This window comes from Macrococcus lamae (assembly GCF_004359545.1).
Lineage (GTDB): Bacteria > Bacillota > Bacilli > Staphylococcales > Staphylococcaceae > Macrococcus > Macrococcus lamae.
The window spans coordinates 115344-171013 of the sequence record NZ_SCWB01000002.1 but is presented as its reverse complement, the minus strand read 5'-3'; the positions used below and the strand labels follow the sequence as shown (position 1 = coordinate 171013).

Below are 55670 nucleotides of genomic sequence, written 5' to 3'. Positions count from 1 at the left end.
ATATCGTCTTACGATCAAATCCCGTTTCCTTTGAAATGGCTGTCACTGTCCAGCCTTTATTTCTTAGATCCCTAATCATAAAAAAATCCTCCATTAATAACGTCATCTTCAAAATCACTTCCAATCTACATCAATGATATAGATTATCCGTTAATTTTGGGGATTTTTAAAACGTTATTATTGAGGATTTTAACACCGTTACTAACAACTCGATCTACTAGCATATTTACCGGGATATTCCAAGCTGTTTCATCTACAGCTTCTTTATTAATATACTCTTTGAAAGTATTTAATTCAAAATACATCATGTCTTTTGAAACTAAATCTGATTGATAGTTTAACTTATGTAATTCCGCTAAGGCTTTGGCAATCTCTATAATATGTATTTCCTGAATATTGTCCTGCTTTAATGTTTTGCCCTCAATCTAATCAAATACCATGTAATAGTGGTTATCCACAAACAGCCATGGTTTTCTATTAAATAATTTTGCACACACAGCATTAATACCTGCTTGTTTAGCTGCATGAGAATATAACTCCGACAATAAATAATTATTTTCCGCTTCAGCTCGAGACATGATTTCAGAATTCAGTACTTTAATCGCAAATATTCCTTTATTTGTTTCTACTTTATAAAGCTTATGCAGTAAACCGCCTGAAATAGGCAAAGGTTCATTATAAACTTCATTGATGCCAATATTAAACAATAATTTTAAAGCCAGTTTCTTATTCATTTAATTCCTCTGTAAAATCAGGATTTATAATTAATTTTATTTAAACATTATTCACTTATTGTTTAGCGATGTTTGACAAGTCATTTAACAATTAACTTATCCTAAGCATAACTTAGTGTAAAAGCACTTCCCAAAATAATTGTTGAGAAGTGTATAAATGCTAGTTTAAATATGTACACTCTCGCTTAAATAAGTATGTACAAAATCGACTGAATTTCTCATAATTTTATAGAGGTGAAATTATGAATTATACAGTCAATTTAGACACAGAATTTAAGATCACAAGTCTTTCAGACTTATCCAGACTGAAAGATATAATGGAGAGTGCGAAAATGAAAATTAATAAGAGTAAGCTGGCAAGAGAGCTTGGGAAGGATAGACGTACTGTAGACAAATATCTGAATGGATATGCGCCTACGTCTACTAGAAAAAGAATCTCAAAGATTGATAAGTACTATGATATAATCACTCAGCTTCTGTCAGATGAAAGCAAGCAGATTTTTTATTATAGACGCGTATTGTGGCAGTATCTGAAGGACGACCATGGATTGGATTGTTCCCAGTCGCTTTTCAGAAGCTATATCTCAAGACATCAAGCATTCAATGATTATTTTGAACAAGGAACCAAAATCAAAGCTCCTAAAGGAGCACCACGCTACGAAACTTCCCCTGGTGCCCAAGCTCAACTCGACTGGAAGGAGAATATTAAGTTCCATCTGAAAGACGGCAATATCATTGAAATCCATATTGCCGTGCTGATACTTTCTCATTCACGGTTCCGGATTTTCCATATTTCCACCACTAAATCACAGGAGGTACTTAAATCCTTCCTGACTGAATCTTTTGAGATGATCGGTGGTGTTCCGAGGGAACTTCTCACAGATAATATGAAGACGGTAATGGATCGACCACGCACTGAATTCAGCAGGGGAAAAGTAAATGACCGATTTGAACAGTATGCGAGTGATATGGGGATGAAAGTCAGACCGTGTATCGCTGGAAGACCCAGAACAAAAGGCAAGGTGGAGACGACCATGAAGTTACTTGATGAAATTCATGCCTATCAAGGACAGTTTGACCTGCCGGAACTGTATGCATTCATCTCAAAGCTTAATCAAAGGGTAAACTATCAGTTACACCAGGGTACGGGCAGGATTCCCATTCTTGAATTAGAAAAAGAAAGGAGCCACCTACTCCAGCTACCAACTGACAAAGTAAGAGACTCCTATAGAATTATTGGACAAACTGTAAAAGTGAACTCCTCCAATATGATCACCTATAAAGGCAACCAGTATTCGGTCCCATCCGAATACATATGGAAGCGTGTCCAGTTACAAGTGTTCAATAACCAAATCCATGTCTATTATAACATGAAACTCATTGCCTGCCACACTCTAAGCAGATCCAGGCTCAACTATAAAGAAGAACACTACATTGAGTCACTGAAGGTGTCATCACCTTATTACCCAGAAATCGACGATCTGGCAAGGGCAAATCTCAGAGCAATCGGGGAGATGTATGAATGATGGAGACAACTTCAAACTACAGACAGCTTCTCTCAAATCTGGAATACCTGAAACTGAAACAGATGGTCCTACATCTGGATGAAGTCGTCGACTTCAGCATCACTCATGAAGTTTCTTTCACCGACTGCCTCATCCGGCTGACCAATCATGAGATTGATGTCAGGGAGAAGAACATGATCCAGTCTATGGTCAAAGTCGCCGGCTTTCCTTTCCTGAAGGAGATGAACAGTTTTGATTTCAAGTTTCAGCCTGGTATCAATCAACAGCAGATGATGGATTTTATGTCGCTGAGATTTATAGAGAATCAGGAAAACATCGTCTTTCTGGGACCCAGTGGCGTCGGAAAGACCCATCTAGCCACTTCCATCGGGATAGCAGCAGCTAAGAAACGAAACAGCACCTATTTTATTAAATGTCATCAGCTCATTGAAGATCTACGGAAAGCACGGAATGAAGGCAGGCTTGAGTCAAGGCTGAAACACTATACTAAATACAAGCTTCTGATCATTGATGAAATCGGCTATCTTCCGATAGACGTCGAAGACGCAAAACTATTTTTCCAGCTCATTGACCGGCGTTATGAGAAGAAGAGCACCATACTGACTACCAACGTCAATTTCAAGGCATGGGATGAAGTATTTCTGGATACTAAGATAGCCAATGCGATTCTCGATCGCATCCTTCATCACGCCACTATAGTTTCAATCGTCGGACCATCTTATAGACTGAAAAATCATTTTCCTTCGGATAAGGAATAAAATTGTGCATCGTTATTTAGGCAAAACTGTACATATTAAACTTGACGTTTATAGAAGTGCTTTTACATAGCTATTTAAATCATTAATTTACAGCTCTCCAAACAAATACAGACTTAAAATTCCTAGTAATCCAATAATTGCAGTAAATGCAGCGACTATTATAGTTTTCTCTATGAAATATTTTTTATTATTTCTAGATTTTTGATTGACTTGATATCCGTTCTCCATATAGTCTAATATTTCTTTATACGTTTGAACATTATATTTATTCTTCAACTTTTCAATCTTTATAGCAAAGTACATAGATATCATCCATAAAATAAGCGGTATTAACCACCCAAACCAGCTATCACTGAATTTCAATGCGGCTCCCATAGAAATGATACTCAACAATATAAATCCTAGCATCATCCACGTATACTTAGTCATTTCATCTTTGCCAACAGCATTCTTCATTTCTACAACATCTCCTTTAACAAGTTCGTCTAAAGAAACATTGAATAATGAAGTAAGTGCAATCAAATTGTGAAGATCCGGATAACTTCTTTTATTCTCCCAGTTAGAGATGGTCTGACTAGAAACATAAATCTTATCTGCCAATTCTACTTGAGACAAATTAAGTTCCTTTCTATAAATTCTAATTTGATGACCTACATTCATTTTCAACAGCTCCTTCCCTATCAACATAACGATTTAAAGCGATATTTGCTATCTAATATCTTTATAATTTAGCATTAAAGAGACTATAAGATTTTTTATAGACTCTTTATTTCTCAGGAAATAATTTAAAATATGAATGCTTTTATTAACCTCTTCCGATCGAAGTCTAAAATTTCAAGCAGCATAAAAATTAATTCTTCAACTCTTATTCATTCAACTTGATATTGTTTAAAATATCAATATCTAAAAATTCTGGTTACTAACTAACATAATTACGATTATGTTAGTTACAATTATCCATTTTATTTTCTGTCAAAAAAAGTATTTCTCAACTTTTCCTGAAAAATGTGTTAACGTTTTTCAATTACATAAAAACAGTCTATGCTATTTCATCAAATGGCAATATAATAAACCTATTGCACAAACAAAGGTTAGAAATTATAGAATATAACTTTTCTGCCGATTTTGTACGGTTTATATGAAAACATTTAAGGGGATGTCTTGATGAAAGTGATACAAAAAGCAAATTGTAATAATTCGCCTAAAAATCAAACAATCGCTGACTTAGTAAAATCCATTCTGTTAGGTGATGAATTGAGTATAAATAACATTTATGCACCAGGATTAGCTAGCATCAATCTTCCTGAATTTAAAAATATTGACGAAATGATTATTGAAACAGCTATAAGCCATGGTAAGGTAGGTTCAAGTTTATGTAGTTATCAAGTTGACAACGCAGAAAAGTACATTGGATTCTTTATTGAATTTAAGACTCATAAAGCTAAGGATGTTTCACAAATAATAGTTACAGCAGGATAGCTCTAGAGTACCTAATATGCACTCTTTCTATAGTTCAAAACCAATATATTTGGAGGAAATCATTATGAATTATAAAGCAGCATTGGAAGCATATAACAAAAATAAAAAAAGTTTTACTTATAGTATTCCTGAAATAGAAACCATCTTGATCAATGATTTAAAAGCTTTTGAAATTCCATTGAAAAACATGTCTAAGACAGATCTAAAAAATAATGAAGAAGTAACATACAAAAATGTTTTTAAAATGTATGTTATTGAAGATCAAGAAGTGTTAAATAAATTTAAAGACGAGTTTGATGATATTGGTATTGATTTAGACGAAGATGATAATGATTATACTGCTGACATGAAAGATAAATATGATTATGATACTCTTATTGTTAAGCATAATGAAGAACATGCTATGTCAGTCATCATTGAAACTAAAGATAAGAAAAATGTAAGTTTTCTATATGTTTGGGGCTCAATTAAGTTGCAAGAATTAATGTATTGTTATAGTCGAATAAAAGGCATGGATGAAGGAAATATTGATGATCCACATTTTCAGACATACTTAGAAATTTTGGTAAAACATGGATTTATAAAAGACTACAATTAAGAGCTGCACCCCAAAAGTTAGAACTCAAATTTAACTTTTAGGGTGCACTTTAGTTTCGTTAGTATTAGCTTCTCTTTTAATATCTTCAATGGAATCGATATATCTACACGGGATAAGATATTGCCAAGTAAAGATATTTAAAAATCTTTACTCATAATGTCCATATGCAGAATAAATTGTTACTGTTTTTTCTTCTTCATTTACTGTATATACTACACGACGCTGTACATTTTCCCTTTTGGAATAAAAGCCTTTAATAGGAGGAATTAGCTTTTCAAAAGAATGGTTACTTTTATATGGATTTTCTTTAAGTTGTTGAATGATATTTAAAAATTTAGCCTCTAAGAGCGTATTTTTTATTTTTTTCAAGTCTTTTTTAACACTAGATTTTATCACAATTCTATACATTACAAACTATCCCAGGTACTATCAAAATCAATGACTTCCTCGTTTTTACGTTCTTCAATTTGATTGACAATCCCTTTTTCAGATAAGAATAACGTTTCCTGTATCGCATTCCAGTCATCTTCCCCAACTAAAACTGCCCCTTTTTCTCCAATTTTAGTGGGTGCAATATAAACTTCTTTACTATCTTCATTAACAGATCTGATAATATTAAACAAATCTTTTCTAGCACTTGTAGGTGTGTAAGTAGTCATATTCAAGCCTCCTTTAACGTACGTTATAATGTACATTATAGCATCTACTTATTAAGTATAAAAGAAAAATGACATACGATAACATAGAAGTAATCTTCTAAAATAATTTTTAAGCCGTTGATGTAATAAGTCTGATATGACTCTATAAAAATATTTTTTCCTACTAAACATAAAGCGATACTTAAAGACCAAAATTCTTAGAATAAAATCTATTCGTCAGCAGTACTTTGATCTATCTTTCTATCGTCCGGTTATCGTCCGGTAATAAATCTTTTATTTCAATTCATATTAAGTATCTACATACTCGAAATTTTTCATTTTTACTCGAAACTCTATTAAACCCTTGATAATATTGAACTTTTAACATTTTAACTTGATATTATTTTTAGTAACTCGATAGTTTTAGTTTTTTACTCGATATCTCATCAAATACTGCTATAAGAGCATTCATAGCATAGTTTTTAAAATTATCTATCTAGTAACTCGATAGTTTCGACTTTTTACTCGATAGCTTGTTATAATTAATGAATTTCTTTTAAAGTATGAAACTTATGAGGGTCTTTAGGATGTGATTGATGTACTTCTATAATATCTTTATCTATAAGCTTAGTCAGAATTTTTCTAGTTGGTACTAAACTTCTTCCTATTAATTCGGCTGTTTTAGAAGGGGTTAAAGGACCACTATTATACAAATGTCTAACAATTTTTCCTTCATTGCTATCCAAACTACTAAATAACTCAGGCGTTATTATCTTACTTACTCGACCTGTTTCTCTTTCTTTTCTGGCAACGATATTATTCTTCAAAGTCAGCTGAACTGCACTATTGTTCGGCTCTGAATAAACTGGATCATCCATGAAATAGTCTTTCATTTCATCAAATATACGTCCAACACCTTCATTTGATTCTCTAACCCACTTATATTGAGTTAGTGCTGCAGTCAGTTTTACGGGTTTTCTCTATTATTTTCATCTCGGTCCAATCTCGGCCCAATTATTTAATTAAAGATTATTATATTAATCATAACCTTCAATTTTTAATTTGTACTTACTAGATGATGATTGACCAATCAATATAATTTTATTTTTTTCTCTTAAACTTTTTAGAATTCTTTTACTTGTAGTTGTAGAAAATCCGCATAATCTCTCTACTTCACGTCTTGTAATAAATTCATATTTAGAAAGATATTCTAGTATCATTACTTCACCTTTTGTCTCATCAAACTCTTTGTCTTTAAAGTATTCAATTTGATCATCAAATTCTGCATAAACTCTATGAGTAAACATATAACTATTTTTATGCTCTCTTTGAATTATGTTCTTCTTCTGTATCAAATCATTTAATACGACCAGTACAGATTGATGACTAATCTGTGCAACTTCAGCTGCTTCAGCTAATGTTATTTTCTTATTTTCCTTTATATACTTTAATATACAAATTTCTTGAACTGAAAACGTATTATTCTTCTCTTCTTCTTTTGTTATAAATTTTAAGAATTCAATGTCCTCTGTGCTACTACGAAGTATTAGCTGAACTGAATTACTATATAACGTATAGTCAGGAGCTGATTTCCCTAACGATAACATGTCTTTAAATATAATATCCACACCCTGTCCTGATCTTTGGACATACTTTAGTTTTTGGAAAGTTTCTGCAATTAGTTTATTTCTAGGAGTAGATTGATGACTGATGATATTTTTATTACTGATACCCTCAGGAAATGAACCTGGATTTTCTATATGTATTTCATTAGGATAAAATTTAATAATAATCGATGATAAACTTTCATAGTCTCTATGCGTCATAGCATTTAATAAGGCTTCTTGGAATACATTCATTGGATAATCTAATACTTCTAATTTAAATAAACCAATTTGAATATTCTTTATATTATTTTGGTCTTCAAAAATTTGTTGGATTCTATCTAGCGCTCTTAATAATGGAACTTTTAATTCTATGCGCTTATGATACTCGATTTCCCCTTCTTTATAAGTTAACACTATTATTTCTGATTGTGGCAGATATTTAGAAATAGCATTTTCAGTTCCAACAAATAAACATCCTGCAACCGTAAGTTTTATTTCTTCATTTATCAATTCAATGAGTTCCAAATCTTTCAAAAAGCTAATATCATCTAAATTATATAGTGTTGAATCTTTATCACGTGCTTGTAATTTACGTTTCAAATTTTCTACTTCATAAAAATCTACATCTTCTTGATTGATGGTTCAATCACTTTTGATGAATAATCACCTTTGAATCCATCAATTCTGTTTGAACTATATTCAACTGGATAATCAGGTTTAGTGTTTTTTCCCAATCTTTTATACGAAATTCCTTTTGATGTAGAAATTTTATTAGGAGATTTTTCTACAGTAATTTGTAATATAGTTTTATCTTGAATTTGAACAATTTCTATCTCTGTAAATAACTTTGGTATCGTTTTGTCATAAATTGATTCAATAATATTTTGAGTATCAAAACTATTACAGCCAGTGATCTCTCCATTATCTTCAACTCCTGCAAAAATTCTTCCGCCTTTTGTATTAGCAAAGCCAACTGCTTCTTTAACTAATAAATCAATCATTTCTTTGAAATGCGGAGTTTTTATCCAACTTTTAAATTCTACTGTGTTAGATTCTCCATTCTTGATTACTTCTAAAATATCCAAAATTATATCACCTCTCTGCATTAATAACGTGATCTTAATCACTATAATAGCACATGCGTATTAAATATCAGGAAAATAAAAATGACTAAATTACTTTATATAATCATAAAAGCACTTCTCGAATATTTTAGAAAATCACTTTTAAAATATTTTATATTAAGTAAAGAAGACTAGTTAGGCTGTTAGACGAAGGTTGATCAAAATAAGTTTTAATTTTATCATCAATATTATAATGTATGTTAGTCATAGAAAAATTAGGTCATTTTATATAGTGTCATACCATTACATATTGTTGAAATTTCTACATCATTAAAACAAAACAGCTCCTCTTGGGTAACTAAAAGGTAATTAAAGTTCTCAATAAAAACAAAAAAAGCACTTCCTGGAAGATTCCAAGAAGTGCTTTGAACATTTCTTCAATTGAACACAAATCGCTGACGCAATTTGCGTACCCAATCTGTAAGCGAATAAATTCGCAACAGCTTCGGCATATTAACGTTTTGAGAACTGTGGTGAACGACGAGCGCCTTTAAGACCTGGTTTTTTACGTTCAAAAAATTATAGAGTTTCAGCTATAATCATGAAGTGTCGTAAGCGTTGATATTAAAGGATTTGTCAAAAACTAAGTATCAATAAAAATCACTTAATTTCAACAAAGGGTACTTAAAGGGTAACATTTTCAAACTAAAATCTGCTGGTCGGCAGTTCTAATAATTTCTCATATTGCTTATTTATTTAAGCAAAATCTTAATATTTTTTTGTAAATACTTGAAGCGTTCCGTTTGAAAAAATAAAGCTCTTATAAAATCAGTATAATTTTTAGTTTTTCTGTAGTATTCAATTTTCTTACTCGCACCAGTTTCCAAATAATCCTTTAGTTTTGCTAACCATATTCCAACTTCTTTTTCAGTAATATACCTTTCTTCAAGCAAACTCACAAGAATCATAGACATTCTTATATCTTCGTCATCAATATAACAAACACTATTTAGTTGCAATTTGAATATATTAGAATTGATACCTTCTAATATTTCGTTAACAAGGTTCTTTTTAAAATATCTAGATTTAATGCATTCCACAATTAAATCAGATGTGTGTGCAGGAGCATGGGCCCACCCTTTATCTTCCACCCATCCTCGAACATCAATTTCTACTTTAAAATAATGCAGACTATTTTTTATTATTTTATTAAAATCCCTCTCTGAAAGTATTATTGATTGATTATCATAGCAGATAATAGCATGTAAAAACAATATGCTAAAACTTCTAGTAAAAACACTATCTGTATTTGTTTCCCCAATATTAAATGAAAGATTCTTAATACATTGATTAATAATCTTACTAATTTGTTCTCTATTCAAACTATTATTCAATAGTATTTGGCAAAACTCATTATAAATGATTTGATCGCGTATATGACTATCAGTATGCCCTATATTTTCAAGCATTTCAGTTAATAATCTATCCAGCATTTCAGATGTTCCACTAGTACTGTTTTTATATTTTTTCAGTAAGTCCTCAATCATATAAGCTTCTCTTTTCATTTAATTTGTTTTATCAACTGTATTAATTAGTATTTTATCGACTACTCGATAGTTTTAGTTTTTACTCGAAACCCTGCTAAACATTGTTGTAAAAGCATTTATAGAATATTTTAAGATACTGACTATCTAGTTACTCGAAAGTTTTTATTTTTACTCGAAACCCCAAAAAATGCATGACAGCATTGACTTTTTATCATTTTTACTTCAATTCTTTCTTACTTACTCGAAAGTTTTCAAAACTGCTCGTTAGTCTAGTAGATAATAAGTTCTTTTTGGATCATTTTTACTTGATCCATGTGTAGATATAATATTCATTTCCTCTAGTTCCTTCAATCTTTTTCTCGCTGTAGGAATAGATCTTCGGATTACATTTGCAATTTGTGAAGCTGTTAATTCTCCTTGATTATATAAATGTCTCACAATCATTTCTTGCTGCTCATTTAAGCTTTCAAATAATTCAGGCGTTATTATCTTACTTACTCGCCCTGTCTCTCTCTCTTTTCTGGCAACAATATTATTCTTTAAAGTCAGCTGAACTGCACTATTGTTGGGCTCTGAATAGACTGGATCATCCAAGAAGTAGTCCTTCATTTCATCAAATATACGCCCAACGCCTTCATTTGATTCTCTTACCCACTTATATTGAGTAAGGGCTGCAGCCAGTTTAGGATTTCTTGAATATCGCTCTTCTTTAATATTCTCTAAAGTAACTGAAGCCGGAAGTGCACCTGGACTATTTATTTCTAGCCTGTCATCAAACATTTTTATTCTGATATGATCCCCTTGATTATCATATCTGCGATGAACGATGGCATTAATCATGCCCTCGAACCAAGCAAACTCAGGATACTCAGGAAGCGTGACAAATCTCCCTTCTTTCCCTAAGAACGTATATTCTCGTAACTGCGTATTGATAAATGCTCTCGCTTCTCTAATAGCTTTAGGTAACGCATTCTCAAAAGTTATATCTTTAACCACATTCAGTCTTGATCCTGATTCTTCTTTAGTCCCTTCATACCTCATAAAACGAATACGAGCACTCGGAAAATAGACATTGATATTATCACTAAATAGAAGTAAACCTGCTACTGTCAGTTGTTCATTTCTCATAAAACCTCTGGCTTTCAGCAACTTCTCAGTACTTACATGCGTACCTAACAGTTCCTTAAATTCATCTACCAGTTCTTCATTTACATCATCTATAGAAGAATATTCAACAAGTTCTTCTTCAAAACGTCTTGCCCCACGATCATATTCTAGATTTGTGATCTGTGGATGGGTCAGTTTCTTACTTTTATCATTCACTCGCAGATAAACAGAATCATCTTTTAGAGTGATAATGGCATCATAGCTAGGTTCTATATTAAACAGCAGAATTTTATCTTCATTACCTTCACTATTTTCAACTTCTATTATTTCATGAGAATAGCGAGGTGCTCTCGAAAGATACTCGAATGGTGCTTCAATATACTCCTCCATACTCTTTGCTTTCGGATGATTAAATCCGCTGATTTCTCCATTATCTTCGATCCCAATAACTAAGACACCACCTTCAGCATTCGCAAAAGCACTGATATGCTGGGCTATATCTTTAGGATGAATGGATGCTCTTTTTCTATCCAGCAATTGACCTTCCGATTCATACTGATAGAAATTTATTCTGTCTATCATATTTTTCACCTCAATAACCGTTCATAAAAGGAATTTGTCATATCAAATTATAACATAACGAACCGAAATATCTGGATAGTAATACGATCACTATACGTATGTCAGCAGATAAAAAATTATTAGCATTTCACTTAGTATCAATCAGTATCATAAACTGTCATATATCTTTATTTCATTCTATAATGTTACCTTGGTAAAACCCTATTAAGATACTTTAAGGGTAACATCCATGTCGAGAACATATAAAAAAGCACTTCCCGAATATTTTCGAGAAGTACCTTGAACCCTTGGTATAAAAGGAATTAACGTTTTGAGAACTGTGGTGAACGACGTGCGCCTTTAAGACCTGGTTTTTTACGTTCTTTCATACGTGGGTCACGTGTTAACATGCCCGCACGTTTTAATGTACCACGGTATTCTGGATCTGCTTCTAACAATGCCCGCGCGATTCCGTGACGGATAGCTTGTGCTTGTCCTGTGAAACCGCCACCTTGAACGTTTACTAAAACGTCGTAGTTACCTTTAGTTTCTGTCAGATCGAATGGTTGGTTTAAGTCTAAGATTAATGATTCAAATGGTAAGTACTCACGTACGTCACGTTTGTTGATCGTGATGTTACCTTCGCCCGGTACTAAACGTACACGTGCTACTGAATGTTTACGACGGCCTGTGCCTTGGTATTCAACTTGTGCCAATGTATTGTCCTCCTCTTAATTAACCACGTAACTCGTAGTTTACTGGTTGTTGTGCTTGGTTTTTGTGTTCTGGTCCAGCGTAAACGTGTAATTTTTTACCCATTTTATCGCCTAATGAACCTTTTGGTAACATGCCTTTGATTGATGTTTCAAGTAAACGTACTGGATTTTTCTCGCGTAATTCACCAGCAGTGATCTGTTTTAAACCACCTGGGTGTAATGAGTGACGGTAGTAGATTTTATCAGCTGGTTTGTTACCTGATAAGTAGATTTTTTCAGCGTTGATGATGATCACGTGATCGCCACAGTCAACGTGTGGTGTGAATGTTGGTTTGTTTTTACCGCGTAAGATAGATGCTACTTCTGAAGAAAGACGACCTAAAGTTTGTCCTTCTGCATCAACAACGTACCATTTGCGTTCGATGTTTGATTCGTTAGCCATAAATGTTTGACGCATTTCGATTTCCTCCTAAAATAAAAAAAATTCCCTCTGATTTCCTGTCTATATATCTGTAACACAATAAGTTTCCGGGGCTTATTGTAGTGGTTGATATTAAACAATACCGTTGTTTATCTTATAACATTTCAGTGGGTATTGTCAATGATTAATGTGTAATTCTTTCTTTGTTTTTCTTGGTGATGATTTCTATGTCACTGGGCAGATCTTCTCTCAGTTCTGCTTCGCTCAGATAGATCTTCTCAAGGTACAGTCCTTCTGCCGGTGCTGTCTTCCCTGCCTTCTCACGGTTGCGTGCAGCGATGATGTCTGGAATGGCATTTCCTTCTTTCTTGCCCTGTCCGACGTCTAGCAGATAGCTGACCATGATTCTCACCATGTTGTAGAGAAATCCTGAACCGATGACGTGGAACTCGTAGCCATCACGCGTTTCTTCGACGGTGAACTGGTAGATGGTGCGTTCTTTGTTCTCGATTTCTGTCTTCGCTGAGCAGAATGATGTGAAGTCATGAGTCCCGAGGAAGTGCTGTGCCGCTTCCTGCATCGGTTTTAGGTCAAGCTGATACGGATAGTATGTCTCTATGCCGTTCTTCATCACATCTCTATGCAGTCCTTGATACACTTTGTAGCGGTAGGCTTTGCCGATACAGTCGTACCGTGAATGAAAGCTCTCAGGAATCTCTCTGACTGATGTAATATAGATGTCCTCCGGCAGCGCTGAATTAAAGGCGTGCTGCCACTTCTCAGGCGTCAGATTCATCGTTGTATCGAAGTGAACGTACTGGCATAACGCATGGACCCCTTTGTCCGTTCTGGACGACGGATGGATTCTGACAAATGTTCTGTGCATCCGCTTCAGGATACGTTCTAATTCATACTGTACAGTGCGGCCAACGTTTTGGATCTGGAATCCTTGAAAGTTTGCACCGTTATATGTCAACTGCAGTAATATACGCATAAGTCACCTCTAAGTTCTAAAGTACAGTATAGCAAGGGTAATCGGAATGACTGTGATGAGTGCCCATGTATCACGTGCCTGCCAGTCAAGTTTCCGGTATTTCGTCCGGCCGATATCTCCTCTGTAGCCACGCACTTCCATCGCTATGGCTAAATCTTCCGCCCGTTTGAACGCAGAGACAAAGAGCGGCACAAGGAGCGGCGTGATTGCTTTAAGCCTGCTCATAAAAGATCCGGACGTCATATCAGAGCCGCGGGACATCTGCGCCCTCATGACTTTTGTCAGCTCGTCCATGAGCGTCGGTATAAATCTCAGCGCAATCGACATCATCAGTGCAAATTCATGAACAGGCACTTTCAGTTTCTTCAGCGGGTTCAGGAGCGACTCGATCGCGTCTGTCAGTGAAATCGGACTTGTCGTCAGTGTCATGATTGTCGTCAGGAAGATAATCAGAACAAAACGCATGCTGATGAACAGCCCTTGAATGATTCCATTGCTGTCTATATCAATAATGCCATAGCTGAACAGGTTCTGGCCGCCTTTTGTTAAGAAGACGTGCATCAGGAACGTAAACGCTAATAGCAGTAGAATCGGTTTCAGTCCGCCAATCAAAAACGACAGCTTTAAGTTTGATAAGTAAAGAATGACAAGAATCATGACTAAGAGTATGCCATAGGTCGTGATACTGTTCGCCATAAATATCACAATCATCATGATAAAGACAAATACAATCTTCATGCGCGGGTCGAGACGGTGGATATAGGAATCGATCGGCACATAGCGGCCAAGTATCATCTGATCAAGCATGTGACGTCCTCCAGTCCTGATACATGCGCTTGAAGTCATCGATGGAGAGGGCAAGATCCGAGAACTTCATTCCATGCTTCTCTTCCACTGCCCGCTGCAGCTGAACGATTTTCGGCGGCAGTAAGTCAAAATGGGACAGATCCTGGCTGTAAATATCTCGAGGCGTACCTTCCATGACAATCGTCCCATGATGCAGTACACGGATTTCGTCAGCACGTGCCGCCTGCTCCATCTGATGGGTCACTAAGATAACCGTGATGCCTGTCTCTTTCTGGATATCATCAAATAACTGCATGATCTCCCGCTGACCGGCAGGATCAAGCCCTGCTGTCGGTTCGTCAAGAACAAGTATATCCGGTTCCATTGCCAGTACTCCTGCGATTGCCACACGTCGCATCTGACCGCCTGACAGCTCAAACGGTGACTCATCCAGCAGTTTTGGATCGAGTTTCAATAAGTCTATCAGTTCATGTGCTTTCTTGATCGCTGTTTCTTCGCTCACACCGAAGTTCTTCGGGCCAAAGATAATGTCTTTCAGCACAGTCTCTTCAAATAACTGCTGTTCAGCGAACTGGAAGACGACTCCAACTTGACGTCTGAGTGGTGCAAGATACTTATTCTTAGTCTTGTTTGTAATCGTCAGATCATCAAACTGTACAGCACCTTCAGTCGGCTTCAACAAACCATTCAGATGCTGGATGAGCGTTGATTTACCGGAACCCGTATGACCGATAATGGCGTAGTACTTCCCCGCCTCAAAAGACGTATTGATGTCATACAGCGCCCGCATTTCGAACGGGGTTCCTTTTGAATAGGCATAGCCTGTCTGTTCGAAAGTAATCATAAGCGGTCCAGCAGCTCCTTATCCAGTACAAATTCTGTCTTCCCAGTAAGCGTATGATAGACCTTCATAGAGAAAGGCAGATCAAGACCGATCGCCATCAGACGATCTCCGTGTGCGAATATAGCTTCAGGCGTACCTTCCATGATCAGCTGTCCTTGTTCAAGCACCAGTATCCGGTCTGCGTGAATTGTTTCCTCAAGGTCGTGTGTGATGGCAATGACGGTTAAGTTAAGACGCTGCTGCAGCTCACGGATCACTGTCATAATTTCAAGACGTCCTTCAGGGTCAAGCATCGCTGTCGCCTCGTCCAGTATAATGACGTCCCGTCGAAGTGCGATGACACCTGCTATCGCGACACGCTGCTTCTGCCCTCCTGACAGATGATGTGGTTCATGTGTCTTCATATGGGACATTGAGACAGCTTCCAACACGTCATCAACACGCATGTGCATCTCATCATAATCAATGCCGTGGTTCTCTAAGCCGAACGCTACATCATCTTCAACCGTCGCACCGACAAACTGATTATCCGGATTCTGGAACACCATGCCGACCCGCTGATGGACGTTATACCAGTTCTCTTCAACGACCTCGATACCCTGGACAAGCACTTTACCCGTCTGCACTGGCATAATCGCGCCGAGCAGTTTCACAAGTGTCGACTTTCCGGAACCGTTATGTCCGACAATCGACACCCATTCACCACGCTCCACAGAAAACGACACGTCCGTCAGCGCGTTCACGTCACGCTCCGGGTACCGATGACTGAGTCCCTTCACTTCTATTACTGCCATACTCACACCTCCTATCATTTAGCTAATAGTATAACAAAAGTTAATCCCCTATTTCATTCTAGTCAGCATTCAATCACAGAAATTAAGATTAAACAGTCACTACAATAAAATTCTGTATATAAACAAAAAACCCGGACATCCGGATTTCATGAAAAAAGCGCGCACTCTGCCACGAGGTCACGCATTTCTGTGTTCAATTGTGGCAGAATACTCTGAGCTAGACAATATCTATGTGTGGTAGACATTATCGTTGCACTCATTTGCTTATAAGTGTGTGTAAGTAAGATAACCGATCCCTATAAATCTTATACTAATTCAATGATTACCATTTCTGAACCGTCTCCGCGACGTGGTCCAACTTTCATGATACGAGTGTATCCACCTTGACGCTCAGTGTAACGTGGTGCAACCTCATTGAATAATTTTTGTACTGCAAACTGAGTTGTTTCATCTTCGTTAGTGATTTCAACACGACGTAATACTTGTGCTGCCTGACGACGTGCATGCAAGTCACCGCGTTTACCTAAAGTGATTAATTTCTCAACGATTTTACGTAATTCTTTCGCACGTGCTTCAGTCGTTTCAATACGCTCGTTAACGATTAAAGATGTAGCTAAATCGCGTAACATTGCTTTACGTTGATCTGAAGTACGGCCTAATTTTCTGTAGCCCATGAATCGTACCTCCTTCTATCAGTCTTCTTTTCTTAATCCAAGACCTAAATCTTCTAATTTAAATTTAACTTCTTCTAAAGACTTACGACCTAAGTTACGAACTTTCATCATGTCCGCCTCAGATTTGTCTGCCAGTTCCTGTACAGAGTTAATACCCGCACGTTTCAAGCAGTTATAAGAACGTACTGAAAGATCTAATTCTTCAATCGACATTTCAAGTACTTTTTCTTTATGATCTTCTTCTTTTTCAATCATGATTTCAGCGTTCTGTGCTTCGTCTGTCAAATCAACAAAGATATTCAAATGTTCAGTCATAATCTTCGCACCAAGCGATACAGCTTCCTGCGGAGTCAATGAACCGTCTGTCCAGACATCCAATGTCAATTTATCAAAGTTAGTACTTTGTCCTACACGAGTATTTTCAACTGTATAGTTCACACGCTCAACTGGTGTATAGATGGAATCCACCGGAATGACACCGATTGGTAAATCACTTGTGTTATTATCTTCTGCTAAAGTGTAGCCGCGTCCTGCATTAGCAATCAAACGCATTTTAAGATGTCCGCCTTTTGACACTGTTGCAATCTGTAAATCAGGATTTAAGATTTCAACATCACTGTCATGCATAATATCTTTAGCTGTAACAACACCAGCATCTTTCACATCAATTTCAAGCGTCTTATCTTCATCTGAATAGATTTTAAGAGCTAATTTCTTAATGTTCATGATCATCGTTGTTACATCTTCCACGACATTCTCTACAGTAGAGAACTCATGAAGAACACCTTCGATTTCAATGTTTTTGACAGCCGCACCTGGTAAAGAAGATAGTAGGATACGACGTAAGGAGTTACCTAAAGTTGTTCCAAACCCGCGTTCCAGCGGTTCAACTACGAATTTACCGAATTTAGAATCTTCACTAATTTCAACTGTCTCAATTCTAGGCTTTTCGATTTCGATCATTTATTTATCCTCCTTCAACAACGTCGAATAATTTTTTAGTTCGTCTACTATTATAACTGTCTCCGAGTACTAAAAGAAATTATACGCGACGACGTTTCGGTGGACGACAACCGTTGTGTGGTACTGGTGTAACGTCTTTGATTGCAGTGATTTCAAGACCAGCTGATTGCAATGCACGAATCGCTGCTTCACGACCTGCACCAGGACCTTTTACAGTTACTTCAACTGATTTTAAACCATGTTCCATAGCTGCTTTAGAAGCTGTTTCTGAAGCCATCTGAGCTGCGAATGGAGTTGATTTACGTGAACCTCTGAAACCTAATGCACCAGCAGATGACCATGATAATGCATTACCGAATTCATCTGTGATAGTGACGATTGTATTGTTGAATGTTGAACGGATGTGAGCTACACCGTTTTCAATATTCTTTTTAACTCTACGTTTACGTGATACTTGTTTACGTGCCATGAAATTCTCACTCCTTTACTTATTATTTCTTCTTGTTAGCTACAGTTTTAACTGGGCCTTTACGAGTACGAGCATTGTTTTTAGTGTTCTGTCCACGTGTAGGTAAACCACGACGATGACGAATACCTCTGTAAGAAGCAATTTCCATCAGACGTTTGATGTTTAAGTTTGTTTCACGACGAAGGTCACCTTCTACTTTGTAACCATCAACCGTTTCACGAATTTTGTTTAATTCATCTTCTGTTAAATCGCGCACACGAGTGTCTTCAGAAACGCCTGCTTCTGCAAGAACTTTTTGTGCGGAAGTTTTACCGATACCATAAATGTAAGTCAACGCGATTACAACGCGTTTCTCACGAGGGATATCTACACCTGCGATACGTGCCATTTATAGTGCACCTCCTATTATATTAGCCTTGTTTTTGTTTGTGCTTTGGATTTTCACAAATTACCATTACTTTACCGTTTCTGCGGATAACTTTACATTTTTCACAGATCGGTTTAACTGATGGTCTTACTTTCATGTTTATTACCTCCTATTTATGATGGAGTTCTTCTTATTTATAACGATACGTGATTCGTCCACGCGTTAAATCATATGGACTCATTTCAACTGTCACTTTGTCGCCAGGCAGAATACGAATATAATTCATGCGGATTTTACCGCTAACGTGCGCTAAGATCTCATGACCATTTTCTAATTCTACTTTAAACATAGCGTTTGGTAAAGTATCGAGTACTGTACCTTCTAATTCAATAACATCTTGTTTAGCCATTATCAATTGCCCCCTTATATAGTATTTAAGAAAAGTTACATGCATTCATCCTTAACCAGATAATTATACCTGAATATTGATGATTTTCCTAAAGACTCGTTCTAACTTCAGGTGAGATAACGTCACTTAGTGCTGAATCACCATACATATCGTTATAATAATAGGATACTCCGTGATGCTTACCACCTAAGTGATTCACCCGGAGGCGAATGAGAGGTACATGAATTATAGGTTAGTCAATATACTTTCAACGTCTGTTGTTACGTCCTTGATGTCTCTTGAGCCATCAATATTTTTAAGCACGCCTTCACTCTTGTAAAAATCAAGTAGCGGCTTTGTCTGCTTAATGTTGACGCTAAGACGGTTAGCAACAGTTTCAGGATTGTCATCCTCACGTTGATATAATTTCCCACCATCAAGGTCACAAATACCTTCAACTTTAGGTGGATTAAATACTAAATGATATGCTGTTCCGCACACTTCACAGATACGTCGGCCTGTCAGACGGTTCATCAGTTCTTCTTCCTGAACTTCGATGTTGACAACAGCTTCAATCTTGCGATCTGACTCTGCCATGATGTCATTCAATGCTTCTGCCTGCTCTACTGTACGCGGGAACCCATCTAGTAAAAATCCTTTTTTTGCGTCTTCTTCTGCTAATCTTTCTTTAACAATACCTATGGTCACTTCATCTGGAACAAGTTCACCTTTATCCATAAATGACTTCGCTTCGTTGCCGAGCGCAGTGCCATTTTTGATAGCGGCTCTGAACATGTCTCCAGTTGAGATGTGCGGGATAGGGTATTTCTTAATAATTTCACTCGCTTGAGTTCCTTTACCTGCGCCAGGTAAACCCATTAAAATGATATTCATGAATGCCCTCCTCTAGCGTCTTCTAAATCCTCTATATTCACGTTGTCCAAGCTGTGCTTTAAGTGCAGCGATTGTTTCCAGTGCTACCCCGATAACGATCAGCAGACTCGTACCACCAATCTGTAAGGACTGTGGTAAGTTCATCATGCTCGTTGCGATGATCGGAAGAATAGAAATTCCTGCAAGGAACAATGCACCGACAAAGGTCAGGCGGTAAAGGACTTTAGTGATATAGCTCTGTGTTTGCTTACCAGGACGAATACCTGGTACGTAACTTCCCTGTTTTCTTAAGTTCTCTGCCATCTGTTCAGGATTGACCTGTACAAACGCATAGAAGTAAGCAAAGGCAATAATTAAAGCCACATAGAAAATCATACCGACCGGATGTGTCGGATCCGCATAATTTGCGAAGCTTTTTGCCCATTCTGCATCTGGAAAGAACAATGTTAATGTTCTTGGCAGCATGAAGAATGCCATGGCGAAGATTACTGGAATAACTCCTGCAGCATTCACTTTCAATGGAAGGAATGTTGCTTGAGGTGCCAGACGGTTACCCGTTTGACGTTTTGCATATTGAATAGGTATTTTACGAACAGCCTGCAGTACGAAAACCGCACCAGCTGTGATAAGTATCATACCGATTAATAGTCCTAATGCTTTAAGTGCTGCCATTGTTGTATCATCTGCGCCTACAAAACTCTGCTGATAGAACTGCTGCAGTGCATTCGGTATAGAGGATAAGATCCCCGCGAAGATAATGATTGAAATACCATTACCGACACCAAACTGCGTAATCTGCTCACCTAACCACATTAAAAATGCGGTACCGGCTGTCAGTACTAATGAAATCAACAGGAAGTTCCAGATAGATGTGTTTGATATCAACTGGCCGCCCAGCATATTGTTAAAGCTGTAACTCATCCCTAGACCTTGAATGAAGGCTAGAATGATTGTGAAATAACGTGTAAACTGATTTAATTTCTTACGTCCGACTTCACCTTGCTTTGACCACTCGGTGAACTTAGGCACTACATCCATCTGGAGCAGCTGCACGACGATAGATGCTGTGATATAAGGCATGATTCCCATCGCAAGGATGGAGAAGTTCTGTAACGCCCCACCACCGAACGTATTGAATAAATCAGCTACGCCCGTTTGACCTTGCGATTCAAACGCCTCTGGATTAACGCCGGGAACTGGAATGTAAGTTCCGATTTTAAAGATAAGCAGCATTGCGAGAGTAAATAAAATCTTGCTACGAATTTCTTTAACTTTCAAGAAACTGATCAGTGTATCAAACATTAGATCACCTCGTGAGTTCCGCCCTTACCTTCGATTGCTTCAATAGCTGAAGCTGAGAATTTATGAGCTTTTACTGTAAGCTTTTTAGATAGTTCTCCGTTACCAAGAATTTTAATTCCTGATTTTTCGCTACTAACAACACCAGTTTCAAGTAATAAAGCAGGTGTTACTTCAGTACCTTCTTCGAAACGCTCTAATTGGCTTAAGTTAACGATAGCATATTCTTTACGGTTGATGTTAGTAAATCCGCGTTTTGGCAGACGACGGAATAATGGTAATTGACCACCTTCGAAGCCTAAACGTACGCCACCACCTGAACGAGCTTTTTGACCTTTATGACCGCGGCCACTTGTTTTACCGTTACCTGAAGCCATACCACGACCTACACGGTTACGTTCTTTACGAGCACCTTCTACAGGTTTCATCTCATGTAATTTCATTTCGGCACCTCCTTATTGATTTATACTTCTTTGACTGTCACTAAGTGACTGACTTTCTCGATTTGCCCACGAATCGCAGGGTTGTCATTAACTTCAACTGTTTGTTGCATTTTTTTAAGACCTAAAGCAGCAACAGTTTTACGTTGTGTTTCAGGACGACCGATGATACTACGAGTGAGGGTAATTTGTAATTTAGTCATTTGTATGCCCTCCTTAATTTAATAGTTCTTCGACTGTTTTGCCACGTAATTTAGCAACGTCTTCTGCTACTTTAAGTTCTTTAAGACCTTCAACTGTTGCACGAACCATGTTGATCGGTGTGTTTGAACCCAATGATTTAGATAAGATATCAGTAATACCTGCAAGTTCCAGTACGGCACGCACTGGACCACCAGCGATAACCCCAGTACCAGGTGCTGCTGGTTTGATTAATACGCTACCAGCTCCGAATCGACCAGTTACAAGGTGAGGTGTTGTACCATTCACACGAGGAACGTTGATCAGGTTTTTCTTAGCATCTTCAATTGCTTTTTTGATTGCTTCTGGTACTTCTTGTGCTTTACCAGTACCGAATCCTACGCGACCGTTCTTATCTCCGACAACAACGAGTGCAGTGAAACGCATACGACGTCCACCCTTAACTACTTTAGAGACACGGTTGATTGTAACAACGCGTTCTTCAAATTCTTTTACTTCTCTTTCACGACGCATTAAGAGTCCCTCCTTTTATTAAAATTGAAGTCCGTTTTCACGAGCTGCTTCAGCTAGAGCTTTAACACGACCATGGAATAAGTATCCTCCGCGGTCAAAGACAACTGCAGTGACACCTTTGTCAACTGCTGCTTTTGCTACTGCTTCGCCTACTTGTGCTGCTGCTTCTACATTAGAACCAGCTGTCAGACCTAAAGTTTGTGTAGATGCTTGTGCAATTGTAACACCTTGTACATCATCAATGACTTGTGCATAAATGTGTTTGTTAGAACGGTAAACGTTTAAACGTGGACGCTCAGTTGTACCAGCGAGTTTGCTACGTACACGGGCATGTCTTTTTAAACGGACTTTGTTCTTATCGATTTTTGCGATCATGTAAAATACTCCTTTCTTAAGTTAATTACTTACCAGTTTTACCTTCTTTACGACGAACATATTCGCCTTCGTAACGAACACCTTTACCTTTGTAAGGTTCTGGCGGACGAGTAGCACGGATGTTAGATGCAACAGCACCAACACGTTCTTTTGAGATACCTTCAACTTTAACACTTGTGTTTTTCTCAACTGATAATGTGATACCGTCTTCTGCAACGATTTCAACTGGGTGAGAGTAACCAACGTTAAGGATTAAGTTTTTACCTTGCATTTGAGCACGGTAACCTACCCCGATCAGTTCAAGTTTCTTTTCAAAACCTTTAGAAACACCTTCAACCATGTTTGCGATTAACGCGCGAGTTGTACCATGGATTGTTTTGTGTGCTTTAGAATCAGATGGACGAACTACTTCTAAAGTGCTGTCTTCTAATTTGTATGATAATTCTTCGTTAAATGTGTCTGTTAATTCACCTTTTGGACCCTTAACTGTTACTGTGTTTCCGTTGATCTTAACTTCAACACCAGTTGGGATGTCAATAACTTTCTTACCAACACGACTCATGAGTCGGCACCTCCTTCTTTATTAATTCTTACCAGATGTAAGCTAATACTTCTCCACCGATGTTACGTTGACGCGCTTCTTTATCAGTTAATACACCTTCAGAAGTAGAAACTAATGCAACACCAAGACCATTTAATACTCTTGGAAGCTCATCAGCTTTAGCGTATACACGTAAACCAGGTTTAGAGATACGTTTTAAACCAGTGATAACACGTTCGTTGTTAGAACCGTATTTCAAGAACATACGGATAACACCTTGTTTGTCATCTTCGATATATTCTACGCTTTTTAAGAAACCTTCACGTTTAAGGATTTCAGCGATTTCTTTTTTAATGTTTGATGCAGGTACTTCTAATTTCTCGTGGCGAACCATGTTTGCGTTACGCACGCGAGTAAGCATATCTGCGATTGGATCTGACATAGTCATTAAAATATCCTCCTTTCAACTCTTTGATTTTACCAGCTTGCTTTTTTAACGCCAGGAATCTGACCTTTATAAGCTAATTCACGGAAACAAATACGGCAAAGTTTAAATTTACGGATTACTGAGTGTGGACGTCCACAACGCTCACAACGAGTATAACCTTGAACTTTGAACTTTGGATCACGTTGTTGTTTAACAATCATAGATTTTTTAGCCATTTAACTTTTAGCCTCCTTATTTTTAGAGATTACTTTTGAAATGGCATACCGAATTGTGTTAACAATTCACGAGCTTCCTCGTCAGTGTTAGCAGTTGTAACGATAACGATATCCATTCCTCGTACTTTACTTACTTTGTCATAATCGATTTCAGGGAAAATCAATTGTTCTTTAACACCTAATGTGTAGTTACCACGGCCGTCAAACGCTTTGTTTGAGATACCACGGAAGTCACGTACACGAGGTAATGAAACATTCACTAATTTATCGAAGAATTCGTACATTCTTTCACCGCGTAATGTAACTTTCGCACCGATAGGCATACCTTCACGTAAACGGAATGTCGCGATAGATTTTTTAGCTTTAGTAACCATTGGTTTTTGACCAGTGATTGCTTGAAGTTCCTCAACAGCTGAATCAAGAACTTTAGAGTTCTGAACAGCATCACCGATACCCATGTTTACAACGATTTTTTCAATTCTTGGTACTTCCATTACTGATGAATAGTTGAACTTAGTCATCAACGCAGGAGTAATTTCTGTATTAAACTTTTCTTTCAAACGTGTCAAAGTGAGAACCTCCTTCCAAGATTATTAAATGATTTCTCCAGACTTTTTAGCCACACGTACTTTTTTACCGTCTTCTACTTTATAGCCGACGCGTGTTGGTTTGTTTGTTTTAGGATCTAGTAACATAACATTTGATACGTGAATCGCAGCTTCTCTTTCAAGAATTCCACCTTCAGGATTCATCTGTGATGGTTTCTGATGTTTTTTGATAATGTTAACACCTTCAACAATTACGCGATCTTTTTTAGGAAGTGCTTCAATCACTGTTCCTGTTTTACCTTTATCTTTACCTGTGATAACGATAACTTTGTCGCCTTTTTTTACATGCATGTCGTAGACACCTCCTCTATTTTTATGATTATTATAATACTTCAGGTGCTAATGAAACGATTTTCATGAAGTTGCCATCGCGAAGTTCACGAGCAACAGGTCCGAAGATACGAGTTCCACGAGGCCCTTTGTCGTCACGGATGATAACACATGCGTTCTCATCAAATTTGATGTAAGAACCATCGTTACGACGTACACCGGATTTTGTACGAACGATGACCGCTTTAACTACGTCACCTTTTTTAACAACGCCACCTGGTGTAGCATTTTTAACAGTACATACAATAACATCACCAATGTTAGCTGTTTTACGGCCAGATCCGCCTAATACTTTAATAGTTAATACTTCACGCGCACCAGAGTTATCTGCCACTTTCAAGCGTGTTTCCTGTTGGATCATACTGAGTTACCTCCTTTATCTATGATTAATTAAATGATGATTGATTCTTCTACTACTTCAACTAAACGGAAGCGTTTTGTAGCTGATAAAGGACGTGTTTCCATAATTCTTACGATATCGCCCAATTTAGCTGTATTGTTTTCATCATGTGCTTTATATTTTTTTGTATACTTGATACGTTTGCCATATAAAGAATGTGTTTTGTAAGTTTCAACTACGACTGTGATTGTTTTATCCATTTTGTCAGATACAACTTTACCAGTGTAAACTTTACGGTTGTTTCTTTCGCTCACTAGAGTGTCCTCCTCTTTTCAATTATTTTTGTTCAGTTTTTTGTTGTTCGATTTCTCTTGCACGTACAACAGTTTTCATTCGTGCGATTGACTTCTTAACTTCACGAATACGTGCTGTATTTTCAAGTTGACCTGTAGCTAACTGAAAGCGTAGGTTGAAAAGCTCCTCTTTAAGCGCTGTTACTTTTGATTCAATTTCAGAAGTGGTTAAATCTCTAATTTCCTTAGCTTTCATTTGTGTCACCACCCAATTCTTCACGTTTTACAAACTTCGTTTTCACTGGAAGTTTATGAGATGCTAAACGTAATGCTTCACGAGCTGTTTCTTCAGGAACACCCGCTATTTCGAACATGATACGTCCAGGTTTTACTACTGCTACCCAGCCTTCTACTGCACCTTTACCTGAACCCATACGGACTTCTAAAGGTTTTTTAGTGTATGGCGTATGTGGGAAGATTTTGATCCAAACTTTCCCGCCACGTTTCATATAACGTGTCATCGCAATACGAGCTGACTCGATTTGACGAGATGTGATCCAAGCTGTAGTTGTTGCTTGTAAACCATATTCACCAAATGTTACTTCATTTCCGCCTTTTGAACGACCTGTTGTTTTTGGTCTATGTTGACGACGGTATTTTACACGTTTAGGTAATAACATTATTATTTTCCTCCTTCACTAGACTTCTTAGTAGGAAGAACTTCTCCACGATAGATCCATACTTTCACACCTAATTTACCATAAGTTGTGTCTGCTTCAGCATGTGCATAGTCGATGTCAGCACGTAATGTATGAAGTGGAACAGTTCCTTCTGAATATTGCTCAGCACGCGCGATGTCCGCACCGCCTAAACGACCTGATACTTGAGTTTTAATACCTTTAGCTCCAAGTTTCATTGCACGTTGGATCGCTTGTTTCTGCGCACGACGGAATGACGCACGGTTTTCTAATTGACGCGCAATGTTTTCCGCTACTAGAGTAGCATCCATATCAACTTTTTTGATTTCAATCACGTTGATGTGAACACGTTTACCAGTTAATGAATTCAAGTTGTTACGTAATTTTTCGATTTCTGAACCGCCTTTACCGATTACCATACCAGGTTTACCTGTGTGGACAGCGATATTAACGCGATTTGCTGCACGTTCGATTTCTACACGAGAAACAGAAGCGTCTCTTAAGTTTTCTGCGATATATTTACGAATTTTTAAATCTTCGTGTAATAGAGTAGCGAAATCTTTTTCTGCGTACCATTTCGCATCCCAGTCACGGATAATACCGACACGAAGACCGATAGGATTAATTTTTTGACCCACTGTATTCCCTCCTTAATGAAATGTTAGTTAGTTGCTTCTTCAGTTTGAGCTGGTGCTGATTGAACAGCTGCTTCTTTATCTGCTACTACGATAGTGATGTGACTTGTACGTTTGTTGATCGCGCTCGCACGGCCTTGTGCACGTGGACGGAAACGTTTCAATGTCGGACCTTCATTAGCATAAGCTTCTTTAACAACTAAAGTATCAACGTTCATGTCATAGTTATGCTCAGCGTTAGCTAAAGCTGACATTAATAATTTTTCAACTACAGGTGAAGATGCTTTGTTCGTTAATTTTAAGATGGCAATTGCTTCGCCAACTTCTTTACCTCGAATAAGATCTAATACTAATCTCACTTTACGAGGTGCGATACGGATTGTTCTTGCAACCGCTTTTGCTTCCATTGTTTCTCCTCCTTAAATATGAAATTAGCGTCTTGTTTTCTTATCGTCTGCACCGTGACCTTTGTAAGTACGTGTAGGTGCGAATTCGCCTAATTTGTGACCGACCATATCTTCAGTTACGTATACAGGTACATGTTTGCGTCCATCGTATACTGCGATAGTGTGCCCAATGAAGTTAGGGAATACTGTAGAGCGACGTGACCAAGTTTTGATTACTGATTTTTTACCACTTTCTTCCATTGCCTCAACTTTTTTCATTAAGTGATCGTCAACGAAAGGTCCTTTTTTAAGACTACGAGCCATTATGGCGCCTCCCTCTTTCATGCAGTATACTGCGGACTAAGCCGCAGTCTGCAAGTTAATATAATTATTTCTTACGTCCACGAACGATAAGTTTGTTAGAACGATTTTTCTTTTTACGAGTTTTCTTACCAAGAGTTGGTTTACCCCATGGAGACATTGGTGATTTACGACCGATTGAAGTACGTCCTTCACCACCACCGTGTGGGTGATCGTTAGGGTTCATTACAGAACCACGAACTGTAGGGCGTTTACCTAACCATCTTGAACGACCGGCTTTACCGATGTTGATCAGTTCGTGCTGCTCATTACCGACTTGACCGATTGTAGCGCGACAAGTCGCAAGAATCATACGAACTTCGCCTGATTTCAGACGAACTAATACGTATTTACCTTCTTTACCAAGTACTTGAGCTGAAGTTCCTGCTGAACGCACTAATTGTCCGCCTTTGCCTGGTTTTAACTCAATATTATGGATAACAGTACCGACCGGGATATTTTGAAGTGGTAACGCATTACCAACTTTAATATCTGATTCAGGTCCGTTGTTAATTTCTTGTCCAACTACTAAACCTTTAGGAGCGATGATGTAACGTTTCTCACCATCTAAGTAATGAATCAATGCGATGTTTGCTGAACGGTTTGGATCGTACTCAACAGTAGCGACTTTACCTGGAACACCGTCTTTATTACGTTTGAAATCAATTACACGGTATTGACGTTTATGACCGCCACCTCTGTGACGAACGGTCAATTTACCTTGGTTGTTACGACCCGCTTTTCTCGGAAGGGGCTCAAGTAATGACTTTTCAGGTGACGTTGACGTAATTTCAGCGAAATCTGAACTTGTCATATTACGACGACCGTTTGTAATTGGCTTATAATGTTTAATTGCCATTGTCGTTTTTCCTCCTTAATGGAAAATGTATTTTAGTTGAAGAAATCGATTGATGATCCTTCTTTTAATGTTACGATTGCTTTTCTTCTTTTGTTTGTGTAACCGTTATGACGGCCAACACGTTTCTTTTTCGCTTTGTAGTTCATGATGTTCACTTTGTCTACTTTCACGTCGAAGATTTCTTCAACAGCGATTTTAACTTGAGTTTTGTTAGCACGAGTATCTACATCAAATGTGTATTTATCTTCTGCCATAGCCTCAGATGAACGTTCAGTGATTACGGGGCGCTTAATGACGTCGCGAGCTTCCATTAACCAAGCACCTCCTCTACTTTTTGAACTGCTGCTTGAGTCATCACTACTTGGTTAGCATGAACGATATCTAGAACGTTTAAGCCAGTAGCTGTAACGACTGTTACACCAGGGATGTTACGAGCTGACAATAATACATTTACGTCTTCAGCATCGATAACGAAAAGTACTTTTCTTGGTAATTCAAGAGTAGCAGTCATTGATTTGAATTCTTTAGTTTTTGGAGCTTCGAAAGTCAAAGCATCTAATACTGTAAATTCGTTGTCGCGTACTTTAGCTGATAATGCTGAACGAAGTGCTAAACGACGCATCTTCTTGGGCATTTTGTAAGAATAGCTTCTTGGAGTTGGTCCGAATACGATACCACCACCACGCCATTGTGGCGCACGGATTGTACCTTGACGCGCACGGCCTGTTCCTTTTTGTTTCCAAGGTTTACGTCCACCGCCGCGTACTGCAGAACGATTTTTAACTGCGTGAGTTCCTTGACGTAATGAAGCACGTTGAAGATTAATTGCTTCGAATAATACATGTTGATTAGGTTCGATACCGAATACATTGTCGTTCAATTCGATTGAACCTGCTTTAGATCCATCTACTTTTAATACATCATAATTAGCCATTATGTTTGTTTCCTCCTTTCGCAATTACTAAATTATTTATTGCCTTTTTTAATTGAAGTCTGGATTTTTACTAAACCTTTTTTAGCGCCTGGAACATTACCTTTAACAAGGATAACGTTGTTTTCTACGTCAACTTTAACGATTTCTAAGTTTTGCATTGTAACAGTATTACCACCCATACGACCTGGTAATGCTTTACCTTTAAATACTCTAGAAGCATCAGATGCCATACCCATTGAACCTGGGCGTCTGTGATAACGAGAACCGTGACTCATTGGTCCACGTGACTGGCCGTGGCGTTTGATAGCCCCTTGGAAACCTTTACCTTTTGAAGTTCCTGTCACGTCAACGATGTCACCAGCTTGGAATGCATCTACAGTGACTTCTTGACCTACTTCGTATTCAGAAGCATCTACGTTTCTGAATTCACGAATGAAGCGCTTAGGCGCTGTGCCTGCTTTTTTAGCATGGCCTTCAGCTGGCTTAGTTGCATATTTATTAGACTTACGGTCTTTTTTGTATGCTTGTTTGTCTTCGAAACCGATTTGAACTGATGAATAACCATCAATCTCTTCAGTTTTCTTTTGTAATACTACGTTTTGTGCTGCTTCTACTACAGTTACTGGAATTAACTCACCGTTTTCAGCGAATACTTGAGTCATTCCCACTTTTCTTCCTAAGATTCCTTTGGTCATCGAAAGTCGCACCTCCTACTTTTAATTATAATTTGATTTCGATGTCTACGCCTGATGGTAAGTTTAAGCCCATAAGAGCATCAACTGTTTTCGGTGTAGGGTTAACAATGTCGATTAAACGTTTGTGCGTGCGTTGTTCAAATTGCTCACGAGAGTCTTTGTATTTGTGCACGGCACGAATGATTGTATAAACTGTTCTTTCAGTTGGTAACGGAATCGGACCAGATACTTCAGCACCTGAACGTTTAGCCGTTTCTACAATCTTCTCAGCTGATTGATCGATCACGCGGTGATCATAAGCTTTCAAACGAATACGAATTTTTTGTTTTGCCATTATTTTACCTCCTCTAATAACGTCTATTTTGGTTTGATAGACTTCTCCACGAAAATTGTCTCACACATCGCCATGGCAAAGCGGCCGGGTGTGTCAGTAACCTTCCGCTTCATCGCTTTTAAAAGTCCAACAGTAGATATGATACATGAGTTCACATAATAAATCAACACTTATCGCTACAATTTATATATTTTTTCATAATCACATTTCTTTATTGTATAAGGTTACGATGGAAGGTGCAAGGCTAACTATTTAGAAATTTTAATTAGGGGTGGTATAATAAATTTAAAGTAAGAACTTCTATTATAATAGAAGAAATTAAAAATGGAGGTATGTTAATGAAAGCTCCAATCCGCATCATACTGCTGATACTTGGCATTATCACATTGCTTAATGAAATATTTTTGGGAATCCCGATCTTAGGTGGTACTTATATTGTTTCACTTGGTTGGGCACCGCTTGGTTCCAATATACTTATGTACATTATCATGGCTGTAATTTTAGCAGCAGACCGCTACAGTCCCGCGAAGGATTTAATGTATATTCCAATCCTTGGTATTATATTGAATATGGTGGCATTCATTCCGTTTGTCGGTATGGTATGTCACTGGATTATGACATTATTTATGATTCTATTTGTTATCCGAGTAATGGCAACTCCTACTCATGTAGGAAACACACGTGTCTATTACGGCGGAGATACAGATAAGACAGTCAACAGAAGACGTTAATTATTAGAAAAAGCATCGATCGTTAATCAACGGTCGATGCTTTTATTTGGTTGAAATGGTGTGAAAGTGATGTGGCGCGTATTTTGCGTTTACGCGCCACTCTTGATGAATTGCTGGCTTTCCACGCGAATTGTGGCGCGTATTTTACGTTTACGCGCCACTTCTCGACAAAAGACAAGAAAAACTATTAGTTATGCTGCACAAATGCGAAGTAACAGATGAAGATGACAAAGAGTGCATACATAATAGGATGAATCTCTTTTCTTCTACCAGCCATAATCATCGTAATCGGATAGAAGATAAAGCCACACGCGATACCTGTTGCGATGGAGTAAGTGAGCGGCATCATAATCATCGTTAGGAACGCAGGTACTGCGATTTCAAAGCGATTCCATTCTATTTTGTTTAAATTAGAGACCATGAGCACGCCGACGATAACAAGCGCTGGTGCTGTAACTGCACTTGTCACGACCGCCATCAATGGTGAGAAGAATAAGGCAAGCGCAAAACATGCTGCTGTCACTACACTTGCAAATCCTGTACGAGCGCCTACTGCAACACCTGCTGATGACTCGATATAAGACGTCGTCGTTGATGTCCCAAAAATCGCTCCTGTCATTGTCGCTAATGAATCTGCGAAGAGTGAACGCCCAGCTCGTGGCAGTTTGTTATCCTTTACAAGACCAGCCTGGTTGGCAACTGCTACTAGTGTTCCTGCTGTATCAAAGAAGTCGATGAACAAGAATGTCAGAACTACTGCGATAAAGTGCCACGTCAATAACTGACCTGGATCTTTAAATGCATCGAAAGCTTTACCGAATGTCGGTTCGATGCTCGGTACCTGTCCGACAATTTGTTTCGGTGGATCAATGAGACCGAAAATCATACCGAGAATCGCTGTGACCATCATACCTATAAAAATACTGCCTGGCACTTTTCGCGCCATCAAAATAATAGTCAGCAAAATACCTGCTACTGCAAGTAATACGTGAGGGTCATGTATATTGCCGATTGTTACTAACGTTGCTTCGCTCGGTGCAACAATGCCTGCACCTTTCAAACCAACAAATGTAATGAACAGACCAATCCCAGCGGACACTGCCATCTTCAGTTCAAAAGGTATGGCGTTGATGATCGTTTCCCGCCAGCCGCTCATCGTGAGCAGTGCGAAAATAAATCCCGAGAACAGGACACCTGTCAATCCAACCTGCCACGGAATACCGTATGTCAGCACAACCGTGAATGCAAAGAAGGCGTTCAATCCCATACCTGGTGCCAGCGCAATCGGATAATTCGCTATCAGACCCATGAACAGACAGCCGACGATTGAAGCTAAAATGGTCGCGACAAACACTGCTCCAGCATCCATTCGCATGGCATCCGGAATGCCTTTGACCCCAGCAAGTGACAGCATCGCCGGATTGACTGCGAGAATATAAGCCATTGATAAAAACGTTGTTAACCCGCCCAATATTTCACGTTTATAGTTAGTTCCTAATTCATCAAACTTGAAATAGTTCTTCATAGTATCTCCTTTTGTAAGTTCATTTAATAAGCACTTGTTTATCTTATTACGTTAACTTACAAAAATCAATGCAAAAATCGAACATTTTTCAATTATTTTTATATTTTGTTCGTAATTAATCTTTACAACTTTAATCCTTTCAAAGCATCGGCAAAAGGATTGTTGACCGGTTCGTCCTGTTTCATGTACTTTTTCATTTCATTTTTTGACACTTTACCTGTTTTAGTCGATTTAAAGCGTTTGTCCATCGCTTCCTGTGTTTCTCTGAAACCGCAGCTGCAGCTGTACATTGCTTTTTTTCCTGTACCGTGCAGCATCAGTTTCTTCTTACAGTTAGGGCAACGGGCATTGGTCTGACGCTGAACATTTTTCTTCGTCTTACAGGTTGGATCCTGACAGACAAGCATCTTACCGTTACGTGTCTTAATTTCAAGCATGAACTTGCCGCATGTCGGGCATTCTGTTGACGTTAAGTTATCATGTTTAAACTTATCCTCGCTGGATTTGATGTCAGCGATAAGTACCTTCGTAAACTCACGCATCTCTTCGATAAAATTCTTCTTATGGTAACTGCCCTTCTCAATCTGAGTAAGCTTATGTTCCCAGTCTGCTGTTAAGTCAGGTGATTTCAATGCTTCCGGTGCCAGATCAAGCAATTGCTTTCCTTTATTAGTCACACGCAGTTTTCCGTCACGATTTTCAATAGCGTTCAAATGATAGAGTTTCTCGATAATATCTGCCCGCGTTGCTACCGTTCCGATGCCACCTGTCTCTTTTAATGTCGCTTTCTGCGCTTTATCAAGTTTAAAGACAGCTGATGGATTTTCCATCGCTTTCAGCAGTGTTCCTTCATTGAAATATGGCGGTGGTGTCGTTTCTCCAGTTGTCTTTGTCAATTTAAGTGAATCAATAGTTTCACCGGTGTTAAATGACAATGCTGCTTTTTCGCTCATTGACTCATGTAATGCTCTAAAACCAAGCTCTATCGCCTGTTCATGTTTCGCCGTAAATGTTTCGCTGCCAATCTGTACGGTTACAGTCTGCACCGTATAACGATACGGCTTCATCAATACACTTAAGAACCGTTCAGCAATCAGCTCATAAATATGCCGCTCACGAAGAGATAACTCGCTGACATTCGCTCTCACTTCTGTCGGAACAATCGCATGGTGGTCAGACACTTTAGCATCATTGATAAAATGTCTGCTCCCTTTAATCGGTGCTTTTAACAGCTGGACGACTGCCTGACGGTACTCTGTAGCGCCGAGTGCTGCGACTCTATCTTTTAAAGTCGGAACCATGTCTTCTGACAGATAATTCGCATCTGTTCTCGGGTATGTGACAAGCTTATGGCTTTCATATAAGTTCTGCATCGTACTTAACGTTTCTTTAGCAGAATATTTATAGCGTCTGTAGGCATCCTGCTGAAGTGACGTCAAGTCATACAAGAGGTCTGGATATTTCTTTTTCTCCACCGTTTCGACAGAGACGACTTTTGCAGTCTCTGACTTCAGCTGACCGAGCAACTGATCGACTTTTGCTTCATCAAAAATCTGACCTCCTGCCTGCCACGTAAACTTCGTGCCTTTAATCACCGTTTCTATGCCATAAAATTGACGAGGTTTAAAGGCATTGATTTCATCCTGGCGCATTCTTACCATCTGCAGTGTCGGTGTCTGGACCCGTCCAGTTGACAGCTGGGCATCGTATTTTGTCGTCAAGGCGCGAGTCGCATTGATGCCGACAATCCAGTCCGCTTCACTTCTCGCCATAGCTGCATCATATAATCCTTGATAGGCTTTACCATCTTTTAACTTGTTGAAGCCGTCTTTAATCGCTTTATCGGTGACTGAACTGATCCACAGTCGTTTCACTGGTTTATTCCCTTTACACTTCTCCAGTATGAGTCGTGCAACCAGTTCTCCTTCACGTCCGGCATCAGTCGCAATAATGACTTCACCGACATCGCCGCGTTCTATCTGAGCTTTCACAGTATTGAATTGCTTACGCGTCTTACTGATCACAACTGTCTTCATGTGGTTCGGCAAAATTGGCAGAACGTCCAGATTCCACTCCTTATATTTCATATCATATTGTTCAGGATCTGCATTCGTCACAAGATGGCCAAGCGCCCATGTAACGATATAGCGGCTGCTTTCCATATAACCATTCTTGTTCTGATTACATCCAAGCACGCGGGCAATATCCCGTGCAACTGAAGGTTTCTCTGCTAATACAACAGATTTCATATCATCATTCCTATTCTCATTAGTCATCTGATTATTATAGCATGCTCATTTGAAGATTTCATTTGAGTTAACCGTGCGATTCCGTTATGCTAATTTCAAATGAAGGAGGACGCCTTATGAAACCTATGTATTTCCCGGAGAATATCAACTGGCTCGTCTGCTCAGATTTTGACGAGACTTTCTTTGCGCACGACCTGTCTAATGCAGAAGATGTGAAAGAGTTGGATGATTATATCGCGCTTCATGCGAAAGATAGCAATATTCTATTCGGTATCGTGTCAGCAAGTACAATTGAGATGATAAAACATTGTCTGGATATCGGTCATTTTAATTACTATCCTCATTTTATTTCTTCAAATTCAGGCACTGAACTCAGATACTATATTGACGGCAAGGAAATCTATGACAAAGATTACGAGCAGGAGCTGCTAAAGCGCGGTTTCTCTAAAACTACAATTCTTGACGTTGAAACTCAGCTGAAAAGCGAAGGCATTCCACTGAAAATACAGGAACCGTTTATCAACGCTCCATTTTCTCGTAACTATTACTACAAGGAGAGCATTCCTGAAGTAGACGCTGCAAACTTCGAACGCATCAGACAACTAGCTTCCGAGAATCATCTAGTCGTCAACATCAGCAAGTGCAATCCATTAATCGGAGACCCAGCTGATCATTATGACGTCGACTTTTTCCCAGACAGCGCCGGTAAAGGTGCTATCGTTAAATACTTGATCAGAAAATTCAAAGTTCCTGCTGCCCAGACGATTGCGTTCGGTGACAGCGGAAATGACATTAAAATGCTGAATGCAGTTAAACATGGGTATTTAGTTAGTAACGCAACACCTGAGGCGAAGAAACTCTATCCACATGTCGCAGAACATACCTATAGCAAAGGGATTCTAACAATGTTAACTCATATCATCAAATAAGGAGTGAACAGCACATGAGTACAAGTGCTACAGACGATTATGAAAAAATCAGCCGTTTCCTCTATGACATGAACCAGCAGCCCGAACATCATGTCGGTTATCTCGGTCATAGTCAGCAACGTATTAAAAAGCAACTGGAACAACTTGGAGCAGAAAACATTGCCGTGTTGTCAGAAGGTGAAGAGATTATTGCTGTCATCGGAATAGAAACAAAAGAAGACGGCACAGCTCATGTATTCGGACCGATCACCAGTCATACAGATACTGAAATATCCCAGCAAATCAAAGAGCTATGTGAACAGCTGATGAAGAAGCATCCTGACATTAAAGAATATGAGTTTTACATTGGAGCTCAGCATGTTTTCGGTCAGATGGTCATGAAGTCACTAAGAACACAGTATCTCGGTACGCGTTATACAATGGCAGCTGTAAACTTAAATGATGAAGATATCGATACACGGCTCGTTATTCCGTACAGTCCCATATACCGGAAAAGCTTCATGGATTTAATGAAAAACTTATATATTAATCCGAAAGAACGGACAGAACAATTACTGGAACTGCTTGACGATTCATCGGAACTCTTTATCCTGCTGAACGAAGGTATCGTTAAAGGTTATATTCTCCTTGCGACAAACAATAAGGCGACATGCTATGTTGAATATGTCGTTACTCATAAAAACTATCGTCAGCAAGGTATCGGTCATCAGCTCGTAGCTTATGCAGCACGGCATGCTTTCGAAAAACACCAGGCAACAGAAATACAGCTGAGTGTAGAAGATAAAAGAAAACGTACGATTGAGTTCTACGAAAAATTAGGATTTAAGAAAATCAATGAATTGCACCATTATAAATTCAGTGCAGAGTAAAAAACGTCACCTATAAGCTTGAGATAACTAGCTAATTTCTGCAGAATAGCTGGATGTCTCAAGCTTATGTTTTGTGTAATGAACGAAGGGAATAGATGGACATAAAAGTATAAAGGACTGAGGCAATGGATCTATTAATAGCTTTACTACCTGCCCTGCTCTGGGGAAGTGTGGTATTGATCAACGTCAAGGTGGGCGGTTCACCTTATGAGCAGATTATGGGGACAGTGCTGGGTGCTTTTATCATCGGAACTGCCACTTACTTTATCGTCCAACCTGAGCTCAGCTGGAAAATATTAATAGTCGGTATGATATCAGGTGGTTTCTGGGCGCTGGGTCAAGGCAACCAGCTAAAAAGCATCGATAAGATTGGCGTTTCAAAGACAATGCCGATTTCTACAGGAATGCAGCTCGTTGGTACAACTATTGTCTCTGTTATTTTCTTCAACGAATGGAAGTCAACAACCGCAGTCATTCTTGGCATTACGGCTCTTGTTCTACTAGTTGGTGGCGTCATTCTGACATCACTCAAAGGAGACAAAGATGATGAAAAAGATAAGGGACGCATCAAATCTGCCCTTCATATTCTAATTATCTCATCTATCGGCTATATTACCTATGTCGTCATCGGTCAGTTTTTCGGTGTTGAGGGATGGGATGCCTTATTTCCTCAGGCAATCGGTATGATGCTCGGCGGATTACTGCTCAGTATGAAGCATAAACCTGAAAAGAAAGCCATCGCCAGAAATATCATTCCAGGCGTCGTATGGGCATTCGGTAATATGGCGATGTTTTATTCGCAGCCAAAAGTAGGCGTTGCTACTAGTTTCTCATTCTCACAGATGCTGGTTGTTGTTTCAACGCTCGGGGGCATTTTCATTCTCAAGGAAAAGAAAACGAAAAAACAGTATATTGGTATCGCAGTCGGCATTGTTCTGATTATCGCTGCAGCCTTTCTATTAGGTTACGCTAAACAATAATAAGGAGTGGTATGAATGTATCAGGATCTTAAAGAGAAAGTCGTTGTAATTACAGGTGCTTCAAATGGTATCGGAAAAGCAATGGCAGAAGAATTCGGCAAAGAAGGATGTAAAGTCGTCGTCAATTACTACTCAAGCCCTGAAGGTGCAGAAGAAGTAGCAGCAACTATTAAAAACAATGGTGGAGACGCAGTGACTGTTCAAGGTGATGTGGCAAAGGAAGCAGATGTCGTAAAAATCTGCCAGACTGCTCATGATGCGTTCGGCGGTATTGACATCATGATTAATAACGCCGGTATCGAACATGCAACGCCTTCTCTCGAAATGTCAGCAGAAGAATTCAACAAAGTGATCGAGACTAATCTGACCGGTGCCTTTGTCGGCAGCCGTGAAGCGTGCCGGCATTTTGTAGAGACAGGTAAAAAAGGCATCATCATCAATATTTCAAGTGTGCACGATGTTATTCCATGGCCTAATTACGTGAACTACGCTGCAAGTAAAGGCGGAATGAAACTGATGATGGAGACAATGTGTATGGAATTTGCACCGAACGGTATCAGAATTAATAATATCTCACCGGGTGCAATTATGACTGAACACACAACTGAAAAATTTACTGATCCTAAAACGCGGGCAGAAACAGAAAAAATGATTCCAATGGGTATCATCGGTGATCCTAAACAGGTTGCCACTGTCGCGACATTTCTTGCCAGCGAAAATGCAAGTTACATTACCGGCGAAACGCTTTACGTTGATGGCGGTATGACAAAATACCCATCGTTCATGGGTGGTAAAGGGTAATTATCAATCTGTCTCAAATAAGAGACAGATTTTTTCATGTTCATTGACTCACTTCTTTTGTGCTAAACTAAACAAAAATACAAGAGGTGCTTTATGAACGACTTTATAAAAATTCCGAAACGTCTTGCTGTCATTTCGTTAATTATCTTAACGATCATCATCTTATTGATTACATTACTTTATTTCAGCGCATCGAGCGACTTCGTCCAGGATTTTCTAGCTGGACAAGCTGGCGATTCTGCATTGCCGGAGAGCACGAAAGCTTTAAAAGAGGCGCTGCTACCCCTGATCGTCATGATTCTCTTTCCATGGGCACTTAACTTGCTTGGCATCCTTTACTTGAACCGTTACATTATAGTAAGTGCTGTCATGTTCATCGTAGCAGGTCTGCTTCTGTTATTCACAGTGGTTATTCCTGTTCTATTGATTACTGCAGGGACGATGCTGATTATCCGTCACCGTCATTATATTAATCACGAGAAGTATAAGTCATACTATGAATGACCAATCGTTACTCACCTAAAACTTCTTCAGGAACCCAGCCTACAAGGCTCTCTTTTTTGACCAGTACATAACCCAGACAGGAGTCATCAATCACTTTGACAGTTTCTCCAACTTCAACATTAAGAAACATATCCGTATAGTCATCTTTCAGGCGATAGCCGCCAGAACCATCTTCCTGAATATACTCTGTTTTCACCATAAACTCAGTCTGTGAACGCACATGAATAGCCGAAGTAAAGTAGGGATCAATCTCGCCTATTGTAATTTCGAAGTCCGGATAGGTGAAGGTATGCGGCTCCTGGTAGCTGACTTCTAAAGATTGAACGATTTCCCGAGTGATATAGTCGTCGACAGCCATTGACGAGCGCGTACCATCCGCTTCGATAATCAGTGCATTCAACTGTCCAGATGCTTTAACTTGATTACCGCCATCGATGGCGATTATTTTTCGGTCATGGCTGATCTTGACTTCGTGACTGTATAACCCGTTCTCCACATAGTTACACGCCGGATAATGACCGACGACCACATACTTGTCAAGCTGGTGTTTCTGCTCATAGAAGTTCGGCATGACCAGCGCCTGTTCACAATCTGTTTCGAGATAATCAGCATGGTCTATTCCTGCATGAACAAACAAGTAATCTTCCGTCTCAATTGCAGTCGGCAGTGCAGCGAATCGCTGCTGATAATCCCCGTACGTTTTTAAAATATCATCTGCTAAGTTATGCTGAGAGGGATAGTCCGCCAGTGTTTTCCCTGTTTCGTCTAGATAGTCATGAATGAATGTCCGGCGGTAATCCATATAATCAAATAGCCAGGCTTCGTATAATTCAGTGAGAATGCGGTCGCAGTTTCCTTCAATCATATGAACGTTTTCCTGTTCAAGCAGTTGCAACACATACTTCATCGTCCCGATGGAATCCCGTCCTTTATCAAGGATATCGCCACCAATAATTAGAACATCATCTTCTAAAAATCCGACTTTCTCAAGCAATTTTTGAAATAGCACTTTCTCACCGTGAATGTCGGAGATGACAATGGTACGTCTGCCTTTAATCTCAAGCTTACGATAATTATCCTTCAGTTTCATCGTCTGATCACATCCATCAGACGCCCATCAGTGACTTTAAGAAGATTATCGACACTGAGTTTCATCTGTTGGCCAATCTGTCCCGCACTGACAATAATATCATCCAGTTCTGATGCTGAACTGTCACAAACGGTCGGTAACGATTTTTTCATGCCGACTGGAGAACAGCCGCCTCTTATATAACCGGTTCTGCTGAGCAGTTCTTTAACCGGCAGCAGTTCGAGCTTTTTCACGCCTGCCGTTTGACTCGCTTTCTTCAAATCAAGCTCAGCCGCCACAGGAATAACAAACACGAATAATTCCTGGCCCGCATGAGTAATGAGTGTCTTATATACACTGGCAGTTTCCTGTCCTATTTTTTCGGCAACACTGATGCCGCCGATCTGTCCATCCTCAGCTGAATAAGTATAAACATCATAGCTGATATGAAACTGGTCCAGTTGACGCAGTGCATTTGTTTTGATTTTCTTCGGCATTCTTATTTCCCCGCTTTCAAGTTAGTTCCATTATAGCTTATAATGGACTTACATTTTAAAAATAAAGGAGTGTCTATGATGGCTGATTTAAATTATCAACTGACAGAACTTAAACAGGAATACGTCAGATTGCAGGGTGATATCGAGAAGGTCCAGTCAACCGGAAATCACGCCGAAAAATTAGAAGAACGTCTGCATGAACTGGAAGAAGAAATCCGTGTCGTGCGTGAACAGCTTAATGAACAGTAATATTAAACAAGTATTCAGCCTGTTGATGGGTATTCAGTTCTTAATCTATTTCGGGTTCAGCATCGTCATCCCTGTCATTCCGGCTTTAATTGCTGATATGAATTTAAGTTCTTTCCATATGGGGCTGTTACTGGCGATTTATTCCATTGCCTCATTCATCGCTGCACCTTTCTGGGGACAGTTCTCAGATAATAAAGGCCGCAAAAAAGTACTGCTTATAGGCTTAATCGGTTTCGCTGTCAGCTTTTTGACATTCGGCCTGTTCATTGACAATCTGCCGATGCTTTACTTCTCGCGCATCATCGGTGGTTTGTTTTCAGGGGCATGTTTTTCTACGACGACAAGTATTGTCGCCGACTTAACAACAGCTGAAGAACGTAACCGTTACATGGGACTGCTCGGTATGATGATCGGTCTCGGTTTTATTTTCGGTCCTGCTGTCGGCGGATTGCTTGCCGGCGTCTCCTACCAGCTGCCCTACTTTATAACAGCTGGAATATTGATACTGATTTTCCTCGCTGTATGGACGAAATTGCCGGAAACTCATAACAGTCGCTCCGGTTTTGATGATAAGCGCATTGACTGGAGTATTGTCAAGCAACCGGTAGGTCTGCTCTTATTATGTACATTTATTGTAATGATGACGATGAGCGGTATGGAGAGTTCTTTTCAGCTGCTTGAAATCGATAGAATTAATATTACCCCGTCACAGATGGGAATGCTCTTTATGATTGGTGGATTCGTCAGTGCATTGCTGCAGGGCGGCTATTTACGAAAAGTAAAGCACGGCTCAGAACGTAAAGTCATGGTTGCAGGGCAGATCATTACAGCCATTGCTTTTATGATGCTTCCGTTTACAATGAATCTTGTATACGCTGGGCTATGTCTTGTGCTTTTAATGGCAGGTAACGCGATGGTCAGAACATTGCTGACTTCGAGCATCACAAAGACAACGTCGGCAAGCCATATGGGCAAGCTGACAGGTATCACTTATTCACTGGATAGTCTCGGCAGAATTATCGGTCCTCTTGTTTTCACCGGACTGCTGACATTTAACTTGAGTCTGCCATTTTATATAGGCGCTGTTACAAGTATATTGTCACTTGGACTGATTTATATCTATTTTTCGAAAGGAACAGTGGCATGATATTCTTACTCACGCTTTATCTGCTCATTTATTTAGTGATTTCGTATTTGAGTATTTATCAATATAACGTTCAGATTACACGTATTCTCAGAATGATACTCGGTGTCGGACTTTTATTATTTATATTCAGCATTCTATTCAACGTGACGTCGACATCATGGTGGGCTATTCTATTAGTACTTGCACTTGTAATCAATATAGAAATCACCGCATTTAAACATCGAATTAAAGACGAAAAAGGAGTACTTATACTAAACCTTTTCACCATTATGCTGACTTTACTGATTATCGGTGTATCCTTTTATATTTATGGCATTTAACAACGCAAAAATCCCTTAAAGCTCAACTGGCTTTAAGGGATTATTTTTAATAAGTTTCAGTGACCTGCTGTTTTCTTTTCTTGCGATTTTTGATGTTCATCAGTACTTCGTACACTACAGGCACAACAATTAACGTCAGTAATGTAGATGATACAAGACCGCCGATAACAGTCACGCCAAGCGCTTTAGAAATTAATACCGATCCATCTCCACCGAATAATAGTGGTGATAAAGCACCGATTGTCGCGAGTGCGGTCATTAAAATTGGCCTTACACGCGTTGATGCTGCTTCAAGCAGAGCTTCACGTGTTGATAATCCTCTGTCTTCCATATGGATGACACGGTCGATCAATACGATGGCGTTAGTTACAACGATACCGATCAACATCAAAATACCAATCATTGAAGGCACTGATAATGTTTCGCCGGCAACTAGTAATCCAACAATCACTCCTGTAATCGTAAATGGTAATGAGAATAGAATCGCAAGCGGCGCAAGTCCGCCTTTAAATGTCAGTACAAGGATTAAATAGACAATACCGATAGCTGCAAGCATCGCAAGTCCTAATTGTGAGAAACTTTCTCCAATATCTTCACTTGTTCCACCGACTTTAATATTAACATTGCTTGGTGTATCGATTTTAGAGACAGCTTTTTGAACATCTGCTGTTGTTTTACCAACGTCATCTGCTTTAATTTTTCCGTCTACACTTGCTGATACGTCTCCGTCTTCACGAGTGATTGTATCTGACGATTTACCTTCTGTAATGTCAACAACTTCACTGAGTTTCACATCACGGCCAAGCGGTGAAGTAATTGTTGTATTTTCCAGTTTTTTCTTTGTCCAATTCGTTTCTTCGTCTTTAGTAAGAATGACGTCTGTTGAATTCGCATTCTTACCTACTTTAGTGACCACGGTTTCAGGTGAACGCTGATTTAATGTCATGGCTACCTGCCCTGCCGTCAAGCCAAGTTCGGACAATTTATTATGATCTACTTTTAAAGTGTATTCATCATAGCTGTCAGATAATGATGAATCGACGTTGGATAACGTATCTTGGTTCTTCATTACATTTTCGACTTCTTTCACTGTTGAACGGATGGCATCTGTTGAAGGGCCGATCACTGATACAGATACGCTATTTGAAGCGCCTCCTGTTGCAAAGTCCTGGTTCTTCCATGAACCTGGATGTTTATATGCTGCAAGCTTGTTCAATACTTTTTCAGCTTCATTCTCCCAGTTCAGTGTATCTTTATTGTATTCAACCATCATCGCCATGTCATTTGAGGCAACCGGGCTGAACGGGTTTTTGCCACCGACAGAGAATTGGACGTTTTCCACATCCTTCTTACTTGATAAATATTTCTGAACTTCTTCAGCATGCTTGACGACTTCGTCTTCCGTCTCACCAGGCTGCGGTTTATAAGTCAATGCCAGGAGTTTATCCTCACCTGTTGAGATGAATGACGTTCCGACAAGCGGCACAAGCATCAGGCTACCGACAAGTAATAACACACTCAGTAAACCGACAATCCACTTATGATTTAATGACCAGTCAAGTACACGTCGATAGAAGTGCGCAATAGCACCCGGCTTTTCATCATGATGCCCTTTAATGCCGTTTCTGAAAAAGATATGACCGAGCATCGGGACAATGGTAATCGCAATTAATAATGAAGCGAGTAAAGCAAATACCACTGTCAAAGCAAATGGTCTGAATAGTTCACCGATAGAACCGGAAACAAGACCAAGCGGCAGGAATACTGCAATCGTTACAAGTGTCGATGACATAATCGGAATAAACATTTCACGCGTTGCGTCTGCAATAAGTGCGGCACCGCTCAAACGTTCATTCTTCAATGACATTCGTCTGAAGATGTTCTCTATAACGACAATCGAGTCATCAATAACACGTCCGATAGCGACAGTCATCGCACCAAGTGTCATAATATTCAATGTCACATCCAGCTGCTTAAGGATAATCAACGCGATGAGAATAGACATTGGAATAGAGACCACTGCAATGAATGTAGAACGGATATTACGGAGGAAGATCAGAATCATGATGACTGCGAACAGAGCCCCGATCAGTGCTTTTTCAACCATTGTTTTAACAGAATCTTCAATCGGTTTCGCCTGATCCATCATTAATAAAGTCTGGATATCTTTATTTTCTTTGCCGAATTTGCTGACAATATCTTTCACATCATTAGCTAATTTTACGGTATTGGCGTTGTCTGATTTAACAACTTGAACACTTAATGAATCTTTACCGTTCGTTTTAGAAATAGACTCGCGGCTAGCTACATTTTTTATAGACGCTATTTCACCTAATTCTACTGTCGGTAATTTTGCGTTTTTCATCTGTTCTGCTGCCGCTGCTGCTTGAGCTGCACTGCCAGCCTGATTACCTGAGGCTTGAGCTGCCGGCTGCTGGGCACTAGATTGCTGAGCACCAGGTTGTGCTCCGGCAGGTGCCGCCGCTGCACTGCCTGTCACTGGTACTTTGAGTGATTTTAGTGCTTCAACAGATGTAAACTGTCCATTGACGACAATAGATTTCAAGTCGTTACCAAATGTATAAAGACCAAGAGGAGCATCCGCTGTAGCACCTTTAATGTATTGAAGCACAGTCTCTTCTGTTAATCCTTTTTTCTTCAACTGATCCTTATCAAACTGCAGTTCAATCTGTTGAACTTCCTGACCTGAGAATGTTACACTACTGACTCCGTCAACCCCTTCTATACGAGGGACAAGATCGTTTTCAATCTTCTTCGTCAGATCTTTGATGTTTTTATTGTTTGAAGAGAACGAATAGCTGATTATAGGGAACGTGTATATAGAAATCTGATCGATTGCCGGGTCCTGTACTTCTTCCGGCATGTCAATCTTTGCAATCGCCTCCTGAAGATCACGTTCGGCCTTATCCATATCAGTCCCAAAGTCATACTGCAGCGTAATCGCTGAGGCATTCTGCATCGACTGACTTGATACTTTATCGACACCCGACATACTTGAAACTTTCTTTTCTATCGGTTCTGTAACATTATCAAGCACTGCTTCCGGTGTTGCACCTGGATAAGGTGTGGTCACTGTAATCACTGGTGATGTAATGCTCGGCAGCATCTCCATCTTCATAGTCATCGCTGAATAAATACCAGCTGCTGCAAGAATCAAAGTCATCAGCCAGAGGGCGAACTTATTATGTAATGAAAAATTTATTATTTTCTGTATCACTGTCTTCCTCCAATTTTTAATCTCAAATAACAATATAGACTAAATTTCTATATATTGCTAATTATTCCCTCTATATCTTTCGAAAATAATATGAGTGCCTGTTGACTGCTTTTGTTCTTCAGACAGCTGATTGTAAAGCTGATAAGCGAGTTCAAGCCCTGGCAGCTGGATGTTCATTTTTGAAGCTTCATCGAGAGCAATTTTCATATCCTTTAGAAAATGATGTGTATAAAAACCTGGCTGATAATCTCCCGCCAGCATGCGAGGCGCAAGATTAGACAGGGACCAGCTGCCCGCTGCACCTTTAGAGATGGTTTCAAGCACCCGTTCAATATCAAGTCCTGCCTGTTCAGCATAATAAAGACTTTCCGCAACACCTATCATTCCTGAAGCAATAGCAATCTGGTTCGCCATCTTCGTATGCTGCCCGCTCCCCGCCTGACCAAAATATTGAACACTGCTGCTGAACATATTTAAGATTTCTCTGACTTTTAAATAGGCCTGTTCATCGCCGCCTGTCATGACGGACAGCGTGCCGTTCTTTGCACCGATGTCTCCTCCACTGACCGGAGCATCGATAACTGAGATACCAGCTGCCATCGCCTCTTCAGCGATTTTTTTCGCAAGCTCAGGACTAGACGTCGTACAATCAATTAGAAACTGTCCTGGTCTTCCACATTTAACGAGACCTTGTTCACCTAAATACATCTCTTCTACATCGTGAGGATAGCCGAGCATCGTAAAAATAACGTCGCATTGTTCTGATACTTCAGCAGGGCTACGGCACCAGACGGCTCCTTGTTCAATAAGAGTATCTGCTTTTTCTTTCGTGCGGTTAAATACGAAAAGTGTATGTCCTTTTAAATGACCGGCCATGCTTTTACCCATTACACCAGTGCCAATAAAACCTATATTCATCATTTTCCTCCATATTTATATTTTGTTTAATACAGCTTTCCATTAAAATGAATAATGACAGGAGGGACTTCTATGCAAAAAGTTTTAATGCTGCTCTATATTATTATGCATATTGTCTTCGCAGCAAGTTATTTCATCAACAGCGGCATTATTTTTTTCACGACTTATTTCTGGTTGTTTTTCTGTATCCTTACGTTTATCACCGGACTGTTTTATTTATATGCCAGACGTCCCGTGAAAGAAAAAAACTTAACATACAAATTACTAGCGATAATATTAACGCTCATCAGTCTGCTAAGTTTCTTTTTTATTCTTTATCTTAACTTTGTAAATCCTTATTTCTACTTGGAATTCAGAAATTAATTATACTTTGTGATTTCATCCATGGCTTTTGAGATAGCATCTCTGAAGCCTTTTTCTTCGAGCTTCTTGACGCCTTGGATCGTCGAACCACCAGGTGAAGTGACCTGGTCTTTAAGTACAGCAGGGTGTTCACCGCTCTCGAGTACCATTTTACCGGCTCCTACGACCATCTGACTTGCCAGCTGATAGGCAGTCTCTCTGTCGAGACCCGCAGATACTGCATTGTCTGCCATAGCTTCGATCATCATATAGATAAAAGTGGGTGATGAAGCTGCGATTGCAGGCATAATATGCATCAGTGATTCATCCATCCATTTAACAACACCCAGTCGTTCCATCATTTCTGTCAAAGCAGTTACTTCATGTTCTCTGACATATTCGTTTCGACTCATCGCAAGTATTCCTGAATTCACCGCGACAGGAGTGTTCGGCATAATGCGGACAATTTTCTGATGGTGATCAAACATATCATCGATGTCCTGAATTGATACCCCTCCAGCAATCGACATAATGATATGTTCTTCTGTTAAATAATGATGCAGCTGCACTGCTATTTGTGATAAAGCTTTCGGCACGACACCAAGCATTACGGCGTCATATGCTGACAGCTCTTCCAGTGAATCAATACTTGTTACCCCGTGAGTCGCCACAAATTCCTGCTGCTTTTCTTTATTTCTCAGCCAGACGCCTAAAGTCTGTAAGTCAATACCGCTGTTTTTCCATCCAGTTACCATCTGCGTGACCATTTTGCCGCCGCCAATTATCGCTATCTTCATATGATCCCCTACTTTTTACGTCCTTTAGTGAATTTCATTTTCATCTTCGTCATACGTGGTTTTACCTGTTCTACCATCTGATATACAAGAGGAATGAGCACATAATCAAATTCGCCGATTTTTTCACTTAGACGCGTGCCCCATTTCTTTTTGAACAGCCATAAGCCGTAATGCTCTGAATCTTTCGGAGGATTGTTATCTGTCCCCCCGAAGTCATAAGTCTTGGCACCGCGTGACCGAGAGTATCGCATCATATTGATCTGCATATGATGGTTCGGCAAATAATCGCGGTAATCATTACTTGAAGCGCTGTATAAGTAATAAGCTTTATGACCTGAGAAGGTTAACAAAGAGGCCGCTAATATTCTTCCTTCTGGATGTGTTACTTGCAATTCTTCTAGTTCATTTAACTGCTTCTGTAACTTTGTCTGCCGCTGATCTATATCTTTTATTTGGTTTGCTGCCTTCTTCTGGTCTTTATTCTGCAGCAGTTTCTGTTTCTTTTGTTCAAGTGCATCATAATCATTCTGAAGTTTCGGCATAACTTCACCTGGTACAAGTTTAGCAAGAAACAGTTCTGCGTCACCTGATGGATTCAAAGCATCATAAATATTTTCAAAATAAGAGATGTCGCGGGTCAGAAAGCCGTCACGAAGTCCCGTTTCTTTCATGAGCGCAGCAAATATTTTCAAATCATCTCGACCACCGATAAAGACCTCTGTCCCTTTCTTCTGACTGAGCTTGACGCTAGAACGATTTTTCTTCTCAAAGCTTTGAATCAGCGCCTCTTCGTCCATATCAATATCTGTAACCATCGTCATACGCGGCTGAATATAACTTTTACTCAGTCCATCTTCAAACCCTTTATGATGGTAGCCGAGAGATTCAAGGTACTCGACGAGACCTTCAGCATTCTGCACTTCAATATCTGGATCAATCTTAATCGCATAAGAACGTTCAGCACGTGCCACTTCAATAGCGAACTTTGTTAATGCTTCCACCGTTTCTTTATCGTTATAATCACAGACAAAACCGCGTGACACGTAACATAATGTAAACGGCATCCGCGGCACCCGTTTAAACTGCAGCTGACCCACACCCGTCAGTTCATTATTACGTCCTACAGCAATGCGCCGTGAATACCAGCCAGTTAACTGCTTTGATTCTGCCCATTTTGTTAGTTGAAGCAAATCACCGTTCGGATGCTGCTTAACAAAATCATCATGTATTTCATTGGAAATATGAAGTCGTTCTATCGTCATTAAAATCTCCCTTTCAACTGTGTAACTATAATTTACCATTAATTTTTGTTATAATGAATTATCAAATATACTGATAAAGAAGGTTTAAGATGTTCAAAAATATTCTGCTGACAATTCTTGCTGTCGTTAATATAGTTCTGATTTTTCTGTTTCAGACGCGCCAAGCCATTTATCACTTCGATATCAGTGTCATCGCAGTCGGTCTCACACTTATCATCACTATCATCTTTTTAATTGTCCGACCTTCTAAGCTCAACTTGATTTTTATTCTGATTACACTACTCATTGCATTATACCATGCCGCACTGCTAGTCATGCGTGTCTATCATTATGTCTACTGAACAAACTTATAAATTCCGTTTCTGACAGTCATGGTTCCTTCTATATGTGATTGTATAGTAACGGACAGAATTCCATCACTATCTCCATGAGTTACTGTGAATGCCGGACTTTCAGGAATATACAGTACCCCATTTTCAAAAATAGCACCTAACAGATCCTGCCATTCAGCAATGAGCTTGGCAGGATCTTTTGTGACAAGCACTATCTCCTTAACAGTCAGCTGTTGAAACAAAGGAGCGAGCGCTTCTTTTCTGTCTTCATCTGACTCGTTCCATTGTATGAAAAAAGGCAGCTCTCTGTCGCTATTGTCATCAATATAAAGCAGCTGCCAGCTGATAACTTCACCATCAGGCTTAGTCCGTGACATCCTGTTTGGTCCTATCACTTGTCGACCGCACGAAATGAAATGATCCTTCAATGTTTCAATGTCATCTGTCCGGAAGCAGAGACGTTTAAACCCTTCACTATAACCAGTATGTTTAAGAGTAGCTGCAAAACTCAGCCTTTCATTACTGTCTCCAGCTGATTTCTCGACAAGTGATTGATCAAATACATCGATGAACTCAATATAACTTAAGTCAAAGTAGCTGAGTTTATTATAGGTACCCAGCTTATCGTGTCTGCCTCCTGCAACTACTGACAGGAACTGATCGGGAAATTCGAACGATTCCAGATTTTTTATATAATGAATCAAGTGATCCCATTTTAACATCATGTCATCCACCTCATTACTATTGTAAGGAATTATGACCTAAAACGAAAGAAAGAGACAAAGATATTCATCTTCGTCTCTCTTTACTGCTTAAACTAAACGCCTTTTGGAATATGGTTTCCATGATAAGTAAGTCCATGCTCTCAGCATATATTCCAGCGGCCCGTATTTAAAGAAACGCATATATAGACTGCTGAAGACGACTTGCAGCACAAAGAACAAAAGCGCGAGTCCAGCAGATAATACGAAGTCATCATCTCCGAATCGTCCCAATCCGCGACTGTAGTAAATCCATGAGTGAAAAACTGACTGCATAATATAATTGGTCAACGATAATTTCCCCACTGCTTCAAATGCATTGAACAACAGTCTGCTCGTACATCGATGATATAGATAATAAAACAGCACGATATAACCGAGCGACAATACAAAATCACCGATCAGCATTGCATTAAGCGCTAGTTCACTTTCTTCAAAATTAACCCCAGCTGCATTCAATAACAGTCCAATAGGGATACAAATAAGCATACGCTTCTTAAACACAGTCATTCCTGTTTCAAAAAAGCGTGACTTCGCTGCAATCATTCCTGTCAGAAACACAGGGAAGAATAATAATAACCCTATCAGCATAATCAATGGTAGCAATGCGTCTGATCCCATAAAAGGATCATCCTGCATCATGAAATTCAGCAGATCAGTAGCAGTTCCAGTGCTATACACTTCTTTTTGCTGCAGCAAGTATTCATGCTGCTTCTCTGTCAGCTTATCAGGTGACATGGTATTGACTGCTTCATTTATAAGATCCGGGAACTGCATGCCGACACCGAACAATAGAATAAAACTGATAACGCTTGTAATAACCAGAGTTTTTATACTCCGATTGACAAGAAAGACTAACAGCAGCACTATCGGACCATAGAAAGTCAATATGTCCCCTTCAAAGAAAAACAGTGCATGGAGCAGACCGAGAATTAACAGACCGATTCCTCGTCTAAACACATGTCTTTTCACACCCAATCCTCGTTTTTTCAAACTCTCAGCTAACTTAATCAGCCCGAAGCCGAAAAGAAAAGCAAAAATCGGCATAAAGCTACCCTCTATAAAAATTTTAATCCCTTTTATCAGCCATAGACTGAAACCTTCTATATGATAGACTTCAGTATATTCCTTACCATACATACCAAACTGGAATATGAGTAGATTAGCCATCAATATGCCGAACAAACTGAATCCTCTTAAACTATCCACCACTTTTATTCTATCCACGCTTCTCCCGCCCTTCTTGTTTATTGTACAGAAGGATAGGCGTAATAATTCTTAAAGTTTCCTTAAAAGTTGAAAGTAAAAAAAGTCCCGCCATAAAGGCAGGACAATCATCATTATTTCTTTTTAAGTTTACCAATATTTTTAGTGAAACCTGCTGACACGTCTTTTACTGCTGCATCAGCTACTAATGCAGCTACTTTATTGTCTTCTATATCTGAATCTTTATCATCAACAGTCATATCTTTCAATGTCTCGACCAAGCCATTCGGAGAAGTAAATTCAACAATGTACTTACCGTTTTCAACAGCATTAAACACATATTCACCTTGTGCATTTGTCATAACAGTTTTAACGAGTTTATCATCCTGGTAAAGATTGACTCTTACATCCGCTAATTTCCTGTCAGGCTGATCCAGTTTACCGTTATGATTTTTGTCATGGAATGCAAAACCTGCTATATCGAAAGCTGGTTTAACTGGTGCATCTTTCACAATGTTGACCGGAAGAAGTTTATAAGCACCATAGCTGTATGTTACTACGCCGTCAATCTGGTAATAACTCGCACCGATTTCAAGAGCATCTGCAGTTTTAATTGCAAACTGATGACCTTTAGCATCGACTACTGTGTATTCATTGAATTCATTTACAGATTTCACAGTGACGTTCTCGATACGAATGAACTCAGATTCAACGTCCTCATTGATGGCATCAAGTATTGTCACGACAGGTTCCACTGCTTTTTGTCCTGTAACTTTCACGTCTTCAGTTTCCATCTGATATAACCCAAAGTATTCAGCTGTTTCACCTATGGCTTCAACTCCATCTCCTACAGCGGGTTTAACAGTCTTACTTCTGATGACCATTCCTGCTGTGTCATCCTGGATGTAGATATTATAACCATCCACTTTAGTCACTGTTCCTGTGACGATAGCTTTTGTCCCTTTGCCACTATCACGTGCTTCTTTGATCGTCATCTCTTTAGCTGTCTCTTCTGGTAAAGTACCGCCATTACCTGGTGCAGGTTTGTAACCTTGAGCGATAGCCTCTTCCTGAGTGAAGAAAATGCGATTTTCTACTGGAACCTGTGCAAAATTCTGCGGATCGTAATAAACTTTTGACTCTGAGTTACCGACATAGCGAAGGAATCCTTTGCCGTCATAACGTGCGCGGAATTCAAAAGCAAGTTCCATCAAAGGATGCGCTTCCTGCCAGATTCCGATATTCTCTTTCTGCGCTTCTGCTACTGCATTCTGGAACATATTGTAGTCATCCCAGTTTGCCACAGGCCAGATGAAATAAGTAGATGCCATTCCTCGCTTCACCATCTCAAGGTTAGCGTTAACACCATCTTCACGAACGACCTGTCCAAGGACACGGCCATAGTCATCAGTGATTTCTTCAGGATTCACTTTTACCGTCACCGGCATCCCTGCTGTTAAAATGTCATTCAGTGCTTTTTTAGCGATTTCACCGTGATACTTCTGGTTATGGTCTGGATCAGTGTCGATCAAGCTTTCATCATAAGAAGTTAAGTGATAAGTCTCAGGAGTATCGATGTTTAAGAATCGTATCGTATCTGACCCCATGATTGAAGGTGAGATTTTAATTGTATCCCCATCCACTACACGCACTACATTAACTTTATATTCTGCTTTTGGTGTTTCAGGTTCTGGAGCAACAACGCCACCGTTAAATGCACCTAATTCATTGAATGTATCTTTCGGCAGAGCAATGAACTGATCAGCAGGATTGTAACTGTTATGAATATCAGTATCTGCTGTAAGCTTATCTGCTGTTCTGACAAGAGTCATATCGACTGTAGACACATCAGAGCCGAACGCTGTTCCTGGATCAACTCCTGCTTGACCGATTGAATCATTGATATCACCTGTTTTAGATGCTGCATTATAATTCTCAAATAATACAAGTGTATCATCCCCATTGAAATTCATAACAGAAGAACCTGTTTTTAAGTCTGCCTGTGCAAGTACTTCAGCGCCTGCCTGCTGATTAGCGATAACAAATACTTCACCCGCTGGTAATGGGCCGGATAATTTAAGTTCTGTTACCGTGCCTGATGTTTCACTTGCCCCGTTTATAAAAGAAACTAGGGAATAGGTAGACAAATCAACTGCTTCACTTGTCGGATTATAAATTTCAATTGCCTTGTTGTAGCCTGACCCTTCAACGTATTCAGAAATCAGCAGCTTACCTGCTGCCTGTGCTTTTGTACTTGAGAATGGAATAGCTAATGATGCCGTAATCATTAGCGTCAGGAAAACTTTAATGAGACGATTCATTTACTTCGGACTCCTTTATAATTAGATTCCAATCCAGTCTAACAAGCATTTATGGATTTAACATGACTATTCTGTAAATATTGTATTAATTAATGTCTTTAAGATAATTTATAAACACGGGTTTCATAAGGTTTTAAAATGATTTCATCTGATGCTGATTCCTGAAGCTTGTAGTTGTTCAACACGATTTTCTCCGGATCAAAGTTGAAACCTTCGCTGTTATCGAGCTTTACTTCTATATCATCCAAGTTACCGATGACGAGTACCTGCTCATCCTCTAACGTCCGTGTATATGCAAAAACATCCGGATCATCCGCGTAGACGAGGTCAAACACGCCATAAGTCATGACTGGATTGTCTTTTTTGAATTGAATCATTTTCTTATAGAAGCTGTAGATAGAATTTTCATCTTGCATCTGTTTCTCAACATTGATTTCCTCGTAGTTTGGATTGACTTTTAACCACGGTCTGCCTGTTGTAAATCCGGCGTTTTCATCATCATTCCACTGCATCGGTGTACGGGCGTTATCCCGGCTGATACGCTGCAGCATTTCTATGACTTCGGCTTTTGTTTTGCCGTTGACAAGCTCGTTGTTATAAATATTTTTAGCATGAACATCATTGAACTCTGAAATGTCTTTAAACGGATAATTAGTCATTCCGATTTCCTGCCCTTGGTAGATGAACGGTGTTCCCTGCTGCAGGAAGTAGACCGCCGCATGACTGGTTGCACTTTGAAACCAGTACACTTTATCATCTGCCCATGTAGAAGGCACTCGTGGACGGTCATGGTTTTCGATGAATAAAGCATTCCATCCTTTGTTCTCAAGTCCTTTCTGCCATTCTGCAAGAACCTGCTTATAACCGAGAATATCAAATTCTGTACCGACATCATGGTTCCACAAATTTAAGTGCTCGAACTGAAACACCATATCGAACTTTCCGTTTTCCTCGCCAACCCACTGATCAGCATCATCTGTTGTAACACCGTTCGCTTCACCGACCGTCATAATATCGTAATTATCAAATGTCGATTCTTTCATTTCTTTCAGATATTCATGAATTCCTGGCTGATTCATATGCCCTTCAAATGATTCTACATAGTTCAGTGCATCAGGATTCGGAAGGTCTCCTTTAGAGAATGTTTTTTTAACATGGCTGATAGCATCAATCCTGAAGCCGTCAATTCCTTTTTCAAGCCACCAGTTGATCATATTATAGACGGCATGGCGCATCTCTTTGTTCTCCCAGTTCAAGTCAGGTTGTTTACGGCTGAATACGTGCATGTAATATTGATTTGTGGTTGCATCATATTCCCATGCCGACCCTTCAAAGATACTAGCCCAGTTGTTTGGCTCGCGTCCATTTTTTCCATCCTGCCAAATATACCAGTCGCGTTTGGCGTCTTCCTTCGAATGTCTGGATTCTATAAACCACGGATGCTCATCACTTGTATGGTTGACGACAAGGTCCATAATTAATTTCATGCCGCGCTCGTGTACTTCAAGCAGCAGGCGGTCAAAGTCCTCCATTGTGCCGAAATCTCTCATAATTTTTTGATAATCTCGAATATCATAACCATTATCATCATTAGGAGAATCGTATACCGGACTTAGCCAGATGACATCAATACCCAGCTCTTTTAAATAATCGAGTTTCTCCGTTAAGCCGTTAATATCCCCGATGCCATCTCCGTTAGAATCTTTAAAGCTACGCGGATAAACTTGATAGCATACCGCTTCTTTCCACCAAATGCGTTTCATTGTTATAGTTCCTCCAGTTAGTCTAAATAAGTAAAGCTGTTAACATGAGTATGCTAACAGCTTAACTAAACGAATACAATCATATATGCCTACATTTCGGCAAGCTTACCTATATCCTAAAATCAAGCTTTCGCTGTCTGTTGTTCCTGTTCTAATTCCTGACGGCGTTTATCTTCTGATGCATTACGGATACGATCTCCAGTCTCTGCATCAAAGAAGTGTGCTTTGTTCATATCCATCGCAAGACGGATGACTTCTCCTGCTTTAAAGTCATTACGAGCATCTAGTTTAGAGATGAACTCCTGACCTTCAAACATAGAATAAACCATGATTTCTGATCCTAGCAATTCACTTACGGTAACTTTTGTTTCGAACGATGCATTTTCAAATGACTGAATAAATACAG

At 39.3% G+C, this 55670-nt stretch carries 72 protein-coding genes and 2 pseudogenes (2 of these 74 cut by a window edge); 15 read left to right on the top strand and 59 right to left on the bottom strand.

The window, feature by feature from the left end; translation table 11 throughout:
• Both istA (ERX29_RS02485) and ERX29_RS02480 read right to left on the bottom strand, forming a co-directional pair.
• On the bottom strand, positions 1-79 hold the 5' portion of the coding sequence (istA, locus tag ERX29_RS02485; RefSeq protein WP_165981038.1) for an IS21 family transposase. Its footprint begins 971 nt before the window's first position; 79 of the gene's 1050 nt are visible here — the first part of the coding sequence; its start codon is at positions 77-79; the stop codon falls past the left edge of the window.
• Positions 80-425: 346 nt separating this feature from the next.
• On the bottom strand, positions 426-734 hold the full coding sequence (locus ERX29_RS02480; RefSeq protein WP_133443096.1) for a hypothetical protein: 309 nt from the start codon (positions 732-734) through the stop codon (positions 426-428).
• 242 nt (positions 735-976) lie between these two features.
• On the opposite strand from ERX29_RS02480, the gene istA (ERX29_RS02475) reads away from it, so the two are divergent.
• Both istA (ERX29_RS02475) and istB read left to right on the top strand, forming a co-directional pair.
• Positions 977-2260, top strand: coding sequence for an IS21 family transposase (gene istA / locus ERX29_RS02475; RefSeq protein WP_133443095.1), 1284 nt, complete (start codon positions 977-979; stop codon positions 2258-2260).
• Positions 2260-3018, top strand: coding sequence for an IS21-like element helper ATPase IstB (gene istB / locus ERX29_RS02470; protein ID WP_133443110.1), 759 nt, complete (start codon positions 2260-2262; stop codon positions 3016-3018). Before istA (ERX29_RS02475) ends, istB begins: the two co-directional genes overlap by 1 nt.
• A gap of 87 nt (positions 3019-3105) precedes the next feature.
• Here the strand turns inward: istB and ERX29_RS02465 are convergent, their stop codons facing one another.
• On the bottom strand, positions 3106-3678 hold the full coding sequence (locus ERX29_RS02465; protein WP_133443094.1) for a helix-turn-helix domain-containing protein: 573 nt from the start codon (positions 3676-3678) through the stop codon (positions 3106-3108).
• 504 nt (positions 3679-4182) lie between these two features.
• On the opposite strand from ERX29_RS02465, the gene ERX29_RS02460 reads away from it, so the two are divergent.
• Both ERX29_RS02460 and ERX29_RS02455 read left to right on the top strand, forming a co-directional pair.
• Positions 4183-4497, top strand: a complete 315-nt coding sequence (locus tag ERX29_RS02460; RefSeq protein ID WP_133443093.1) for a hypothetical protein — start codon at positions 4183-4185, stop codon at positions 4495-4497.
• 64 nt (positions 4498-4561) lie between these two features.
• Entirely contained in the window at positions 4562-5095 is a 534-nt protein-coding gene (locus ERX29_RS02455) for a hypothetical protein (protein WP_133443092.1), read from the top strand.
• Positions 5096-5242: 147 nt separating this feature from the next.
• On the opposite strand, the gene ERX29_RS02450 is transcribed toward ERX29_RS02455, so the two are convergent.
• From ERX29_RS02450 to rpsJ, 43 genes and pseudogenes are all read right to left on the bottom strand, one after another.
• Complete coding sequence (locus tag ERX29_RS02450; RefSeq protein WP_133443091.1) at positions 5243-5503, bottom strand: Txe/YoeB family addiction module toxin; 261 nt, start codon at positions 5501-5503, stop codon at positions 5243-5245.
• The gene (locus tag ERX29_RS02445) at positions 5503-5754 is read right to left on the bottom strand and encodes a type II toxin-antitoxin system Phd/YefM family antitoxin (RefSeq protein ID WP_133443090.1); all 252 of its coding nucleotides are present in this window, start codon (positions 5752-5754) and stop codon (positions 5503-5505) included. The genes ERX29_RS02450 and ERX29_RS02445 overlap by 1 nt, the downstream gene beginning before the upstream one ends.
• Positions 5755-6275: 521 nt before the next feature.
• Positions 6276-6701, bottom strand: a pseudogene (locus ERX29_RS02440) (ATP-binding protein); the annotation flags it as partial.
• A 69-nt stretch (positions 6702-6770) separates the two neighbouring features.
• A complete protein-coding gene (locus ERX29_RS02435; RefSeq protein ID WP_133443089.1) occupies positions 6771-7940 on the bottom strand; it encodes an ATP-binding protein in 1170 nt (389 codons plus the stop codon).
• Positions 7941-7960: 20 nt separating this feature from the next.
• The gene (locus ERX29_RS02430) at positions 7961-8446 is read right to left on the bottom strand and encodes an AlbA family DNA-binding domain-containing protein (protein WP_133443088.1); all 486 of its coding nucleotides are present in this window, start codon (positions 8444-8446) and stop codon (positions 7961-7963) included.
• A gap of 471 nt (positions 8447-8917) precedes the next feature.
• Positions 8918-8977, bottom strand: a pseudogene (gene rpsI, locus ERX29_RS11135) (30S ribosomal protein S9); the annotation flags it as partial.
• 179 nt (positions 8978-9156) lie between these two features.
• Positions 9157-9969, bottom strand: a complete 813-nt coding sequence (locus ERX29_RS02420) for a DUF2785 domain-containing protein (protein WP_133432492.1) — start codon at positions 9967-9969, stop codon at positions 9157-9159.
• Between the two features lie 246 nt (positions 9970-10215).
• On the bottom strand, positions 10216-11640 hold the full coding sequence (locus ERX29_RS02415) for an ATP-binding protein (RefSeq protein ID WP_133432493.1): 1425 nt from the start codon (positions 11638-11640) through the stop codon (positions 10216-10218).
• Positions 11641-11942: 302 nt separating this feature from the next.
• Positions 11943-12335 (bottom strand): 30S ribosomal protein S9, encoded by a 393-nt coding sequence (gene rpsI / locus ERX29_RS02410; RefSeq protein ID WP_133443087.1) that lies wholly within the window; start codon positions 12333-12335, stop codon positions 11943-11945.
• Between the two features lie 19 nt (positions 12336-12354).
• Positions 12355-12792, bottom strand: a complete 438-nt coding sequence (gene rplM, locus ERX29_RS02405) for a 50S ribosomal protein L13 (RefSeq protein WP_133443086.1) — start codon at positions 12790-12792, stop codon at positions 12355-12357.
• A gap of 148 nt (positions 12793-12940) precedes the next feature.
• Positions 12941-13750: a tRNA pseudouridine(38-40) synthase TruA gene (gene truA / locus ERX29_RS02400; protein ID WP_133443085.1), complete on the bottom strand. Its 810-nt coding sequence runs from the start codon at positions 13748-13750 to the stop codon at positions 12941-12943.
• Positions 13751-13759: 9 nt separating this feature from the next.
• A complete protein-coding gene (locus ERX29_RS02395) occupies positions 13760-14557 on the bottom strand; it encodes an energy-coupling factor transporter transmembrane component T family protein (protein WP_133443084.1) in 798 nt (265 codons plus the stop codon).
• Positions 14550-15401 carry an energy-coupling factor transporter ATPase gene (locus tag ERX29_RS02390; RefSeq protein ID WP_133443083.1) on the bottom strand — a complete coding sequence of 284 codons (852 nt, stop codon included), beginning with the start codon at positions 15399-15401 and terminating at the stop codon, positions 14550-14552. Before ERX29_RS02390 ends, ERX29_RS02395 begins: the two co-directional genes overlap by 8 nt.
• On the bottom strand, positions 15398-16195 hold the full coding sequence (locus tag ERX29_RS02385; RefSeq protein ID WP_133443082.1) for an energy-coupling factor transporter ATPase: 798 nt from the start codon (positions 16193-16195) through the stop codon (positions 15398-15400). Before ERX29_RS02385 ends, ERX29_RS02390 begins: the two co-directional genes overlap by 4 nt.
• A gap of 305 nt (positions 16196-16500) precedes the next feature.
• Entirely contained in the window at positions 16501-16869 is a 369-nt protein-coding gene (gene rplQ / locus ERX29_RS02380) for a 50S ribosomal protein L17 (protein ID WP_133443081.1), read from the bottom strand.
• Positions 16870-16887: 18 nt separating this feature from the next.
• The gene (locus ERX29_RS02375; protein WP_133443080.1) at positions 16888-17832 is read right to left on the bottom strand and encodes a DNA-directed RNA polymerase subunit alpha; all 945 of its coding nucleotides are present in this window, start codon (positions 17830-17832) and stop codon (positions 16888-16890) included.
• Between the two features lie 79 nt (positions 17833-17911).
• Entirely contained in the window at positions 17912-18301 is a 390-nt protein-coding gene (gene rpsK, locus ERX29_RS02370) for a 30S ribosomal protein S11 (protein ID WP_133443079.1), read from the bottom strand.
• A gap of 22 nt (positions 18302-18323) precedes the next feature.
• On the bottom strand, positions 18324-18689 hold the full coding sequence (gene rpsM / locus ERX29_RS02365) for a 30S ribosomal protein S13 (protein WP_133443078.1): 366 nt from the start codon (positions 18687-18689) through the stop codon (positions 18324-18326).
• Between the two features lie 22 nt (positions 18690-18711).
• Complete coding sequence (gene rpmJ, locus ERX29_RS02360) at positions 18712-18825, bottom strand: 50S ribosomal protein L36 (protein ID WP_017473641.1); 114 nt, start codon at positions 18823-18825, stop codon at positions 18712-18714.
• Between the two features lie 33 nt (positions 18826-18858).
• Entirely contained in the window at positions 18859-19077 is a 219-nt protein-coding gene (infA, locus tag ERX29_RS02355; protein WP_001118443.1) for a translation initiation factor IF-1, read from the bottom strand.
• A gap of 225 nt (positions 19078-19302) precedes the next feature.
• On the bottom strand, positions 19303-19950 hold the full coding sequence (locus tag ERX29_RS02350; protein ID WP_133443077.1) for an adenylate kinase: 648 nt from the start codon (positions 19948-19950) through the stop codon (positions 19303-19305).
• Between the two features lie 12 nt (positions 19951-19962).
• Positions 19963-21252: a preprotein translocase subunit SecY gene (secY, locus tag ERX29_RS02345; RefSeq protein WP_133443076.1), complete on the bottom strand. Its 1290-nt coding sequence runs from the start codon at positions 21250-21252 to the stop codon at positions 19963-19965.
• Positions 21252-21692: a 50S ribosomal protein L15 gene (gene rplO / locus ERX29_RS02340; RefSeq protein ID WP_133443075.1), complete on the bottom strand. Its 441-nt coding sequence runs from the start codon at positions 21690-21692 to the stop codon at positions 21252-21254. Before rplO ends, secY begins: the two co-directional genes overlap by 1 nt.
• Before the next feature lie 20 nt (positions 21693-21712).
• Positions 21713-21892: a 50S ribosomal protein L30 gene (gene rpmD / locus ERX29_RS02335; protein WP_133443074.1), complete on the bottom strand. Its 180-nt coding sequence runs from the start codon at positions 21890-21892 to the stop codon at positions 21713-21715.
• A gap of 13 nt (positions 21893-21905) precedes the next feature.
• On the bottom strand, positions 21906-22403 hold the full coding sequence (gene rpsE, locus ERX29_RS02330) for a 30S ribosomal protein S5 (protein ID WP_133443073.1): 498 nt from the start codon (positions 22401-22403) through the stop codon (positions 21906-21908).
• An 18-nt stretch (positions 22404-22421) separates the two neighbouring features.
• Positions 22422-22778, bottom strand: coding sequence for a 50S ribosomal protein L18 (gene rplR / locus ERX29_RS02325; protein ID WP_133443072.1), 357 nt, complete (start codon positions 22776-22778; stop codon positions 22422-22424).
• Between the two features lie 25 nt (positions 22779-22803).
• Positions 22804-23340: a 50S ribosomal protein L6 gene (gene rplF / locus ERX29_RS02320; protein WP_133443071.1), complete on the bottom strand. Its 537-nt coding sequence runs from the start codon at positions 23338-23340 to the stop codon at positions 22804-22806.
• Positions 23341-23368: 28 nt separating this feature from the next.
• Entirely contained in the window at positions 23369-23767 is a 399-nt protein-coding gene (gene rpsH, locus ERX29_RS02315; protein ID WP_133443070.1) for a 30S ribosomal protein S8, read from the bottom strand.
• Positions 23768-23796: 29 nt separating this feature from the next.
• Positions 23797-23982 (bottom strand): 30S ribosomal protein S14, encoded by a 186-nt coding sequence (gene rpsN / locus ERX29_RS02310; protein WP_133443069.1) that lies wholly within the window; start codon positions 23980-23982, stop codon positions 23797-23799.
• Positions 23983-24011: 29 nt separating this feature from the next.
• A complete protein-coding gene (gene rplE / locus ERX29_RS02305; RefSeq protein ID WP_133443068.1) occupies positions 24012-24551 on the bottom strand; it encodes a 50S ribosomal protein L5 in 540 nt (179 codons plus the stop codon).
• Between the two features lie 24 nt (positions 24552-24575).
• Positions 24576-24881, bottom strand: coding sequence for a 50S ribosomal protein L24 (gene rplX, locus ERX29_RS02300; protein ID WP_133443067.1), 306 nt, complete (start codon positions 24879-24881; stop codon positions 24576-24578).
• A 31-nt stretch (positions 24882-24912) separates the two neighbouring features.
• Positions 24913-25281: a 50S ribosomal protein L14 gene (rplN, locus tag ERX29_RS02295; protein WP_061563437.1), complete on the bottom strand. Its 369-nt coding sequence runs from the start codon at positions 25279-25281 to the stop codon at positions 24913-24915.
• A gap of 29 nt (positions 25282-25310) precedes the next feature.
• Positions 25311-25574, bottom strand: a complete 264-nt coding sequence (rpsQ, locus tag ERX29_RS02290; protein ID WP_133443066.1) for a 30S ribosomal protein S17 — start codon at positions 25572-25574, stop codon at positions 25311-25313.
• 22 nt (positions 25575-25596) lie between these two features.
• Positions 25597-25809: a 50S ribosomal protein L29 gene (gene rpmC, locus ERX29_RS02285; protein WP_133443065.1), complete on the bottom strand. Its 213-nt coding sequence runs from the start codon at positions 25807-25809 to the stop codon at positions 25597-25599.
• Positions 25799-26233: a 50S ribosomal protein L16 gene (rplP, locus tag ERX29_RS02280; RefSeq protein WP_133431430.1), complete on the bottom strand. Its 435-nt coding sequence runs from the start codon at positions 26231-26233 to the stop codon at positions 25799-25801. The genes rpmC and rplP overlap by 11 nt, the downstream gene beginning before the upstream one ends.
• A 2-nt stretch (positions 26234-26235) precedes the next feature.
• The gene (rpsC, locus tag ERX29_RS02275) at positions 26236-26889 is read right to left on the bottom strand and encodes a 30S ribosomal protein S3 (protein ID WP_133443064.1); all 654 of its coding nucleotides are present in this window, start codon (positions 26887-26889) and stop codon (positions 26236-26238) included.
• A 23-nt stretch (positions 26890-26912) separates the two neighbouring features.
• The gene (gene rplV, locus ERX29_RS02270) at positions 26913-27293 is read right to left on the bottom strand and encodes a 50S ribosomal protein L22 (RefSeq protein WP_133443063.1); all 381 of its coding nucleotides are present in this window, start codon (positions 27291-27293) and stop codon (positions 26913-26915) included.
• A gap of 24 nt (positions 27294-27317) precedes the next feature.
• The gene (gene rpsS / locus ERX29_RS02265; RefSeq protein ID WP_133443062.1) at positions 27318-27596 is read right to left on the bottom strand and encodes a 30S ribosomal protein S19; all 279 of its coding nucleotides are present in this window, start codon (positions 27594-27596) and stop codon (positions 27318-27320) included.
• Positions 27597-27660: 64 nt separating this feature from the next.
• A complete protein-coding gene (rplB, locus tag ERX29_RS02260) occupies positions 27661-28491 on the bottom strand; it encodes a 50S ribosomal protein L2 (RefSeq protein ID WP_133443061.1) in 831 nt (276 codons plus the stop codon).
• A 32-nt stretch (positions 28492-28523) separates the two neighbouring features.
• Positions 28524-28802, bottom strand: a complete 279-nt coding sequence (gene rplW / locus ERX29_RS02255) for a 50S ribosomal protein L23 (protein ID WP_133443060.1) — start codon at positions 28800-28802, stop codon at positions 28524-28526.
• On the bottom strand, positions 28802-29425 hold the full coding sequence (rplD, locus tag ERX29_RS02250) for a 50S ribosomal protein L4 (protein WP_133443059.1): 624 nt from the start codon (positions 29423-29425) through the stop codon (positions 28802-28804). Before rplD ends, rplW begins: the two co-directional genes overlap by 1 nt.
• A 32-nt stretch (positions 29426-29457) precedes the next feature.
• A complete protein-coding gene (rplC, locus tag ERX29_RS02245) occupies positions 29458-30120 on the bottom strand; it encodes a 50S ribosomal protein L3 (RefSeq protein ID WP_133443058.1) in 663 nt (220 codons plus the stop codon).
• 25 nt (positions 30121-30145) lie between these two features.
• The gene (gene rpsJ, locus ERX29_RS02240) at positions 30146-30454 is read right to left on the bottom strand and encodes a 30S ribosomal protein S10 (protein ID WP_133443057.1); all 309 of its coding nucleotides are present in this window, start codon (positions 30452-30454) and stop codon (positions 30146-30148) included.
• Positions 30455-30792: 338 nt separating this feature from the next.
• Between rpsJ and ERX29_RS02235 the strand changes: the two genes are divergently transcribed.
• Entirely contained in the window at positions 30793-31185 is a 393-nt protein-coding gene (locus tag ERX29_RS02235; RefSeq protein WP_133443056.1) for a hypothetical protein, read from the top strand.
• Between the two features lie 187 nt (positions 31186-31372).
• Here ERX29_RS02235 and ERX29_RS02230 read toward each other — a convergent pair whose 3' ends face one another.
• Positions 31373-32710 carry an NCS2 family permease gene (locus ERX29_RS02230; protein WP_133443055.1) on the bottom strand — a complete coding sequence of 446 codons (1338 nt, stop codon included), beginning with the start codon at positions 32708-32710 and terminating at the stop codon, positions 31373-31375.
• A 122-nt stretch (positions 32711-32832) separates the two neighbouring features.
• A complete protein-coding gene (locus ERX29_RS02225; protein WP_133443109.1) occupies positions 32833-34959 on the bottom strand; it encodes a DNA topoisomerase III in 2127 nt (708 codons plus the stop codon).
• 116 nt (positions 34960-35075) lie between these two features.
• Here ERX29_RS02225 and ERX29_RS02220 point away from each other — a divergent pair, with 116 nt between their 5' ends.
• The 5 genes from ERX29_RS02220 (at position 35076) to ERX29_RS02200 (ending at position 39042) form a co-directional block, all read left to right on the top strand.
• Complete coding sequence (locus tag ERX29_RS02220; RefSeq protein ID WP_165981037.1) at positions 35076-35888, top strand: HAD-IIB family hydrolase; 813 nt, start codon at positions 35076-35078, stop codon at positions 35886-35888.
• A 14-nt stretch (positions 35889-35902) separates the two neighbouring features.
• Positions 35903-36757, top strand: coding sequence for a GNAT family N-acetyltransferase (locus ERX29_RS02215; protein ID WP_133443053.1), 855 nt, complete (start codon positions 35903-35905; stop codon positions 36755-36757).
• A gap of 125 nt (positions 36758-36882) precedes the next feature.
• Positions 36883-37737 (top strand): GRP family sugar transporter, encoded by an 855-nt coding sequence (locus ERX29_RS02210; protein ID WP_133443052.1) that lies wholly within the window; start codon positions 36883-36885, stop codon positions 37735-37737.
• Positions 37738-37752: 15 nt separating this feature from the next.
• Positions 37753-38538 (top strand): glucose 1-dehydrogenase, encoded by a 786-nt coding sequence (locus ERX29_RS02205; RefSeq protein WP_133443051.1) that lies wholly within the window; start codon positions 37753-37755, stop codon positions 38536-38538.
• 93 nt (positions 38539-38631) lie between these two features.
• On the top strand, positions 38632-39042 hold the full coding sequence (locus ERX29_RS02200; RefSeq protein WP_133443050.1) for a hypothetical protein: 411 nt from the start codon (positions 38632-38634) through the stop codon (positions 39040-39042).
• Positions 39043-39049: 7 nt separating this feature from the next.
• Here the strand turns inward: ERX29_RS02200 and ERX29_RS02195 are convergent, their stop codons facing one another.
• Positions 39050-40132 (bottom strand): metallophosphoesterase, encoded by a 1083-nt coding sequence (locus ERX29_RS02195; RefSeq protein WP_133443049.1) that lies wholly within the window; start codon positions 40130-40132, stop codon positions 39050-39052.
• Positions 40129-40608 carry a Cys-tRNA(Pro) deacylase gene (ybaK, locus tag ERX29_RS02190; RefSeq protein ID WP_133443048.1) on the bottom strand — a complete coding sequence of 160 codons (480 nt, stop codon included), beginning with the start codon at positions 40606-40608 and terminating at the stop codon, positions 40129-40131. The genes ERX29_RS02195 and ybaK overlap by 4 nt, the downstream gene beginning before the upstream one ends.
• A 78-nt stretch (positions 40609-40686) precedes the next feature.
• Here ybaK and ERX29_RS10935 point away from each other — a divergent pair, with 78 nt between their 5' ends.
• Genes ERX29_RS10935 through mspA form a run of 3 tightly spaced genes read left to right on the top strand, consistent with a single transcriptional unit; the run spans position 40687 to position 42324 of the window.
• Positions 40687-40857, top strand: coding sequence for an SE1832 family protein (locus ERX29_RS10935; RefSeq protein ID WP_165981036.1), 171 nt, complete (start codon positions 40687-40689; stop codon positions 40855-40857).
• Entirely contained in the window at positions 40847-42004 is a 1158-nt protein-coding gene (locus ERX29_RS02185; RefSeq protein WP_243719947.1) for an MFS transporter, read from the top strand. The genes ERX29_RS10935 and ERX29_RS02185 overlap by 11 nt, the downstream gene beginning before the upstream one ends.
• The gene (gene mspA / locus ERX29_RS02180) at positions 42001-42324 is read left to right on the top strand and encodes a membrane stabilizing protein MspA (RefSeq protein WP_133443047.1); all 324 of its coding nucleotides are present in this window, start codon (positions 42001-42003) and stop codon (positions 42322-42324) included. The genes ERX29_RS02185 and mspA overlap by 4 nt, the downstream gene beginning before the upstream one ends.
• Before the next feature lie 46 nt (positions 42325-42370).
• On the opposite strand, the gene ERX29_RS02175 is transcribed toward mspA, so the two are convergent.
• Complete coding sequence (locus ERX29_RS02175) at positions 42371-45562, bottom strand: efflux RND transporter permease subunit (RefSeq protein WP_133443046.1); 3192 nt, start codon at positions 45560-45562, stop codon at positions 42371-42373.
• Between the two features lie 57 nt (positions 45563-45619).
• A complete protein-coding gene (locus ERX29_RS02170; RefSeq protein ID WP_424960621.1) occupies positions 45620-46480 on the bottom strand; it encodes an NAD(P)-dependent oxidoreductase in 861 nt (286 codons plus the stop codon).
• Positions 46481-46552: 72 nt separating this feature from the next.
• Here ERX29_RS02170 and ERX29_RS02165 point away from each other — a divergent pair, with 72 nt between their 5' ends.
• Positions 46553-46843 carry a hypothetical protein gene (locus tag ERX29_RS02165; RefSeq protein WP_133443044.1) on the top strand — a complete coding sequence of 97 codons (291 nt, stop codon included), beginning with the start codon at positions 46553-46555 and terminating at the stop codon, positions 46841-46843.
• Here the strand turns inward: ERX29_RS02165 and proC are convergent.
• Positions 46840-47619: a pyrroline-5-carboxylate reductase gene (gene proC / locus ERX29_RS02160; RefSeq protein ID WP_133443043.1), complete on the bottom strand. Its 780-nt coding sequence runs from the start codon at positions 47617-47619 to the stop codon at positions 46840-46842. The two genes, ERX29_RS02165 and proC, sit on opposite strands and share 4 nt — an antisense overlap.
• A gap of 8 nt (positions 47620-47627) precedes the next feature.
• Positions 47628-48875, bottom strand: a complete 1248-nt coding sequence (locus ERX29_RS02155; RefSeq protein WP_133443107.1) for a lipid II:glycine glycyltransferase FemX — start codon at positions 48873-48875, stop codon at positions 47628-47630.
• 95 nt (positions 48876-48970) lie between these two features.
• Here ERX29_RS02155 and ERX29_RS02150 point away from each other — a divergent pair, with 95 nt between their 5' ends.
• Positions 48971-49222: a hypothetical protein gene (locus ERX29_RS02150; protein ID WP_133443042.1), complete on the top strand. Its 252-nt coding sequence runs from the start codon at positions 48971-48973 to the stop codon at positions 49220-49222.
• Here the strand turns inward: ERX29_RS02150 and ERX29_RS02145 are convergent.
• The 5 genes from ERX29_RS02145 to ERX29_RS02125 all read right to left on the bottom strand — a co-directional run.
• A complete protein-coding gene (locus ERX29_RS02145) occupies positions 49216-49938 on the bottom strand; it encodes a VOC family protein (RefSeq protein WP_133443041.1) in 723 nt (240 codons plus the stop codon). The genes ERX29_RS02150 and ERX29_RS02145 overlap by 7 nt on opposite strands.
• Positions 49939-50025: 87 nt before the next feature.
• On the bottom strand, positions 50026-51201 hold the full coding sequence (locus tag ERX29_RS02140; protein WP_133443040.1) for a DUF418 domain-containing protein: 1176 nt from the start codon (positions 51199-51201) through the stop codon (positions 50026-50028).
• 113 nt (positions 51202-51314) lie between these two features.
• Positions 51315-53501, bottom strand: a complete 2187-nt coding sequence (locus tag ERX29_RS02135) for a thermonuclease family protein (protein ID WP_133443039.1) — start codon at positions 53499-53501, stop codon at positions 51315-51317.
• Between the two features lie 98 nt (positions 53502-53599).
• Positions 53600-55264: a glycoside hydrolase family 13 protein gene (locus ERX29_RS02130; RefSeq protein ID WP_133443038.1), complete on the bottom strand. Its 1665-nt coding sequence runs from the start codon at positions 55262-55264 to the stop codon at positions 53600-53602.
• 122 nt (positions 55265-55386) lie between these two features.
• Positions 55387-55670, bottom strand: the final stretch of a protein-coding gene (locus ERX29_RS02125) for an ABC transporter ATP-binding protein (RefSeq protein WP_133443037.1). It continues 874 nt past the right edge of the window; the window shows 284 of its 1158 coding nt (coding positions 875-1158); its start codon lies off the right edge, out of view; it ends in the stop codon at positions 55387-55389.

Bases quoted from the DNA above. Each gene is read 5' to 3' on its own strand.
- ERX29_RS02480 (WP_133443096.1), bottom strand. From the start codon at position 734: ATGAATAAGAAACTGGCTTTAAAATTATTGTTTAATATTGGCATCAAT.
- istA (WP_133443095.1), top strand. From the start codon at position 977: ATGAATTATACAGTCAATTTAGACACAGAATTTAAGATCACAAGTCTT.
- istB (WP_133443110.1), top strand. From the start codon at position 2,260: ATGGAGACAACTTCAAACTACAGACAGCTTCTCTCAAATCTGGAATAC.
- ERX29_RS02465 (WP_133443094.1), bottom strand. From the start codon at position 3,678: ATGAATGTAGGTCATCAAATTAGAATTTATAGAAAGGAACTTAATTTG.
- ERX29_RS02460 (WP_133443093.1), top strand. From the start codon at position 4,183: ATGAAAGTGATACAAAAAGCAAATTGTAATAATTCGCCTAAAAATCAA.
- ERX29_RS02455 (WP_133443092.1), top strand. From the start codon at position 4,562: ATGAATTATAAAGCAGCATTGGAAGCATATAACAAAAATAAAAAAAGT.
- ERX29_RS02450 (WP_133443091.1), bottom strand. From the start codon at position 5,503: ATGTATAGAATTGTGATAAAATCTAGTGTTAAAAAAGACTTGAAAAAA.
- ERX29_RS02445 (WP_133443090.1), bottom strand. From the start codon at position 5,754: ATGACTACTTACACACCTACAAGTGCTAGAAAAGATTTGTTTAATATT.
- ERX29_RS02430 (WP_133443088.1), bottom strand. From the start codon at position 8,446: ATGCAGAGAGGTGATATAATTTTGGATATTTTAGAAGTAATCAAGAAT.
- ERX29_RS02420 (WP_133432492.1), bottom strand. From the start codon at position 9,969: ATGAAAAGAGAAGCTTATATGATTGAGGACTTACTGAAAAAATATAAA.
- ERX29_RS02415 (WP_133432493.1), bottom strand. From the start codon at position 11,640: ATGATAGACAGAATAAATTTCTATCAGTATGAATCGGAAGGTCAATTG.
- rplM (WP_133443086.1), bottom strand. From the start codon at position 12,792: ATGCGTCAAACATTTATGGCTAACGAATCAAACATCGAACGCAAATGG.
- truA (WP_133443085.1), bottom strand. From the start codon at position 13,750: ATGCGTATATTACTGCAGTTGACATATAACGGTGCAAACTTTCAAGGA.
- ERX29_RS02395 (WP_133443084.1), bottom strand. From the start codon at position 14,557: ATGCTTGATCAGATGATACTTGGCCGCTATGTGCCGATCGATTCCTAT.
- ERX29_RS02390 (WP_133443083.1), bottom strand. From the start codon at position 15,401: ATGATTACTTTCGAACAGACAGGCTATGCCTATTCAAAAGGAACCCCG.
- ERX29_RS02385 (WP_133443082.1), bottom strand. From the start codon at position 16,195: ATGGCAGTAATAGAAGTGAAGGGACTCAGTCATCGGTACCCGGAGCGT.
- rplQ (WP_133443081.1), bottom strand. From the start codon at position 16,869: ATGGGCTACAGAAAATTAGGCCGTACTTCAGATCAACGTAAAGCAATG.
- ERX29_RS02375 (WP_133443080.1), bottom strand. From the start codon at position 17,832: ATGATCGAAATCGAAAAGCCTAGAATTGAGACAGTTGAAATTAGTGAA.
- rpsK (WP_133443079.1), bottom strand. From the start codon at position 18,301: ATGGCACGTAAACAAGTATCACGTAAACGTAGAGTTAAAAAGAATATT.
- rpsM (WP_133443078.1), bottom strand. From the start codon at position 18,689: ATGGCACGTATCGCAGGTGTAGATATCCCTCGTGAGAAACGCGTTGTA.
- rpmJ (WP_017473641.1), bottom strand. From the start codon at position 18,825: ATGAAAGTAAGACCATCAGTTAAACCGATCTGTGAAAAATGTAAAGTT.
- infA (WP_001118443.1), bottom strand. From the start codon at position 19,077: ATGGCTAAACAAGATGTTATTGAATTAGAAGGTACAGTACTCGATACT.
- ERX29_RS02350 (WP_133443077.1), bottom strand. From the start codon at position 19,950: ATGAATATCATTTTAATGGGTTTACCTGGCGCAGGTAAAGGAACTCAA.
- secY (WP_133443076.1), bottom strand. From the start codon at position 21,252: ATGTTTGATACACTGATCAGTTTCTTGAAAGTTAAAGAAATTCGTAGC.
- rplO (WP_133443075.1), bottom strand. From the start codon at position 21,692: ATGAAATTACATGAGATGAAACCTGTAGAAGGTGCTCGTAAAGAACGT.
- rpmD (WP_133443074.1), bottom strand. From the start codon at position 21,892: ATGACTAAATTACAAATTACCCTCACTCGTAGTATCATCGGTCGTCCT.
- rpsE (WP_133443073.1), bottom strand. From the start codon at position 22,403: ATGCGTCGTGAAAGAGAAGTAAAAGAATTTGAAGAACGCGTTGTTACA.
- rplR (WP_133443072.1), bottom strand. From the start codon at position 22,778: ATGATCGCAAAAATCGATAAGAACAAAGTCCGTTTAAAAAGACATGCC.
- rplF (WP_133443071.1), bottom strand. From the start codon at position 23,340: ATGAGTCGTGTTGGTAAGAAAGTTATTGACATCCCAACTGGTGTTGAA.
- rpsH (WP_133443070.1), bottom strand. From the start codon at position 23,767: ATGACTATGTCAGATCCAATCGCAGATATGCTTACTCGCGTGCGTAAC.
- rpsN (WP_133443069.1), bottom strand. From the start codon at position 23,982: ATGGCTAAAAAATCTATGATTGTTAAACAACAACGTGATCCAAAGTTC.
- rplX (WP_133443067.1), bottom strand. From the start codon at position 24,881: ATGCATGTAAAAAAAGGCGACAAAGTTATCGTTATCACAGGTAAAGAT.
- rplN (WP_061563437.1), bottom strand. From the start codon at position 25,281: ATGATCCAACAGGAAACACGCTTGAAAGTGGCAGATAACTCTGGTGCG.
- rpmC (WP_133443065.1), bottom strand. From the start codon at position 25,809: ATGAAAGCTAAGGAAATTAGAGATTTAACCACTTCTGAAATTGAATCA.
- rplP (WP_133431430.1), bottom strand. From the start codon at position 26,233: ATGTTATTACCTAAACGTGTAAAATACCGTCGTCAACATAGACCAAAA.
- rplV (WP_133443063.1), bottom strand. From the start codon at position 27,293: ATGGAAGCAAAAGCGGTTGCAAGAACAATCCGTATCGCACCTCGTAAA.
- rpsS (WP_133443062.1), bottom strand. From the start codon at position 27,596: ATGGCTCGTAGTCTTAAAAAAGGACCTTTCGTTGACGATCACTTAATG.
- rplB (WP_133443061.1), bottom strand. From the start codon at position 28,491: ATGGCAATTAAACATTATAAGCCAATTACAAACGGTCGTCGTAATATG.
- rplW (WP_133443060.1), bottom strand. From the start codon at position 28,802: ATGGAAGCTCGCGACGTCATTAAGCGCCCCGTAATCACTGAACGTTCA.
- rplD (WP_133443059.1), bottom strand. From the start codon at position 29,425: ATGGCTAATTATGATGTATTAAAAGTAGATGGATCTAAAGCAGGTTCA.
- rplC (WP_133443058.1), bottom strand. From the start codon at position 30,120: ATGACCAAAGGAATCTTAGGAAGAAAAGTGGGAATGACTCAAGTATTC.
- rpsJ (WP_133443057.1), bottom strand. From the start codon at position 30,454: ATGGCAAAACAAAAAATTCGTATTCGTTTGAAAGCTTATGATCACCGC.
- ERX29_RS02235 (WP_133443056.1), top strand. From the start codon at position 30,793: ATGAAAGCTCCAATCCGCATCATACTGCTGATACTTGGCATTATCACA.
- ERX29_RS02230 (WP_133443055.1), bottom strand. From the start codon at position 32,710: ATGAAGAACTATTTCAAGTTTGATGAATTAGGAACTAACTATAAACGT.
- ERX29_RS02225 (WP_133443109.1), bottom strand. From the start codon at position 34,959: ATGAAATCTGTTGTATTAGCAGAGAAACCTTCAGTTGCACGGGATATT.
- ERX29_RS02220 (WP_165981037.1), top strand. From the start codon at position 35,076: ATGAAACCTATGTATTTCCCGGAGAATATCAACTGGCTCGTCTGCTCA.
- ERX29_RS02215 (WP_133443053.1), top strand. From the start codon at position 35,903: ATGAGTACAAGTGCTACAGACGATTATGAAAAAATCAGCCGTTTCCTC.
- ERX29_RS02210 (WP_133443052.1), top strand. From the start codon at position 36,883: ATGGATCTATTAATAGCTTTACTACCTGCCCTGCTCTGGGGAAGTGTG.
- ERX29_RS02205 (WP_133443051.1), top strand. From the start codon at position 37,753: ATGTATCAGGATCTTAAAGAGAAAGTCGTTGTAATTACAGGTGCTTCA.
- ERX29_RS02200 (WP_133443050.1), top strand. From the start codon at position 38,632: ATGAACGACTTTATAAAAATTCCGAAACGTCTTGCTGTCATTTCGTTA.
- ERX29_RS02195 (WP_133443049.1), bottom strand. From the start codon at position 40,132: ATGAAACTGAAGGATAATTATCGTAAGCTTGAGATTAAAGGCAGACGT.
- ybaK (WP_133443048.1), bottom strand. From the start codon at position 40,608: ATGCCGAAGAAAATCAAAACAAATGCACTGCGTCAACTGGACCAGTTT.
- ERX29_RS10935 (WP_165981036.1), top strand. From the start codon at position 40,687: ATGGCTGATTTAAATTATCAACTGACAGAACTTAAACAGGAATACGTC.
- ERX29_RS02185 (WP_243719947.1), top strand. From the start codon at position 40,847: ATGAACAGTAATATTAAACAAGTATTCAGCCTGTTGATGGGTATTCAG.
- mspA (WP_133443047.1), top strand. From the start codon at position 42,001: ATGATATTCTTACTCACGCTTTATCTGCTCATTTATTTAGTGATTTCG.
- ERX29_RS02170 (WP_424960621.1), bottom strand. From the start codon at position 46,480: ATGAATATAGGTTTTATTGGCACTGGTGTAATGGGTAAAAGCATGGCC.
- ERX29_RS02165 (WP_133443044.1), top strand. From the start codon at position 46,553: ATGCAAAAAGTTTTAATGCTGCTCTATATTATTATGCATATTGTCTTC.
- proC (WP_133443043.1), bottom strand. From the start codon at position 47,619: ATGAAGATAGCGATAATTGGCGGCGGCAAAATGGTCACGCAGATGGTA.
- ERX29_RS02150 (WP_133443042.1), top strand. From the start codon at position 48,971: ATGTTCAAAAATATTCTGCTGACAATTCTTGCTGTCGTTAATATAGTT.
- ERX29_RS02145 (WP_133443041.1), bottom strand. From the start codon at position 49,938: ATGATGTTAAAATGGGATCACTTGATTCATTATATAAAAAATCTGGAA.
- ERX29_RS02135 (WP_133443039.1), bottom strand. From the start codon at position 53,501: ATGAATCGTCTCATTAAAGTTTTCCTGACGCTAATGATTACGGCATCA.
- ERX29_RS02130 (WP_133443038.1), bottom strand. From the start codon at position 55,264: ATGAAACGCATTTGGTGGAAAGAAGCGGTATGCTATCAAGTTTATCCG.